Source organism: Streptomyces sp. F63 (genome assembly GCF_018070345.1).
GTDB lineage: Bacteria > Actinomycetota > Actinomycetes > Streptomycetales > Streptomycetaceae > Streptomyces.
In genome coordinates this window covers 57,672-115,342 of sequence record NZ_JAGPXX010000010.1, presented here as the reverse complement: position 1 = coordinate 115,342, position 57,671 = coordinate 57,672, and the positions used below count along the sequence as shown (strand labels likewise).

Here is a 57,671-nt window from a genome sequence, read left to right as displayed (position 1 = left end):
AGCCGCCCACTCCAGCCAGGTCTCGGCCCGCCTTCTGCGGTGCCTCGGGTCCTGGGACACCAGGGCCTCGGCGGCCGTCCTGATGACCGTCAGGTCGACCTGGGGTGTGCCCTTGTGGATGATGCCGACCAGGCGGTACCGGGCCCGCTGCACCAGGGTGCTGTCGTAGAGGTCGCCCGACGGCGGTGCCATGGTCATCAGCGAGGCCGGCACCTCGGTGTGGCGGGCCAGCCACTCCACGACCTCCAGGCCCTGCCGGTCGCCCAGCCCCGGAGTCAGATGCAGGTCCACCAGTGCCCCGGCGAGCTGCTTCACCTCGGCCTCCCGGTCGCGCCGCAGCCGCCACCACTCGTCCAGCGAACGGACGGTGAGACAGGAGAACCCGAAGGTCTCGAGCGCGGACTCGATCAGGCCGGCCATCTGGTCCTCCACCACCAGAATGCGCCGCCGCTCACCGGCCCGCAGCCGCTCCCGGACCGGGGCGCAGAGGCGGTCACCGGGGAAGAGGTCCAGGAACCCTTCCAGGCCGTCGAGTTGGCGCAGGACCTCCGGGTCCGTGTCGCCGAGCACCTCCAGCAGCCGGTCGCGGCACGCGAACACCGCGCTCCAGCGGCCGGATTCGACCTGCGGGTGGCAGACGCGCGGGTCGCCGTACCACAGGCCGATCAGCCGGGCGAGTTCCGCCGGGTCCGGCGGCCCGGCCGGATCGCGCAGCTTCCCCACGTCCGAGACGAACTCCTCGGCGTCCACCCGGACCGACTGCCGGTCAAGGGTGTACGGGCGTCCCTTGGCCCGCTTGGGCACCGGCAGTCCGGTCCGCCGCAGGCTGCTGACGTGCTGCGCCAGCGCCAACTCGGAGGCGATCGCGGGGCGCCCGGCGCCGTCCCGGACCCACGCCATCACGTCCTGCTCCCGCGCGCCGTGCCGCGACCGCAGCGCCAGGACCACCAGCACCGCACCGGCGAGCCCGGTGGGCGGCTCCAGCGGTGTCCCGTCCCGCTCGACGCCGAGATCGCCCAGGACCCGGATGCGCCACTGCTCCCCCATGTCTGTCATGGGCCAATTGTGCAGCGGTCAACCGCCGCGTGTGGGGCGTACGTTGAGGTCCCCTTGAGCCCGCGCCCGCGGCCGGTGGAGGAGGGCCGCGGAAGCTCAACGGACGAAGCGGGCAAAGACCGGTTGCGCCCGGGATCCTCATCCCAACGGGGCGCAGCAGGCGCCTCCTCCCGGAAGGCAACCGTCATGCATGACATCCGGCTCACCCGCGACGAGCAGACCGTTCCCGGCACCGTGCTCGTCATCACGCCCATGGGCAGGAAGACCCTCCGCAACGACGACGAGTTCGACTTCGACTGGCACTTCCAGGACGTCATCAGCCCGGTCGTCACGGAGGCCGGCATGACGCCGGTCCGCGCCGACAGCGTCTACGGCCCGGCCAACGTGCTGGACGTGGTGTGGCGCGGCATCCAGCAGGCCGAGGTCTGCATCGTCGACTTCTCCTGCCGGACGCCCAACGTGGCCATGGAGTACATGGCCGCCAAGCTGATCGGCAAGCGCATGATCTACCTCGCGCAACACGCGGACGACATCCCCAGCGACGTCCGCGGGCTGCGCCACATCCCGTACACCCCGCTGTACGCGGACATGGCGCGGATGCGGGCGGAGCTGCGGCAGCAGCTGGAGGCGGTGCGCCTGGAGCCCGCCCAGGAGATGGCGCTGATACCGCTGGCGACCGGCGGGGTCACCCCGGCCCGCGCCCAGGTCGTCAGCGTCTCCGCGGACTTCGCGGTGGTACGGGCCGCCGACGGCACCCTGGGGGTGCTCAGCGGAGAGGATCTCGACTGGTCGCGGATCGTCACCGACATGACCCGGTTCTGCGCGGTGGGCGAGTGGCTGGACGGCGCCTTCGAGATGCTCCCGGCGGGCGGCACCAAATACACGCTGCTCAGCGGCCAGCAGAACCCGTGGCGCCGGCTGGAGGCCACCCACCCGGTGGGGCACACCTTCACCGGCACGGTGCACAGCGTGCGGCAGGCGGGGGCGTTCGTCCGGGTCTCCGGGCCCGTCAACGGCCTGGTGCCGCGCAGCTCGCTGCCACCCGGGACGGAGCTCACTCCGGGCAGCCGGGTGGAGGTGACGGTGCTGTCGGTGGAGAGCCGCCGGCGCCGGGTCACCCTGGCCCTGGCGCAGGGACGGGGTCGGCCCGCGGCCCCCTTTCCGTCCGCCGGTACGGCGCCGGCCGGGGCGGCGTCGCCCGGGGTGGCGTCGCCCGGGGTGGCGCTGCACGAGCGGCTGGAGGGCGAAGTGGTGAAGATCGTTCCGGAGGGCCGGGGCGGCTATGTGCTGCTGCGGGTTCCCGGCCGGGACCGCCCGGTGTTCCTGCACTGCTCGGCAATGAGCGGGCAGCTGCGGCACGACCTCAACCACGGTGGAATCGAGCTCGGCGAAATCCTCGACCTCGAGGTGAGCAGCATCGACCTCCGCCAGAACAAGGTCTGCGTCCGGGACATCGAGCCCGGGGACGAGGCCGAGGACGAAACCGGGGTCGCGCCCGGCGAGGCCGAGGACGGGCCGCGGGAGGACCTCCCCCGGGCCGCCTGACGTCCTTCCCTCCCCGGGGCGCCGTGACATCACGGCACCCCGGGGTCGCCCGGCCACAGGGCCTGGTGCCGTCCCGGCGACGTCGATCCGGCCAGGGCGTCCATGCCGTCAACCGCTCGCGCCCTGCCCGCCCGCAGGCCGCGCCCCATCACGGCCACCGTGAAGCGGGGAGCCGGAAGGCGGGAACCGGGAACCGGGAACCGGAAGGGTCAGCGCTGCAGGGTGAGGAGACCCGGCCGCCACGGCAGACGGTTGTATTCGCCGCCCGCGTTGGGGTCCTTGCCCTGGTAGAGGAGTTGCAGATTGCAGGGGTCGACGGTCATGGTCTGGTCGGGGTTGTTACGGACCAGGTCGCCGTGGCTGATGTCGTTGGTCCAGGTGGCGCCGCTGTTGGCCCTGCCCGCGAAGGGGTTGCTCTCGCTCGCGGCCTGCGGGGTCCACGAGCCGTTCAGGCTGTTGGACGTGAAGGAGCGGAAGTAGCGCCCGTTCGCCCCCATCGCCTCGACGATCATGAGGTACTGGTTCTGGCCCTGCACCTTGTAGACCTGTACGCCCTCGAACAGGTTGGCCTTGGTGTCGCTCATGATCGTCGTGTACGACGAGCCGAAGTTGCCGGGGAAGTTCCCGATCGGCATGCTCGCCCGGTAGATCCTGCCGTTGTCACCGGCGAAGAACAGGTACATGTTCCGGTCGTCGGCGATCAGGGTCTGGTCGATCGGGCCGGTGTCGGAGCCGGAGATGCTCCCGGTGAACAGCGGCTGCGGAGCGGACCAGCCGTTGGGGTTGGTGGGGTCGCTCGACGTGCGGTAGATGAACGGCCACTGACCCCACTGGTACGCCAGCACCCAGATGTTCTTGGGTGCGAAGTAGAACAGCGTGGGCGCCACCGTGCCCTGGTTCATCCCGTTCTGGCCGGTCCACGCCATGTCGGACCAGTTCGTGAAGGGGGTGAACATCATCGAGCCGTACGCCGATCCCGAGTAGTTCGACCCGTAGACCAGGTACTTGCCGTTGTGTTTCACGGCGGTGAAGTCCTTCAGCGAGGCCCATCCGTGCGCGGGCTGCGCCAGCGCGCCCGACGACGACCACCGGTACGCCGACGGGAGAGCACACGTGGCGCCGCTGGCGGTCGCCCGGGCCGGGGGCGCGACGAGCGTCGCCACCAACGCGAATAAGCCCGCGACCACGGCGGCCAGCGCCACGGACGGATGCCTGAGGCGGAAACTTCCTCTGTGCATGGGGGGTTCCTCATCTTTGAGCGGTCGGCTCCGGCGCACCTCGCCAGAGGTGCCCGGACGGTCGGTGCAGGGCGGTGTGCGCGGTCTGTTCGAGCACCACGGCAGGCCGCTGGTGACTTCCCGGCCTTGCGCGGCCTCCGGAAAGGCGGCGCGACCTCCGGAAAGACGGGTGGGGCCCGGGGCCCTGGGGCCGCATGGGGCCCGCGGTCGGCACGCCCGGCGCGTGGTGGAGGGTCGCGGCCGGGGCGTGGGGGGTGTTCCGGCGCGGATCGCGGATGGCTTCGATGTCCGCCAGTCGTCCGCCGGCCCTGCCGGATCACCCGTTCGCGTACCCCCGGGCGGTGACGCGGGCCGGTGCCCGGGCGGGCGCGGCCGCGGCGCGGGAGGGCCCCGTCAGCGGGCGGACCACGCGGGCAGCGAGGCCGGCGGTGGCCGTCGGCGCGCGACGACGGGGAAGATTGATCAGCCCATGACATGACGTAGGGGCATGACGTACCCATGCGGCAGGCTCCTTGGGGTTCGGCGTTCGAGGGGGACCCGGAGATGCGCTGCTGTGCGATGGAGCGACTTCGATTGTTCGGCATACCGAACAAGGGTCGAAGTATCGAGCAACCTGAATGATAGGGAACCGTTGAACGACGTCAACACCCCTCGCACGCGGCCCCACCGACGAGGGACCTTCTCGTCCGAGTCATCCGAGTCATCCGAGTCATCGGAGTCATGGGAGTCATGGGAGTCATGGGTACTGCCGGATCCGGCGCGGCCGGGCCCGCCCGCGCTCGCGCACACGCCTCCCGTACCTGACGCCCATTCGCCATACGCCGCCGTCCCGCGCGCTCCAGGACGAGGTCCGCACGGCCCCCGAGGCGCCGGCAGACCGGGGGCACCCCGGAGAGTGCGAGCACGCCGTCACCGCGCCGCGGCCCGGGACACGCCACGTGGTGCCCCCGCGGCGCAAGCCCTCATCCACACCCGGCGCCTGCCCGGCGCGCGCGTCTTCGGCGCGTATCCGCGCACGCGGTTCACGGCCGGCGTCTGACCGGCGGCTCCTCGAACTGCCCGGCGGAGGAGGTCTTCCCGGCGGAAGCAGCCGCGGAGGTGCCTGGAGCCCCCGGGCCGCCGGGAGCCCGCGGCCGGTCCCCGATCACCGGGCCCGCGGCCCGGCGGGAGACGGCCGTGACAGTTCCGCTGCGCGGAGGAGCGCCGGCGGTCGGGGGCCGCCGCATCTCGGCTCCAGCCGCCTACGCGACGCCCGTCATGCTCGCGAACACCACGACGTTGTGGGTGTAGTAGTGCCGGTCCGCGTCGAACTCACCTCCGCAGGTGACCAGCCTCAGCCCCGCGTGGTCGAGGTTCTTGTAGACCTCCAGCGTGGGGAATTCCTTCTTCGGATACTCCTCGACGCGGTCCACGGTGAAGGTGGCCGTCTTCCCGTCCTGGCGCTTCACCTCGACCGTGTCGCCGGCCTTCAGCGTCTTCAGGTCCTTGAACACCGCGTCCTCGCCGTTCCAGGTCACGTGCCCGGCGATCACCGCGGGCCCCTCGGAGCCGGGAGTGGGCCCCGGCTCGTACCAACCCGCCAGGTCCGGGTTCTTGGGGGTGGTCATCGCCCCGTCCTTGTTCTGCCCCAGGGTTTCCAGGGCGCTGGAGACACCGAGGGAGGGGATGCTGACCTGCTGCGGCACCGACCGGTCCAGAGCAGCGGCCGCCTGGCCCGCGCCCGAGCCCGCGCCCGGCGCCTCGCCGCCGGCTGCCCCGCCCGTCGCGCTCTGCGCCGGGGGCGGCTGCGAGGCCGATGTGCCCTGCCCCCCGCAGGCGGTGAGCACCAGCAGGGCCGCGGTGGCGGCGATCAGGGCAGCGGGGACGCGCCGCCCCCCGGCCCGTACGCTCTCTGCCGAGCGGTTCACGCGGCACCCCCGGTCTCCGTCGCCGGGACACCGGACGCCTTCCGCCGGCGAACGGCGAACAGCATCCCGGCCACCGCCGCCGAGGCGGCACCGGTGGCGCCGATCACGTAGGGGGACGTGGCCGGCCGCTCCGCCCCGCCGCCGGTCTCGATCCCGCCGACCGGGACGGACCCGACCGACGCGCCCTTGACCTCGCCGCAGTTGGTGGGCGCGGTCGCCTCCTGGGGCAGCTTCGGGTCCAGTTCACTCTTGCCGGCGCCGTCGAAGTCGTACTCGCCGTTGCCGTTGGGATCGATGCCGTGCTGGACGATGTGCAGGTCCTTGATCTTCTCGACCACGTCCTGCCCGACCTCGATGGTCCGCTTGTAGGAGACCTTGCCGTTGGCGTCGGCCACCGGCATCCGGTCCACCGCGAGCCCGCTGGTCGCCGCGTCGGTGTCCCCGGAGACGGTCAGCGCGATGTTGATGTCGCCGTAGTGGACGGTGGCTTCGGTGTTGTCGAGGATCCCGTCCTTGTTGGTGTCGGCGCTGTCGTCCGGGCAGACGAAGTCGCGCCCTTCGGTCGAGCCGTGCAGGTGCTGCGCCGAGGGCTGCCCCGGCACCATGCCCTCGGACTTGATCCACACCGTCATCTCGTTGCCGCGCAGGCTCACCATGGCCGTGCCCCGGGAGCCGGAGTCGTTCAACTGCTCCAGGTCGAGATGGAAGGCGGGAGTCTCCGACTCGGCGAACACCGGGGAGGAGGCGCCAGCGGTGAGCAGGGCGGCGGTGGGCAGAGCGGCCAGTACGGTGAGACGGCGGGTTCGCTTGGGCATCACATGCGTTCCTTGTCCGTGGGGATCTCGTTGCGAGAGCTCGCAATTACCCTTAGAACGCGGCGTGGTTTGCGGGTGTTCAAACGGGCCGGAGAGACGCACGCGGCCAGGGCTGATGCCCCCGCGCGGAAGGCCGCACAAGCCGAGGGCGGGCCACTGAGGCGGGTTCCGGGAGGCGGTTTCGTCCCTGGGCAGGAGGTCTCCGGGAGTGGTCGGCGCCCGGGGCAGGCCGGGGCGGCGCGGGTACGCCGGGCGGCGCGACACGCCCCGCGGCCGGGTGTGTTCTCACCAGCAGCGCGGGGAGCCCCGTCGGGGGCAGGGTGACCCCATGGGTCCCCTGCCCCGACGGGGCTCGGCCGGCCGGGCGGCGGGGTGCCGGCGCCCGGCAGCGGCCGGTGCCGTGTGCGGCGCTCTCCGGCTCAGCCGAAGTTCACGTCACTGCACCACATGTAGGCCTGGTCGAGGTGCGAGGCCTGCCAGATCACGAACAGGATGTGATGTCCGCTGTAGCCGGACGTGTTGACGTTGAAGCTGATGTCCTGCGCCGGGGCGTAGCGGCCGGTCTGCGTGATGAAGTCGAGGTTGCCCCAGCCCAGGGTCTGGGTCTGGGGGTTGAAGCCCTGCTTGCTCACGTAGACCTTGAAGTAGTCGGCACCGTGGGACGCCTGGTCGTGCAGCTGGACCGTGAAGTTGTTGCTGATGTTGGTCGTCTTCCACTGCCCGGGCTTGTTCAGGCTGGCGTTCCTCGAGAGGTTGTTGCTGCAGAGCGTCCCGTCGGGGGTCCGCGCCTGGAACTGGCCACCGAGGCCGTCGCGGAGCGCGCTCATCCAGTTCCACATGGTGTCGGGATTGGCCTGGAACGCCTGATAACACATGGGGTCTTCGGTCTGCATGGCCGGGCTCGTGTGGTTGCTGCCCCACGTCTGCCAGCACTGGTACGCGCGGGAGGCGGGGTTGACGATGCTGCCGTGAGCCTGGGCGGGGGCCGACCAGGCCAGGGCGCCGACAGCCACGGCGAACAGCATGATGAGCGCCTGGAGAGGCCGGCGGAGGGCCGACCGGGAACGCCCGGTTGATGGGTTCTTGCGCATGTGGGGGAACTCCTTCTAGTCGCCAAGCACCATGGGAGCGCTCCCAACAGTAAGACTTCTGAGTGAAATGTCAATGAAACAAACGAAGTTGCTCACAGGGGTGGGCGGCGAACCGGGAATCCGCCGAGGGCCGGGAGTCCGAACCGTCCCCGGAACCGGAAGGCGAAGTGCCGCCCGGACCGGCGTGCGGGGCCGAGGGGCCTGGGCCGAACGAGTTCCGGCGCCGCCGGGCCGACGCCCTGGCCGAGCTCCGATACGTGGGCGTTGGCCTTGGGCGTCAACGGCGGGCGCTGGGCGCCGTGCGCCCCGGCATCGGCTACCACCCGCGGCATGCCCGGCGAGCCCGGCGCGACGTCGTCGGCCGGCTCGCCGAGTGTCCGCCCATGACGGAGTGATCCGGCCGGCGACCGCACAGGTACCGGACCACGGGCCGGTTCGGCCTCCGTCCCGGACCCGGGCAGGGTCGGGCGCCCGTCCCGACCCTGTGCCGCACCACCGCTTGCAGAGACAAAGGGGCGTCAGGACGCGCCGAGAACCGACCGCGGCGACACAACCTGGTCGATCAGCCCGTACTCCTTCGCCTCCTGGGAAGTGAAGAACTTGTCCCTCTCGATATCGTTGGAGACCTGCTCCAGAGTTTGCCCGGTGTGTTCCGCCAGGACTCTTTCCATGACCAGACGCAGCCGTTCGACCTCGGCGGCCTGGATCTCAAGGTCGGATATCTGACCCTGACTTCCCTCGTGGGACGGCTGCTGAATGAGTATCCGGGCGCCCGGCAGCGCCATCCGCTTCCCCGGCGTGCCCGCAGCGAGAATCACCGCGGCGGCAGAAGTCGCCTGCCCCAGGCAGACGGTCTGTATGTCCGGCTTGACGAACTGCATGGTGTCGTAGATGGCGGTGAACGCCGTGAAGGAGCCTCCAGGCGAATTGATGTAGAGGGAGATATCCCGGTCCGGATCCATGGCCTCCAGGCAGAGCAGCTGCGCCATGATGTCGTTGGCCGACGTGTCGTCGATCTGGTGTCCGAGGAAAACCACCCGTTCACTGAAGAGCTTGCCGTAGGGGTCCAGTTCCCTGGTTCCCTGCGCGGTGCGCTCCACGAAGCTCGGGACGACGTAGCGACCTGTCATGGGCGCGCCCCGGCCCTGGGACGAGTATTCAATCGGCTTCACTGAGCGCGACACCTCCGTGCGCACGGGGTTGTGGTCCCACCACGCGGTCATCAGGCGGACGTGCGCTGGAAGGCCCTGCCGGGCGCCCCCGAGGCATGGGTCATGATGTCGTCGATGAGGCCGTATTCCTTGGCCTCTGCGGGGGTGAACCAGCGGTCCCTGTCCGAGTCCTTGGTGATCTGCTCGAACGTCTGGCCCGAATGAAGGGCGATCAACTCGGACATCTCCCGCTTCGTCTCCAGCATCTGCTTGGCGTGGATCTTGATGTCCGTCACCGTGCCCGCGAGACCGGCCGACGGCTGGTGCATGAGGATCCTGGTGTGGGGCAGCGCGAACCGCTTCCCCGGAGTGCCGGCCGTGAGCAGGAACTGGCCCATGGACGCGCAGAATCCCATGGCGACGGTGACGACGTCATTGCGGATGTACTGCATCGTGTCGTAGATCGCGAGACCGGCCATCACCGAGCCGCCGGGAGAGTTGATGTACAGGTAGATCTCCTGGTCCGTGTCGGCAGCCAGGGTGAGCATCTGAGCCGTGATCTGGTTCGCTATTTCGTCGTCGACTTCCTTGCCCAGGAAAATGATGCGGTCGCTGAGCAGGCGATTGTAGATCTGGTCACCGAACGCGGCGCCGCCGTTGGGGCTGTGGGCGGACGATACCGTCGGCGATGCCGGGTGGTGAAGCCTTGCGTCACTCATGAATACCCCTGTCCTTGACCGAGCCCAGGCATCCCGGGGGGAAATGTGATGGATGAGCGATGAGTTGGACCCGCCTCCCCCGGTCTCGTTCGAAGCTAACACGTTCACACGCCACGGATAGCGGCTTGGTCTGGCGTTCGCTCAGAGCAGAGGTAGGTCTGAACGCCCTTGCGCCTGGGGCCTGTTGGGGATTCGAGGCGAACTCCCGGCGCGCAGTCCCAGTCTCGGACGTATAGCGATGCATTTCAGTCAGATGCCACGGCTCTTTGCTTGCCCACCGCGCCTCCCGGGAAACGGAATCCGCCGAAATCACCCCTGTGGCCTTTTGGTCACAAAGGTCGGTGACGTGGTGCCGCACTCGCCGGGAGTGCTCCGCCACCGGCTGCCGGTGCGCGGCCGCCGGATCACTCCCTCGAACCGCCCACGAGGCCGGCCGGGTCCACGCGAGGGCGAGGAGTCAGGCCGGGAGGCCCAGTTCCCTCGCGATCAGCATGCGCTGCACCTCGCTCGTTCCCTCGCCGATCTCCAGGATCTTGGAGTCCCGCCACATCCGCGCCACCGGGTACTCGTTCATGAACCCGTACCCACCATGGATCTGCGTCGCCTCTCGCGCGTTGTCCACCGCCACCGCCGAGGAGTACAGCTTCGCCACCGCCGCCTCCTTCTTGAACGACTCCCCGCGCACCAACCGCGATGCCGCGTCCCGCCAGCCCACCCGCGCCATGTGGGCCCGCATCCCCATGTCCGCGATCTTGAACTGGATCGCCTGGTAATCACCGATCGGGCGCCCGAACGCGCGACGCTCACGCGCGTACTTCACCGACTCGTCCACACACCCCTGCGCCAGCCCCGTCGCCAGCGCCGCGATCGCCACCCGCCCCTCGTCCAGGATCCGCAGGAACTGCGCGTACCCGCGCCCCTCCTCACCCAGCAGATTCCCGCCCGGCACCCGCACGTCCGAGAACGACAGCCCACGCGTGTCCGACGCGTTCCAGCCCACCTTTGAGTACGGCGCCGCCACCGTGAGGCCCGGCGTCCCCGACGGCACGACGATCGACGAGATCAGCGGCCGCTCGTCCGGCGTGCGCCCCGTCACCGCCGTGACCGTCACCAGGCCCGTGATGTCCGTACCCGCGTTGGTGATGAAGCACTTCGATCCGTTGATCACCCACTCGCCCGTCACCTCGTCCCGCACCGCCGTCGTCCGCGTCCCGCCGGCATCCGATCCGCACTCCGGCTCCGTCAGCCCGAACGCCCCCAGCATTTCCCCCGCGCACAACTGCGGCAGCCACCGCCGCTTCTGCTCCTCCGTCCCGAACCGGAACACCGGCATCGCACCCAGCGAGACACCCGCCTCCAGCGTGATCGCCACCGAGGAGTCCACCCGCGCCAGCTCCTCCAACGCGATCCCCAGGGCCAGGTAGTCCCCACCCATCCCGCCGTACTCCTGCGGGAAGGGCAGCCCGAACAGCCCCATGCGGCCCATCTCCCGCACGATCTCGTACGGGAACTCATGGCGCTCGTACAGATCCCCGATCTTCGGAGCCACCACGTCCTGCGCGAACTCGGCGACCGTGCGGCGTAGTTCCTCGTGCTCGGAGGTGAGGCGATGGTCCATGGTTCCGTCAGTCCTTGGGTGAGAGGGTCCGTACGCGGGTCACGCCCCACGTCCGCCGGCTTGCAGAAGGGGAAGCGCACGGGATGGTCGCTGTGCGGGCTGTGCGGGTTGTGCGGGCTGTGGCGGAATGCGGAACAGGGAATGGCCGCGACCCCCCGCGCGCGGGAAGGTCCCGGCAGAACCGCGTCCCGTCCGGACAGCCGGCTCCCCGTACGTCCGCCTGGAGGACGTACCGCCCTTCACCGCGGTGGGTGCGCAGTCCGGCCGGTTCGGGACCGTGCGCCGAAGGTGGAGACCGTGAAGGTGGAGCCGGCCGGCTCGCGGGGGGGTGAGTGTGCCCGCGCGCCCACCCGCGGGCCGGCCATCAGCGGTCATGGGGTGTGGTCAGCCCAGTGGGGGCCAGGTGAGGACCGCTTCGTTCTGACTGGTGAGCTTGGACAGCGGTACGAACCGGAAGTAGAGGTCGCGCGCCAGGGCGGGAAGGAGGCCCTCCAGTTGCTCGGTCTCGCTCAGCGCACGGGCCGCGGCGACCAGCCCCTCCGTCCGCGGCCTGCGCTCGTCCTCGTAGCCGCGCAGCGCCGCGACCGGGTCCGCCGTCGCGCGCAGGTGCTGGGCGAGGACGACGGCGTCCTCGATGGCCAGCGCCGCTCCCTGGCCCAGACTCACGAGCATCGGGTGGGCCGCGTCGCCGAGCAGGGTCGTGCGTCCGGTGCCCCACCGCGGGAGGAACGGGCGGTCCTGGGCGGTGATGCGGACGATCGATTCCTCGGGGGTGGTGCGGATCGCCTCCCGCACCTCGTCGGCCCAGCCCGCGAAGAGGCCCGCGAGCCCTTCCTTGCCGCGCCGCAGGTGTCCGGAGGCGCCCGGGGGCACGTTCTTCGTCGCCCACCAGTAGGCGCGGCCACGGCCGATGTCGGCGAGCCCGAAACGCTGTCCACGCCCCCAGTAGTGCGCTGCGTAGCCCTTGCTCATCCGCGGGTGCGTGAAGGGCACCGTGGCCAGCCAGCACGCGTAGTTGCCGGGCCGCGGTTCGTCGGCGCCCGCCACCTGCCTGCGAATCACCGAGTTGAAGCCGTCCGCCCCGATCAGGAAGTCGCCCGAGGCGGTCCGGCCGTCCTCGAAGGTGACCTCGACCCCGTCCTCGCCGCTGACGAACCCGGCTGCCGTGGCGCCGCATGCGATGACGCTCTCGTCCCCGAGCGCGTCCAGCAGGGTCTGCTGGAGGTCCGCCCGGTGTACGGCGTAGTTCGAGGCCCCCAGCCGGCCCGAGACCTCACGGAACGGAAGGGTCCTGATCGGACGGCCGCGCCGGGTGAGGAACTTGAGCTCGTCGAAGACCTCGCCGCGCTTGTCGAGCCCCGGGGCGATGTCGATGTCGAGGGTGCGCAGCGCCAGGACCGCGTTGCACATCAACGACACCGCCGTGGTGCCCGGTCTCAGCTCGGGAGCCCGCTCGAAGACCTGCACCTCGACGCCTGCGCGGCGCAGTGTCGCGGCGGCTGCGAGGCCGCCGATGCCCGCTCCGATGACCAGTGCCTTGCGCGGGGTGTGCTGCGTCATGTCCCACTCCTCTTCGACGGCCGCGTCCGGCCCGGTTGGCCGGCCGTCATCACCTGAGCCACCTTCTCGGCGACGACGTTCACGTGCGGTTCCTCCAGGAGCACCAGGTGGTCACCGGGGACGTCGACCACCTGGAGCCGTCCCGTGGTCAGGTCGCCCCAGCCGTTGGTGGGGTCCGTGTGCAGGCTCTGCGCGGCCCCGTGCATCGGCCGGAGGATTTCCGGCAGTTCCGAGGTCGCACGGAGCAGCACCACGTCCCCGTCGACCGGTTCGGGCCGGTAGGCGAGGATCGCCTGCCAGTGCGCCCTGAACATCTCGAACAGGCGGCGCACGGTGGTGCGTGAGCTGCCCGCGGGCAGGACACCCGCCTGTGTGGCGTGTCCGACGATGAAGTCGAACTTCGCCTCCTCCTCCAGGCCGTCCGGCAGCGAGACCACCGGTGCGGTGCCGCCGCGTTCCATCCACAGCAGTTCCCAGAAGAACCATTCCAGCAGCGAGTGGTCGGCCACGTCGGGCCGCTCCCCCTGCTTGACGGCGATCGGGTCGATCAGCACGGTGCCGTGCAGGGCGTCCGGGTCGCTGCGCCGCAGCTGTCGCGCCATCTCGAAGGCGATGAAGCCGCCGAAGGACCACCCTCCGATCACGTAGGGCCCTTCGGGGCACACGCGCCGCACGGCTTCCAGATAGCCGGCCGCCATCTCCGGGATCGAGCTGAGCGGCTCCGTGCCCGGCACGGTCCCCCACGCCTGAAGCGCGTAGACCGGCTGGTCCTGCGGCAGGTGACGGGCGAGGCGCACATAGCACAGCACATGGCCGCCCAGCGGATGGACCAGGATCAGTGGCGGTTTGCCGCCCTCGGCGCGGATCGGCACGACCGGGTCGAACCGGGCCGCGGAGCCGCTGCCCCGCAGGTGCTGTGCCAGACCGGCGACGGTCGGGGCGGCGACGAACGCGGAGAGCGGGACGTTGACGCCGTAGCGCTTCTCGATCGTCATCACCAGCCGCATCGCGGTCAGTGAGGTGCCTCCGATGTCGAAGAAGTTGTCCCGCACACCCACCGTGGGCAGTTCCAGCAGTTCCGCCAGGATGCCCACCAGCGCCTTCTCGTGCTCGTCGGCGGGCGGGGTGGTGTCCGACGACGGCGCGGCCAGCGGCATGCGGCGCAGCAGCGCGTCGTCCCGCTTGCCGCTGGGCGTCAGGGGCAGGCTCCCCAGCCAGTCCAGGTGCGCGGGCATCATGTAGTCCGGCAGCACCGCGCGCAGTCGGCTGCGCACCTCGTGCAGGTCCACGGTGTCGGCGTCGCCGACGAGGAACGCCGCGAGGAACGCGTCTCCGCTCTCCCGGCGCCGGGGCACCACCGCCACCTCGCGGATGCCGGACGCGGCCTGCTCCTCGGCGAGCTTGGTGATCGCGAGTTCCACCTCGGCCGGCTCGACCCGGAAGCCGCGCACCTTCACCTGGGAGTCGACGCGGCCCAGCCATGCGAGGTTGCCGTCGGGCATGACCCTGGCCAGGTCGCCCGTGCGGTACAGCCGGGCGCCCGGCTCACCGGACGGGTCCGGTACGAACCGCTGCTCGGTCAGGTCGGGGCGGTTGCGGTAGCCGTGGGCCAGGCATACACCTCCGGCGTAGATCTCGCCCTTCGCGCCCGGCGGCACCGGCCGCATCAGACCGTCGAGCAGGTGCAGCTCGATGCCGTCCACGGGCACGCCGACGGGCGGCAGGTCGGGGAAGAGGGCCGGGTCGCCGGTCATCGTGTGATGGGTCAGCAGGTGGGTCTCGGTGGGTCCGTACTGGTTCTCCAGGACCGTGTCCGGCCGCGCCGCACAGAACTGGCGGATCTCGTCGGTGACCCTCAGCTGCTCCCCGGAGGAGATGACCACCCGCAGGGCGGCGGGGCGGATGCCCAGTGCCTGGGACGTCTCCGCGAGCTGCTGGAGCGCGACGTAGGGCATGAAGACCCGCTCCACCTCCTCGCGGTCCAGCAGCCGCAGCAGGGCCGGCATGTCCTTCCGCTCGTCCTCGGCGAGCAGTTGCAGGGTGCCGCCGCCGCACAGCGTGGAGTAGATCTCCTGGAACGCCACGTCGAAGCTCAGCGGCGCGAACTGCAGGGTCTTGCCGCCCGCCGCACCGCTGGCGGAGGGGACCTGCCACCGCATGTAGTTGGCGAGCACCCGGTGCGGGAGCTCTACACCCTTGGGCTCGCCGCTGGACCCGGAGGTGAACAGCAGGTAGGCGACGGTCTCGCCGGTGATGTCCGGCAGTTCCGGGCCGCCGGGTTCCGGCTCGGCGGCGAGCAGCCCGTCCACGTACAGCAGCCGGGAGGAGTCGTCGAAAAGCGGTGCGTGCGTCTCGTTGGTGACGATCCACAGGGGATCGGCCTGGGCGGTCATCACCGCGAGCCGGGCCCGCGGGTAGCTGACGTCGAGCGGAACGCAGGTGGCTCCGGCCTTCCCCACGCCCAGGACGGTCGCCAGGGTCTCGGGCGAACGGTCCATGGCGATGCCGATGGTGGAACCGGTGCGCACTCCGGCGCCGATGAGGCCGTGGGCCATCCGGTTCGCGGCCGCGTCGAGCTGGGCGTACGTCCAGCTGCGCGCACCGCAGCTGACGGCCACCGCGTCGGGCGTACGGGCGACGTGCTCGCCGATCAGCCGGATGACGTCCGCGGGCGCCTCCCCCGCGAGCCGCGCGGCGGGGACGCGCCCGCCGCCCAGGAAGGCGAAGTCCACGTTCTCTTCGGGCTGCTCGGTGATCCGCCGGAGGATGGCGACGTACGTCTGTCCGATGCTCTCGGCCTGGGAGCGCGAGAAGGTGCGTCCGTCGCAGTCCATACGCAGCCACAGGCGCTCGTCCACCGGGTCGACCACGGCGTTGACCAGGAGCTTGAAGTTCGTCTCCTCCCAGGTGTCGAACTCGGTCAGCTCCATGCCGGTGCCCTCGAAGAGCGAGGTGAGCACGTGCGGGTGGACGTAGTTGAAGGCCGTGTCGAAGACGACGTCCCCGCCACGGTCCTCCTGGATGGCGCTGAGCGGGTAGCGCCGGTGGGGGTGGCTCCCACGCTCCTGCGCGTACACCTCGCGCGCCGAGTCCAGCCAGGAACGCGGCCGGGCGTCCAGGCGGAGCGGCAGTGTCTCCAGGAACAGCCCGGTGATCCGTTCGGCGTCGGCCTGCTCCGGCCGTCCGCCGGTGACCAGGCCGGTGGTGATGTCCTCGGCGTCGGAGAACAGCCGCAGTGTCAAGCAGTGCGCTGCGAGCAGCAGGGACTTGACCGGCAGGCCGTGGGTGCGCGCCAGGCGGCCCGCCCGGTCGGCCAGGCCGTCCGGCAGCTCCACCCGGTGCACGATGAGACCCGTGTCGCCCGCGGGCTCGTAGGGCCGCAGGCCGTCGAGCTGGGCCAGTTCGGCGCCGTCGAGCAGCCGCTGCCAGTACTGCTTGCTCTCCTCCGAGGCGAGGGCCCGGCGCTCCTCGCGTACGTACAGGGCCGGCGAGGGCAGTTCCTGCGACGAGACGGCGGCGACGGGCTGCCCGGCGTGGTGGAGGAAGTCCTGGAGCAGTTCGCGCACCAGCGTGGCCACGCTCCAGCCGTCGAGGATCGCGTGGTGGAAGCTGAACACCAGTTCCAGGCGGTCGCGCAGGACGTGCATGCGGAACAGGTAGAGCGGCGGCCGGTCCAGACGGTACTCGTGGTAGCGCCGTTCCCGGACGTGCCGGTCCACCTCGTCCTGCGCCTCCTGCTCGCCGAGGCTGCGCAGGTCCACGATCTGCAGTCCGCCGTCGGCCTGCCGGTGCACGAGCTGGAGCGGCTCGGAGTAGCCGCCGAGGTCGAAGGCGGAGCGCAGCACCGGGTGGCGCCGTACCAGGCCGTCGAAGGCGCGGCGCAGCGCCGGCTCGTCCCACGGCGACTTCAGCGAGTAGCGGAAGACGTCGTGGTAGACGGACGACCTCTCGTGCTCCCGGCTGTGGTAGAGCAGGCCCAGGTGCAGCCGGGTGGCCGGGTAGGCGTCCGCCAGGCCGGTCAGCCGCGCTCGGTCGACGCTCGGGACCAGGGCGAACGGTGCGAGCGGTGCGTCCTCTCCCGCCGGCGGTGCGGTCGTCGCGGCCGCCGCGAGCGCGGCGACGGTGGGGTTGCGGACCATGTCGGCCAGGGTGAAGTGAACCCCTGCGCGCCGTGCCTCCGCCTGGATGCGGAGCATCTGGATCGAGTCCCCGCCCAGGGAGTAGTAGTCCTGGTCGACGCCGACCGCGTCGGTTCCCAGCACGGCCGCCCAGGCCGCCGCGAGCTTCGCCTCGGTCTCGTTGGACGGCGTCTGCGCGCCGGTGTCCGTCCCCACCCTGGGAGCGGGCAGCCGCCGCCGGTCGGCCTTGCCGTTCGGGGTCAGCGGTATCCGGTCGATCCGCACGAAGTACGCCGGGATCATGAACTCCGGCAGAAATGCAAGGAGTTGGGACCGGAGGCGGGCCGCCCCCAGCTCCTCGTCCGCCACGTAGTAGCCCACCAGGTGCACGCCGCGGCCCGGCGCGGTCCGGTCCACCACGAGGGCGTCCCGCACGCCCGGGCAGGCCGCCAGGCGGTTGCCCACCTCGCCCAGCTCCACGCGGTTGCCGCGGATCTTGACCTGATCGTCCAGTCGCCCCAGGTACTCCAGGGTGCCGTCCGCCAGCCACCGCGCCCTGTCGCCGGTCCGGTACATGCGCCCGCCCGGCGTGAACGGGTCCGCCACGAACGCCGCGGCGTCCAGCTCGGGTCGGTCCAGATAGCCGCGCGCCACGCCCACGCCCGCGATGCACAGTTCACCGGCGACGCCGGCGGGCTGGAGGTGCCCGTGCGCGCCGACCACGTACAACCGGGTGTTGTCGATCGGCCGCCCGATCGGCACCCGGCGCACCTCCCCGTCCGTTCCGCCGGGGCAGTCGTAGTACGTGACGTCGACCGTGGCCTCGGTGGGGCCGTAGAGGTTGACCAGCCGGGGAGCCGTGGCACCGGCAGCCGCGAACACCCGGTTGAAACGCGACACATGAGCGGGGGACAGCGCCTCACCGCTGCAGAACACCCGGCGCAGGGATGCCGCGTCCGCCACTCGGGCCGGGTCCTCCTCGACCAGGTCGAGGAAGGGGCCGAGCATCGACGGCACGAAGTGGGCCACGCTCACCCGGTGTGCGCGTACGGTGCGGAGGATGGCTTCGGGGTCGCGCTCCCCCCGGGGCGGCAACAGCGCCAGGCCGGCCCCGGTGAGCGCCCACCAGAACAGCTCCCACACCGACACGTCGAAGGTCGCCGGCGTCTTCTGCAGCAGGACGTCCCCCTCGCCGACGGGGTAGCGGCGCTGCATCCACTCCAGCCGGTTCACCACGGAGCGGTGTTCGATCTGCACGCCCTTGGGCCGCCCGGTGGATCCGGAGGTGTAGATGACGTACGCGAGGTCCCGCGGTCCGCCCAGCGGGACGGGTGCGGCGGGCGCGGTGGACGCCGCGGCCTCCAGGCGCCGTACGGGCACGGTGTCGCCCACCAGGGCGGCGGGCACGGTGCCGCCCAGCAGCACCGCTGCCACCCTGCTGTCCGCCAGGACGAACCGGACCCGCTCCTCGGGGTGGCCCGGGTCGACGGGGACGTAGGCGGCACCTGCCTTGAGGACGCCCAGGACCGCTGCGACGAGGTGCGGGCCGCGCTCGGCCACCACGGCTACCCGGTCGCCCGTCCGCACGCCGTCCTCACGCAGCTGGTGCGCAATGTGGTTGGCCCAGCCGTCGAGGCGGGCGAAGGTCAGCGACCGCGCGGGGTCGTCGGTGACCACGGCCACCCGGTCGGGCGTCCGTGCCGCCTGCCGCTCGAAGAGCGCGTGGACAGTGGCGTCCTCGGTGAACGCGTGCACCGGGCCGGTGCCCGTCGCGATCAGGGCGGCCCGCTCCTCCTCGCCGATCACGGGGATCTGCGACAGCGGCAGGTCCGCCCCCGCGAGCGCCCCCTTGAGGATCGCCTCGATGTGGGTGGCGACCGACTCCACGGGGAAGTCCGCGTCGAACACGTCCAGGGCGTAGTCCATGTCGACCAGGACGTCACCGATGTCGTCCAGTTCGTTGACGACCACGGCCAGCACGTCGTCGTCGTGGGCACGCGCCTGCACGACGGTCTCGTACTCCACGCCCTGGACGGCCGGCGGACGGGGCCAGCGCAGATAGGCGATGGTGGTGTCGAACAGCCGCTTGGGCCCGCTCCCCTGGAGCGGTACGCAGCGCAGCAGGTCGCCCAGGGAGAAGCGCTCGTGGGGCTTGAGCTCCCGAGTCGATGCCTGCACTTCGGCGACGAGCTCGCTCATCGTGCGGTCCTCGCCGACTGTCACCCGCAGCGGCAGGGTGTTCGCGAAGTGGCCCACGGTCTGCTTCTGCGGAGTGGTGGGCCGGTTCAGCAGCGGTACGCCCAGGACGACTTCGTCGCTGCCGTGCACCCGCGACAGGTAGACGGCGAAGGCGCCCGCCACGAACGCGAAGACCGAATGGCCGCGTTCACGGATGCTCTCGACGACACCGCGTTCGATCAGGAAGCTGTGGCGGGCGCTGCTGCGGGAGCCGGCCGGGGCCGCGCGGCGGAAGAGGGCCGGGGAGACACCCCGCAACTGCTGCTGGAAATAGGCCCGGTCATCCGCGTAGTCGTCCGAGGCACGGTAGCGGCGCTCGTCCTCCGCGAATTCCAGGTACGACGGCACGGACGGCTCCTCGAACCGCCCGGTCCTTCGTATCTGGTCATATTCGGCGCGGACTTGGGACATGAAGAGGTTCAGGCCCCAGGCGTCCGCGACGATGTGGTGCACCTTGACGTAGGAATGAAAGACCCCCTCGGCCTCCTTGAGGACCGCGAGCGCAAACAGCCGGCTGCGTTCCACCTCGAAAGGCACGTCGAACGCGTCCTTGATCCACGCCTCGCAGGAATCCCGCGGCGACGGGGCGTCGGAAAAGTCGATCGTCGGGATGCCGTAAGCCTCGTCCTCGGCCCACTGGCGCGGAGTTCCCTCCTCCGGGTCGATCCGGATCCGGAATGCATCGTTGCGGTCGACCGCACGGCGCAGGCACGCCTTGAGGAGGTCGACGTCCACATCACCGGTGAACCGGTCGGTGATGAAACAGTTGAACTGCGGGAGATCTGGAAAGAGAGAGTTCGCAGCCCAAATATCCTGCTGATAGGCCGTGAGGGAGTAACGCCCCCGTCGATTCACGATCGCTCCATTTTCCTCGGCTCTTGCCTTCATTCCTGAGCTGTTCGGCTGCCTTCTCCGATGCCCTGCGCCCGCCGTGGCAGACGCCGTGCACCCGTATCAGCCGCCGTTCTCCGCGGCGATGGTGCTGCCGTGGTACCAGGGGTTTCCTGCAGCCTCGGAAATGAGGTTGCGCGACTTCGTCTCCCGCGCCTTGCCCAGATCGAGAGTGAGGTACTGGACGAACTCCAGAGCGGTGAAGTACTGCCGGATGAAAGTCGACTGGTCGAGTTCGATCTCGGTGACCGTGACCTTTGCGTTCTGCGGGATCGGTGCAGTCAGCAACGACACCAGGTTCTTCCGCTTGGCCCGGGTGTACTCGTCCTCTTCCGGGTCGGAGAAGACGAGGACGCTGTGCCTGCGCTCCGGGTCGGTGAGCGTGGCCACCTCGCTGTGGCAGAACTCGTGGAAATAGTTGCGCGTCGCCGGCACCATGGCGATCTCGTTGAAGTGCATCTTGGCCAGCTTCAGCAGGCTCTCGTGCCACTTGGGTGAACCGAGCATGATGACGTTGGCGTTCTCGCTGCGCGCGGCGGCGTCCGCGGCCAGGGCACGCAACTCGGGGGTGAAGTCGGTCCGCAGGTCCTCGGCCAGGGAGCGGACCTCGGGCCCGTAGTCCTTGTCCAGCAGGCCGAGCCGCAGGAACATGTCGATCAGGATCGAGAAGTACTGGCCCACGTGGAACAGCGGGTACTCGCGGTCCGGCTTGCTCAGCGTCCAGCGCGCGATGGACACGCCGTGCTCCTCGCCCAGCTCGCCGAGGCGGCCGCCCGAGGTGAGCAGCAGCACCCGGTCGTGCACGGGGCGCAGCGCGTGGAAGGCACGGACCGGCTCGTTGGAGTAGCCGCTGTACGAACTCAGGATGATGAGCGTGCGCTCGTCCTCGATCACCGCGCGCGGAACAAGGTATTCGAAGTCGTAGTCGTTGAAGACATACACTTCGAGGTCGCTGCGGATCGAGTTGAAGAACACCTTTATTACGTCCGACACGATGGCCGAGCAGCCCATTCCGCTGAAGACGATGCGCGTGAAGTGACCGTCCTTCAGCCTCTTCAGGAGGTCGGAAGAGATGCCGGATATGTCATACTCGTCGAACTTGGTGAACCCTGTGCGGTACTCCTGCTCCAGAAACTCCTGGTAGCGCTCAAGGCGTGATCGCATGAGTATTCCCCTTCCTAGGAAATCAATGGAGTGCCGGCGATTCCAGCAGGAGTGGGCGTGCGCCCCGGTTTGTGCACCGAGTGCTTCACCACATGAACTGGCCACCGTCCACAATCAGTTTCTGCCCCGTGATGTACGCGGCCCCCTCGCCCACCAGGAATTCCAGTGCGTCCGCCATCTCATCGGTGGCACCTATCCGGCGCTGCGGTATCTCACTCAGCAACGCATCCATGTACTCCGGCTCGGCCAAGCGGAAGCGCGTACGCATTTCTTCCGTGTCGATCATTCCCGGTATGAGGCAGTTCACGCGGATACTCGGAGCGAGTTCCATGGCCAGGCACTTGGTGAGATGAAGCATCCCGGCTTTGCTCGAACAGTAGTTGGCGCCGTTCATCCGGGGCCGAATCGCTGTGGTCGCGCCGATGTTGACGATGGAACCGCCGCCGGCCTCCAGCATGGCCGGGGCGAAGGCCCGCGTCATGTAGAACGGGCCGGACAAATTGGTGTCCAGCACCTGGCGCCAGTCGGAGTCGGAAATCTCAAGCACCGGACGGTCGATGTTGAGACCGGCATTGTTCACCAGGACCTGCGGAACTCCGTGCTCGGTCCGCACGACTTCCGCGAATTCGGCGACTTCATCCGGGTCGGACACACTCGACCGTACGACGGACAGCCCTTTCTCCACCTCTTGCAGAGCAAGATTCGCCGACTCTTCGTCACTGCGATACGTGGCGACCACCCGGAATCCCATCCGGGTGAGACGGTGACTGAAAGCGAGACCGATTCCCTTGGTTCCGCCGGTAACGATGGCAAGCCTGTCATGCGAATTCACTCAAGCTCCCTTTCCTGGATGCGGCGCCGGGGACACGAACAGGCCACGCCGCCCAGCCCCGGCACCGAGGAGACGGGAAGGCGGGTGGTGGGGTGAAGACAGAGGTGACGGTGATGCGGTCCGGATCAGGTGTCGGCAGCGCGGGGCGGCGCTCAGCGCCGTTGCGCGGCCGCGCGCGGAGGGCACGGACGCGTGCAGCTCGCACGCGCGCGGGCCGCGTGGAGGGATGGGACGGGCCTGTACGCCGGCGCACTGCGCCCGGGTGGGAGAGGCGGGAACGCACGGGTGCCCTGACACGAGGACCCGAAGGGCGCGTCACACGGGCGCAGGGCCCCGTCGAAGTGATCCGGCCGCGCTCGCGGCCGGGGGGCCGCCCCCGGTCAGGCGGTCGGAGTCGCCCGCCTGACGGGTCGGCAGAGCGGCATGGAACGGACCGGACTCAGCCGGCGATGGGCTTGCGGGCACGCAGGATGACGTCGAAGCGGCCCGGGTACTGGCGGTCCATCGGCTCGAAGCCCGCTTCGGTGTACCACTGCTCGAATTCCTGCGCCGTGTAGATCCGGCCCTCGGGTGACGCGATCGTCTGGACGTACCCGGCCATGAACGCGGCGTGGGCGGGCCCGGTCTCGTCGTCGTCCTGGGCACACGCGACGATCACCATGTGACCGCCCGGCTCCAGCGCGCGGTAGGTCTTCGCGAAGAGGTCGCGGACCTGATCGGGCGACCAGATTTCAAGGAAGCGGGAGTAGACGACACAGTCGTGGGACGAGGGGAACTCGTCCTTCCAGATGTCGGTCCCGACCGCGCTGATGCGCTCGGAGAGGCCCGCCTCGGCGACGCGGGCCGCGGCCATATCCGCCACGTTGGGCAGTTCGAGGATGGTTGCCTGAAGATGCGGCCAGCGCTGCGCGAAACCGATGGAGTTGGTCCCGGTGCCTCCGCCGACGTCCAGCACCTTCTTGTACGACGAGAAGTCCACGGCGTTGACGAGGTCCTCGACCACCGAGCGGCTCTGGTGCTCCATCATGGCCGTGAAGACCTGCTCCAGGTTCTTGTCCTCTCCGAGGAGCTCGTAGAGCGTGGTCGCCGGGGAATCGGCGAGCAGTTCGCGATGCAGCCCCTCGTTCTCGTTGTTCACCAGCGACTCGTGGAGCCAGCCCATCGGCTGGTACAGCATCTCGTGGGTGTAGCGGACGATCACCGGCATGAACGCGTCCTGGTCGCCGGCCAGCAGGTCGGTGGCCGCGGTGTTGTGGTAGCCGTCGCCCTCCTTGCGGATGAGGCCGAACGCACAGCACCCGAGGAGCAGCACGTGTCCGGCACGTTCCTGCAGCCCGAGCTCGGCGGTGATCTCGTCACGACTGCGGCCCGGCCGGTCCTTGAGCAGGGTGAAGAGTCCAAGACGCAGAGCGGCGTGCATGAACGGGAACCGGAAGCTGGTGTACACCAGCTTCCACAGCTCGTCCAGGGCCGTCTCCGAAGATTCCTTCACAGTTTGTCCTCCACGTTTCTTGCAGCTCGCGAGCAAGCGCTTGCAGCCATGGAGTAGTCACGTTCCGCATCGCCCGGTCTTCTCCGGTTGACGCTCCATGCGGAATGGACATACGGCGTGCCGCGACCGCTCACCCGCCCGTCAGCCCGCCCGCGGCGGGCGTGTCACCACCGCACCGGCAGCTCCCGCACCCCCCGGATCAGCATCCCCGGGAGCCACTCCCCGGGCTCCCCGTCCGCCGTCAGATCCGGGCAGCGCTCCAGGAGCGTGCGCAGCGCCACCTCGCCCTCGAGGCGGGCGAGGGGGGCGCCCAGGCAGAAATGGGTCCCGTGGCCGAAGGAGAGATGGCCCCGGGCCTCGCGCCGCCGTACGTCGAAGCGATCCGGATCGGGGAAGCGCGCCGGGTCGCGGTCCGCGCCGGCCATGGCGATCAGCACGATGGCACCGCGCGGCACCCGTACACCGCCGACCTCGGTCTCCTCCAGGGCGATGCGCGGCGTGGTGGTCTCCACCGGCCCGTCGTAGCGCAGCGTCTCCTCCACCAGCCCCGCCGCCAGCCCCGCCGGATCGGCCCGTACGGCCGCCAGCTGCTCCGGGTGCGCGAGGAGCGCGCGCACCGCGTTGCCGATCGTGTTGACCGTCGTCTCGTGTCCGGCGACGAGCAGCAGGAAGGCCAACGAGACCAGCTCGTCCTCGGTGAGCCGGTCGCCGCCCTCGTCGACCGTGTGGACGAGGGCGCTGAGCAGGTCCTCCCCGGGGCTCTCGCGCTTGGCGGCGATGAGCCCCGTGAGGTACGGCATGACCTGCTCGTACGCTTCCTTCTCCGCCTCGGGGCTGGTGGGCGCGAGGGTCTCGTTGGACCAGGCGTGGAAGGCGGCGCGGTCCAGGCCGGGGACGCCGAGCAGTTCGGAGATGACGATCATGGGGAGCGGGGAGGCGAACGCGTCGATGAGGTCGGCGCGGCGCGCTCCGTCCGCCGTCATCCGGTCCAGCAGCTCGTCGGTGATCTCCTGGATGCGGCCCCGCATCCCCTCGACCCGCCGGGCCGTGAACTCCCGCGCCACCAGCTTCCGCAGCCGGGTGTGGTGGGGCGGGTCGCTCATCAGCATGTTGGCGTTGCCGAGCATGTTCAGGGCGTACGGCGGGCTCCAGCCGGTCTGCCGCCACTCGCGCTGCCAGTCCCGGCTGAGCTGCGGGGCGGTGAAGGCCTCGCGCGCGGCCTCGTACCCGACCACGAGCCATACCCGGCCCCTGTCGGGTGTGACCACCTCGTGCACCGGACCACGCTCACGGAGCCGCGCGTAGGCGACGTACGGGTCGGCGGTGAAGTCGGGGCTGAGCGAGGCGAGCACCTCGATACCGCCGGGGCTGTCGGGCCGGTCGGTTCTGTCGGGTATCGCGGGATCGGCGGCGGCTTTCCCGGTCTCGGTCACGACGGAATTCCTTCCCTCAAGCCCGGGTTACCGGCCCCCGCCGACCACTCCGAGCACGGCCGCTCACTCAACAATGCCGAAAGCGGGCGTGAGGTACCGCCTCGCCACGACCGTTCACACAGATGGTTTCTCTGGTCACAGATACAACACCAAACCCCTTGACCGCACAAGGTGTTCGAGGGTTCTCGCATCCGCACCAATGGCGTGAATCATGTGCTGCGCAACCACTCAATCGCTGGCCAACGCGGCCTAATGGCCAGGACTCGGCCGAACACAGGTCCGCCCAGTGGCTTGAATTCGTCCGATGGAAACTCTGGCATCTGGCACCTGCTCCATGAGATGCCCCGATTTCCGCAGAGTCCCGCGATCTTGTTTCATGCGGACTGCGGGGGTGGCTTCCTGTAGTCGCCACCGGTCGTGTTCGTACTCGGCGGGCGGTACGCAGCCGAGGGCGGAGGGAGCCGTTCCTCGTTGCACCACGGGACCCACCGGAAGATCACCCGCTTGACCTGGCCGAAGTCCCGCCACGGCCCCCGCAACTCCATCAGCCCGGCCTTGAGAGGTCCGTCGAGCGCCTCGGCCGTCGCGTTGTCGCAGCTGTCCGCGACGGAGCCGACCGACGCGGCGGCACCGCCGGCCGGAGCACCGAAGCGACATGTATTGCCTGAACTCAACCGGTCGTTGCGGCACCGGTTTGCTGAAGCAGGAGTAACTGCTCGTTGAACGCCTCGGCCGGGGCCCTCCGACCAAGTGTCCCGCGGGCTGGTGTTCAGCGCGTGCGCAACAGCTTCGATTTCCTCGGCGGACCAGCACGAGAGACCGGTGCCCTCCGGGAAGTGCTGGCGCAGGAGTCCGGTGGTGTTCTCGTTCACGCCTCGCTGCCATGGGCTGTGCGAACCGGCCAAGAACACGGGGACACCGCTTTCGGCCCGGAACTGCGTGTGCACCGGCATTTCTGGCCGCGGTCCCATGCCAGCGACCGCGTCAGCCGCCCGGGGAGCATCAACACGGTGTTGGCGATGACGTTTTCAAAGGAGGGATCAATTCCAGTTCTCCGGAGTGATCAATTCCAGATTGTGTTGAGGGTGAGGGGGGCGCGGGTGAGGTCACGGATCCGGCTGGGCCCGAGGGCGATGTGTTGCAGCGCGCCAGCACTGCTTGAGTTCGGCCACCGCGCGTTCGCCGAGTGCCCGGATGCCTCGGAGCAGACTGTTGCTGGTCCGTGTGCCGGCGTGGAGGCGCCGTTCGGAGCGGCCCTTCGGGCGGCGGTGCGGAACGCGGATGCCGATGCCGGCGCCGATGCAGCCCTTGTCGGCCGGGATGGGCGGGCCGGCGCCTGGATCAGGCCACAACGAAACGCCGGCCCGGAAAGCCGCACGGCCCGGACGGCCCGGACGCGGCCGGCCGCGCGGAACAACGCACTGCCCTTTCCCCGATGGCGACTTCGTGATCACGGGCCCCGCGCAAGAGCAATGCCTCCACGGTGTCCTCTCGCTGACTGTGCGTCAACCCCGGTACGCGAACGACGTCAGCCGTCCGGTCGACCCGCCGGCGGCGATCCGCGAAGGAAGACAGCACGTCAGGCGGATGCCGCGCCCTCGCCCTCGGTGGCAGCAGCCGCCCGGAACAGCTCCGTGGTCATGACAGTGTGTTCGCATGACGACGGTTACGACGCGCACGGTCACGTATCCGGCCGACGGCCTGACCATGGTCGGCCACCTCGCGCTTCCGGCCGGCAGCGGCCGTCGGCCCGCGGTCCTGATCGGCCCCGAGGGACCGGGGCTGAACGACTTCCAGCGGCGCCGCGCCGATGCCCTGGCCGAACTTGGCTATGTGGCATTGGCCTTCGACATCAACGGCGGACGCTGGTTCACCGACCCCGAGGAGATGCTGGCGCGCGTCACCCCTCTGCTCTCCACCCCACGGAGGATGCGGGACATCGGCCACGCGGCTCTCGGCATCCTGCACGCCGAACCGCGCACCGACCCCGACCGGATCGCCGCCATCGGCTACGGCACCGGGGGCGCGATCGCGCTGGAACTCGGCCGTGACGGCGTCGACCTGCGGGCGATCGGCACAGTCAACGCACTCACCACCGGCCGGCCGGGCGAGGCGGCACGCATCCGGTGCCCGGTGTGGGCCGGGGTCGGATCGGAGGACCCGATCATGCCTCCGGCACAGCGCGAGGCGTTCGCCGCCGAGATACAGGATGCGGGTGTCGACTGGCGTCTCGTGCTCTACGGCGGCGCCGTGCACGCCTTCCACCACCCTCCCGTCGACCATCCGGTGGTCCCCGGCGTCGCCCACCACCCACGGCACGCACAGCGCGCCTGGCGCGACGTCGTGGACCTGCTCACCGAGTGCTTGCCCTTGGCGGAATGACGCACAGGGGGCCTCGCCGCCCGCACCGCCATGCTCGGCCCGCCCCCCAAGACCGGAGATTGCCTGGCTTCCGGGATGCGGACCCGTCGCCGGCCCTGGATACGCGTGCCGGGACTTCTCTGTGAGCAGTCATCTCGTGGTGCGGGGCTGACGGGTGGCCGGGAACCGCCTGGCCGCGGGAGCACGTCTGCTGCCGGCAGGTCGAGGATGGTCGCCCGCGGCGCCGGCGGAGGCTTCTGCATCGAGCGTCATCCGAGCGTCAAGAATCTCCGAACACCCACCCCGAAGGCGTCGCCCATACAGGCACCTCGCTCACGAAACCGCAGGTCAGCAGGGTGCACAGACCGATTCGCCCACTCCAACCGCTCCACGGAGGGAAACAGGTCAAGCAAGCCACCCGGACAACAAAACCGCAGGTCAGGAACCCTTCGCAGCCGGTTCGAGGATCGCGACGCACTCCACATGATGCGTCATCGGAAAGAGGTCGAACGCCCGCAGCTTGCGCGGCTTGTAGCCGCCCTCGCGGAAGTAGGCCAGGTCGCGGGCGAGGGCCGCCGGGTCGCAGGCGACGTAGACGATCCGGCGGGCGCCCAGGGCCGTGATCCGGGCGACGGTCCGCCTGCCCGCGCCCGCGCGCGGCGGGTCGAGGACGACCAGGTCGGCCTCGGTGATGCCGGTGCGGGGCAGCACCTGCTCGACCTTGCCGTGTTCGATGCGGACACGGTCCAGGTCGGCGAGGTTGTGCCGGGCGTCCTCCACCGCGCGCTTGCCGGACTCGATGCCGAGCACCGCGCCGGTCTCCCCCACCCGCTCCGCGATGGCGCCCGCGAACAGCCCGACGCCGCAGTACAGATCGAGGGCCATCTCGCCCCTGCGCGGCATCAGGCCCTGCATCACGGCCTCCACCAGCACATCCGCCGCCTTCGGGTGGACCTGCCAGAAGCCGCCCGAGCCCACCCGCCAGGTGCGGCCCGCGGCCCGCTCGCGGACGAAGGGCCGGCCGTGCACCCGGTGGACCCCGCCGTCCCTCTCCTCCACCCGCATCACCGAGACGGGGCGGTCGAGTTCGACGATCGGCAGCCGGCCGCCGGGCCGGGGGGTGAGGATGACCTGCCGGTCGCTGGAGCCGGTGGCCGCGATCGCCTCGACGCCCGCGATCCGCGGCCACTCCCGCTTCTCCACGCCCAGTTCGCCGACGCCCGGCGCCGCGATCAGGCAGTGGTCGACCGGCTGCACCTCGTGCGATCGGTGCTTGCGCAGGCCCGCCTGCCCGTTCTCGTCCACCGCGTACTGCACCCGGGTGCGCCAGGCGGGCACCTCGCCCTTGGGCAGTTTGTCGCCGGGCGCGGGTTCGACGGTCCCGTCCCAGCCCGCCTCCTCCGGCGTCAGACCGGCCAGCCGCGAGAGCTGCTCGGCGACCACGGCGCCCTTGAGCCGCCGCTGCGCGCCCGGCGCCGCGTGCTGCCAGTCGCAGCCGCCGCACTTGCCGGGGCCGGAGAACGGGCAGGGCGCGGGGATCCGGTCCGGCGAGGCCTCCCGCACCTCCACCGCGTCGGCCCGCAGGAAGCGGGAGCTCTCGTCACCCTCGGTGACGCGGGCGACCACCCGCTCACCGGGCAGCGTGTGCCGGACGAAGAGCACCCGGCCGCCGGGGGTGCGGGCGATGCAGTGGCCTCCGTGCGCGACGGGCCCGACCTCGACCTCGTACTCCTCACCGACGAGCGTGGGGACTGCGGAGGCGGAGGGGGCGGATGGTGTCGTCACAGCGGGGACGCTCCTGAGCTGGTGGTGTACTGAGTGGCTGGCAGAAGGGGTGCGGGCGCGTGCGGGCTCCCGGGTCCGTACGGGTGCGGCACGGCCGGCCGCTCCGGGCGGCCGCACGGTACGCCCGGGGCCCGCAGCGCCGGAAGCACGGAGTACCGGGAAGCACGCCGGGCGCGCGCCGCGCCGGACCGACCGCAGCCTTCCAGTCTACTGCCCCGGGAGCGGGCCACCGTCCACACCGGCATCGGTACGGAACTCCGGCCCCGGACGCGTCTGTCCGGCGGGCACGGACTCGCCCGGCCCGCGCCGCACCGCGCCCGGCGCGCTCCAGTCGGCCCGCCGCTTCGCCCGCGCCTTGGCCCGCTCGGAGGACTCCAGCTGGTACGGCACGGAGGTCACCATCACCCCGGGCGTGAACAGCAGCCGCCCCTTGAGCCGCAGCGCGCTCTGGTTGTGCAGCAGATGCTCGTACCAGTGGCCGACCACGTACTCGGGGATGTAGACGGTGACCGCGTCCCGCGGGCTGTCCCGGCGCAGTCCCTTGACGTACTCGACGGTCGGCCGGGTGACCTCCCGGTACGGCGAGTCCAGGATCTTCAGCGGGACGTCGATCCCCCGCCGTTCCCACTCCGCCCGAAGCTCCAGGGTCTCCTCCGGGTCCACGTTGACGCTCAGCGCCTCCAGGGGCCCGGAGCGCAGCAGCTTCGCGTAGGCCAGTGCCCGCAGCGTGGGCTTGTGGACCTTGGAGACCAGGACGATCGAGTGCACCCGTGAGGGGCGCGTGGTCTCGTCGCCCGGCTCGTCCGGCGCGGCCAGTTCCTCGGCGACCCGGTCGTAGTGGCGGCGGATCGCGGTCATCACCCCGTAGAAGACGACCATGCCCAGCAGGGCGACCCAGGCTCCGTGGGTGAACTTGGTGACCAGCACCACCACGAGCACCAGTCCGGTGATGCAGGCCCCGATGAAGTTGATCGTCCGGGAGCGCAGCATGCGGCGCCGGGCCTCCGGGGCGGTCTCCCGCGCCAGGTGGCGGTTCCAGTGCCGGACCATGCCCGCCTGGCTGAGCGTGAACGACACGAAGACGCCGACGATGTAGAGCTGGATCAGCCGCGTCGAGTCGGCGTCGTAGACGTACACGAGCACACCGGCGGCGCCCGCCAGCAGCACGATGCCGTTGGAGAAGGCCAGCCGGTCGCCGCGGGTGTGCAGCTGGCGCGGCAGATAGCGGTCCTGCGCCAGGATCGAGCCGAGCAGCGGGAATCCGTTGTACGCGGTGTTGGCCGCCAGGAACAGCACCAGTGCCGTCGCCCCGGCCAGCAGCAGGAACAGCAGCGAGCCCCCGCCGAACACCGCCGCGGCGACCTGCGAGATGACGGGGTCCTGGTGGTAGTCGGCGCCGACGGGGACACCGTCCCGCAGCAGCTCGTGGGCCGGCCGCTCGGCCATCTTCACGTCGCTGGCCATGGCGAGCGCGATGATGCCGACGAACATGGTGACGGCCAGGGTGCCCATCAGAGCCAGGGTGGTGGCGGCGTTGCGGCTCTTGGGGCGGCGGAAGGCGGGGACACCGTTGCTGATCGCCTCGACCCCCGTGAGCGCGGCGCAGCCGGAGGAGAAGGCCCGCAGCAGCAGGAAGAGCAGGGCGAAGCCGGTGAGCCCCTGCTCCTCCGCGGCGATCTCGAAGTCGGCGGTGGGGGCGCGCATCGTGTCGTCGAGGACGAGCCCGCGGAAGGCCCCCCAGAAGATCATCAGGAAGACGCCGGCGACGAAGACGTAGGTGGGGACGGCGAAGAGCTTCCCGGACTCCCGCACGCCCCGCAGGTTCATCAGGGTCAGCACCACGATGATGCCGATCGCGAACGCCGCCTGGTTCTCGGCCACGAACGGCACCGCCGAGCCCAGGTTCTCCACCCCGGCCGCGATCGACACGGCGACGGTGAGGACGTAGTCGACCAGCAGCGCCCCCGCGACGGCGAGCCCGGCCCGCGGCCCCAGGTTGGTGGTGGCCACCTCGTAGTCGCCGCCCCCGCTGGGGTACGCGTGGACGTTCTGCCGGTACGAGGCGACGACGATGACCATGAGCAGCACGACGGCCGCCGTGATCCACGGGCTGAAGTGATAGGCCGACACCCCCGCGACGGAGAGGACGATCAGCACCTCTCCCGGCGCGTAGGCCACGGAGGAGAGCGGGTCGGAGGCGAACACGGGCAGGGCGATCCGCTTGGGCAGAAGCGTCTCTCCGAGCCTGTCGCTGCGCAGCGCCCGGCCGATCAGAATCCGCTTGGGCACATCGGTCAGTTTGGACACGTGGAGGATCGTAAGCCCGCCCCCGGGCGGAGCAGCGCCTGTGGTCCGGATGACGGAACTCCTTGACGCGATTCGAACACCGGGGGAACACGGGAGGTGAGGACGGGTACGCGGTGGGTACCGCCCGGGCCCGGAAGGGTAGCGTTGCCGGGACAGCACGGATCACTGGCACCCCAGCGGGGACGGAAGGATGATGGGCCATGAGCGTCCAGGTCACAACGGCAGGGGAAGGTGCGGGGTAAGACCTCATGCACATCGTGATCATGGGCTGCGGCCGGGTCGGTTCGGCCCTGGCGCAGACGCTTGAGGAACAGGGCCACACGGTTGCCGTGATCGACCAGGACCCCACCGCCTTCCGCCGCCTCGGTTCGGGCTTCGGCGGCCGCCGGGTCACCGGGATGGGTTTCGACCAGGACACCCTGCGCGAGGCCGGCATCGAGGAGGCCGGCGCGTTCGCCGCCGTGAGCAGCGGCGACAACTCCAACATCATCGCGGCCCGGGTGGCGCGGGAGGTGTTCGCGGTGGAGAACGTGGCGGCCCGGATCTACGATCCGCGGCGCGCGGAGGTCTACCAGCGGCTGGGCATCCCCACCGTGGCCACCGTCCGCTGGACCGCGGACCAGATACTGCGCCGGCTGCTGCCCTCCGGTGCCGAAGCGCTCTGGCGCGACCCGAGCGGCGCGGTGCAACTGGCCGAGGTGCACGTCTCCACCGAATGGGTCGGCCACAAGGTCGGCCGGCTCCAGGAGGAGACGGGTGTCCGGGTGGCGTTCCTGACCCGGCTCGGCGAGGCCATACTGCCCAGCTCCCAGACGGTGCTGCAGGAAGGCGACCTGGTGCATGTGATGATGCGCGTCGACGACATGGACACGGTCGAGGCGGTCTTCTCCGAGGGCCCCGGGGAGGAACGGCGATGAGGGTGGCGATCGCGGGGGCCGGCGCGGTGGGCCGCTCCATCGCCGGCGAGCTCCTGGAGAACGGGCACGAGGTGCTGCTGATCGACAAGGCCCCGACGGCGATCTCGGTGGAGCGGGTGCCGCAGGCCGAGTGGCTGCTGGCGGACGCCTGCGAGATCACCTCACTGGACGAGGCGGCGCTCCAGCGCTGCAACGTGGTGATCGCGGCGACCGGTGACGACAAGGTCAACCTGGTCGTCTCGCTGCTCGCCAAGACCGAGTACGGGGTGCCGCGCGTGGTGGCCCGCGTCAACCACCCCAAGAACGAATGGCTGTTCAACGAGTCCTGGGGGGTGGACGTCGCGGTCTCCACCCCGCGTCTGATGTCGGCCCTGGTGGAGGAGGCGGTGAGCGTCGGCGACCTGGTCCGGCTGCTGCGCTTCAGCCACGGCGACGCCAACCTCGTCGAGCTGACCCTGCCGCCCGAATCCGCCCTCGCGGGCACTCGCGTCGGCGACGTGGACTGGCCCGAGGACACCTCGCTGGTCACGATCATCCGCGGCACGCGGGTCCTGGTGCCCAGCCAGGACGACGCCCTGGAAGCCGGCGACGAACTGCTGTTCGTCGCGGCGCCGGCCCGCGAGGAGCGGCTGGAGGAGCTGCTGTCGGTGCGCCGCCAGAACGGCTGAGCCGCGTGCGGCGCGGGACACGGCGTGCCCCGTGCGGCAGGGCGAGGGCCCGGAAACCCGTGGCCATGGAAACCCATGGCCATTCCCTCGGTTTCCGGGCCCTCGCCCGTACGTCACGGCGCCCGCGGGCAGCCCCGCCGTGGGCCTCTCAGTCGCGCGCGTGCCGGCGCCGGGCCGGCGGCTCCGCGTCGTCCGTGCCCCGGCCGTCCCGCCCGTCCGCGCCGCCGCGGTCCGCGTGACCGGACAGCCGCTCGATCGCGTCGTCCACGACCTCGTGCGCCAGCCGTTCGAAGGCGTCCTCCCCGTGGTGCCGGGCCCGCTCGCGCTCCTCCCGCTCCCGCTCCTCCGCCTCCATCTCGGCGATCACGTCGATCGGCGGCGGGGCCTTGGCCAGGAAGATCCAGGTCAGGTAGACGCAGAGCAGGAACGGCGGGATGCCGAGCGCCACCTTCACCCAGCCGAGCTGGGTGGCGTCCCCCCACCAGTAGAGCGGGAAGAGGATCGCCGACTTGGCGAGCAGGATGAGCCCCCAGGCCCAGGTGGCCCGGGTGTAGGCACGGAGACGGCCCGGGTTGCGGGTGCGCCAGGAGAGGTTCTCCCGCAGGATCGGGCCGAGCAGCAGGCCGATCAGCGGGAAGCGGAACACGGCGGAGAGGATGTACACCACCGAGAGGCCCAGGGTGTAGAGCATCCCCGGCAGGTAGAAGTTCTTGGCGTCGCCGGACATCATCGCGAAGACGGCGCCGAACGCCACGCCGAAGACCCCGCTGAAGGCGTGCTTGAGCGTGTCCCGCTGGATGAGCCGCACGGCCGCGAGCGCCGCGGTCAGCCCGAGCGCGGAGATGGCCGACAGATGGATGTCGCGCTTGATCGTGTAGACGAGGACGAAGACGAGACCGGGCACGGTGGTGTCCACCATGCCGCGCACCCCGCCGAACGCCTCCAGCAGCGCGGTGTCGGCGGCGGCCCGGCTCTCCCCGGGGCCCTGCCCCGGGGCGGGGTTCCCGCCGGCGGTCTCTGCGGTCTCTGCCGCGGTCGTGGGAGTCGGCTTGTCGGAGGACGCCACCGGCTACTCCTGTCCGGGAGGTCGGAGTTCGTATCGGGGGTTGAAGAGCACGCGGCGGCCCTGGCTCACCGAGACCCGGCCGGTCGCGATGAGCCGGCGCCCCGGTTCTATGCCGGCGATCGAGCGCCGGCCCAGCCAGACCACGTCCAGCGGCGCCGACCCGTCGTACAGCTCGGCCTCCAGCGCGGGCACGCCCGCCCTGGGCCGCTGGGTGACCGTGCGCAGCGTGCCGGTCACCTTGACGACTTCGCGGTCGGGGCATTCCCGGATGGGAACGCAGCCCGCCGTCTCCCGGGCGTCCTCCCGGAGCTCGTCGGCCTCCAGCTCCTCCGGGGTGGAGGAGAGCCGGTCGAGCATCCGGCGGAAGCGGCCGGTCTGTTTCACGGGGCGGGGAGCACCACTCATACGGGCAGCCTACCGGGGGGCGGGGCCGGACGGATCACGGCTCGAAGCGGTAGCCCATGCCGGGCTCGGTGATGAAATGCCGGGGATGTGAAGGGTCCGCCTCCAGTTTACGGCGGAGCTGCGCCATGTAGACCCGGAGATAGTTGGTCTCGGTGCCGTAGGAGGGCCCCCACACCTCCTGCAGCAGCTGTTTCTGGCCCACCAGCCGCCCCGGACTGCGGACCAGCACCTCCAGCAGATGCCACTCCGTCGGGGTCAGCCGGATGTCCCGGCCGGCGCGGTTGACGCGCTTCGCGGCCAGGTCGACGGTGAACTCCTCGGTCTCCACCAGCACCGTCTCCTCGGCAGCGGCGGCGACGGGCTCGGAGCGCCGGACGGCGGCGCGCAGCCGGGCCAGCAGTTCGTCCATGCCGAAGGGTTTGGTGACGTAGTCGTCCGCGCCGGCGTCGAGGGCCTTCACCTTCTCGCCGGAGGTGTGGCGGGCGGAGAGCACCAGGACCGGTACCCGGCTCGTGCGGCGCAGCTCGTGGAGGACGTCCACCCCGTCCATGTCGGGCAGCCCGAGGTCGAGGACCACCACGTCGGGAGGGCGGGCGGCCGCCGTGCGGAGAGCGGTGGCGCCGTCGGCGGCGGTGTCGACCTCGTAGTCGCGCGCCCGCAGGTTGATCACGAGGGCCCGGACGATCCGCGGCTCGTCGTCGACCACCAGGACCCTCCGCCGGGCCGGACCGGGCCGTGCGGGTGACTGCGGCATGGCTGTGCGGCCTTTCTCTCGTCTCCGGCGCCCGGTGGCGCTCCGCCGCCCCGGGCCGGGAGGACCATACGCCTCGCCGTCGGACGCCGCGCTCACGAGGTCACCGTCGCCGGGAGATCCGGGCGGCACGGCGGGCGGCCGGCCGCGGCCCGCACGGTGAGCACCATCGTCATACCGCCGCCGGGGGTGTCCTCGGCGGCGAGCGTGCCGCCCATCGCCTCGGCGAAACCGCGGGCGACGGCGAGGCCGAGGCCCACCCCGGCCCCGCTCGGGGCGTCGCCGTGCCGCTGGAACGGTTCAAATATCCGTTCCTTCTCGGAGTCCGGCACCCCCGGCCCCCGGTCCACCACCCGGATCTCCACCCGCTCCCCCAGCGCGCTCGCCGCGACCAGCACCGGCACCCCCTCCGGGCTGTACTTGACCGCGTTCTCCACGATGTTGGCCACGGCCCGCTCCAGCAGCCCGGGGTCCACGGCCACCATCGGCAGCACCTCGGGGATGTCCAGCACCACGCTGCCGTCGGGAACGCCGCCGAGGGCCACCGGCACCACCTCGTCGAGGTCGGCGTCGCGGATCAGCGGGGTGACGGTGCCGGTCTGCAGCCGCGACATGTCGAGCAGATTGCCCACCAGGTGGTCGAGCCGGTCAGCGCCGTCCTCGATGCCCGCCAGCAGTTCCCGCTCGTCCTCCTCCGACCAGGACACGTCCTCGGAGCGGAGCGAGGAGACGGCCGCCTTGATCCCGGCGAGCGGCGTGCGCAGATCGTGCGAGACGGCGGCGAGCAGGGCGGTGCGGATCCGGTTTCCCTCCGCCAGCTCCCGGGCCTGCTCGGCCTCGCCGACCAGCCGCTCCCGGTCCCGTACGGCCACGGCCTGGGCGGCGAAGGCGGAGAGCACCCGGCGGTCGGCGGCGGGCAGCACCCGGCCGCGCAGCGCCAGCATCATGTGGTCCCCGACCGGCATGTCGACGTCGGCGTCCTCGGGGCAGGACGCGGGGACCGGGCCCACGCCGCCGGCCCGGCGCCACGGCTCGACATCGCTCTCCCGTTCCAGCAGGGCCACCGAGTCCATGCCGAAGGTCTCCCGGACCCGCTCCAGCAGCGCCTCCAGACTGGTCTCGCCGCGCAGGACGCCGCCCGCCAGGAAGGACAGGATCTGCGACTCCGCGCGCAGCCGCGCCGCCTGCTGGGTGCGCCGCGCGGCCAGGTCGACGACCGAGGCGACGGAGACGGCGACCGTGAAGAAAACGACCATGGAGACGAGATTGCCGGGGTCGGCGACGGTCAGCGTGCGGACGGGCGGGGTGAAGAAGTAGTTGAGCAGCACGGTGCCGATGGCGGCCGCGGCCAGCGCCGGCAGCAGCCCGCCCAGCAGCGCCGCCAGCACGGTGAGGAAGAGGTACAGCAGGACGTCGTTGGCGAACTCCGGACGCGGGTGCTGCGCCGTGAGGACCACGGTGAGCAGCACCGGCCCGGCGATGCCCGCGAGCCAGCCCGCCACGCTCCGCGAGCGGCCGAGCGCCACCCCGCGCGGCACCGGCAGCCCGCGCCCCTTGGCGGCCTCCTCGTGGGTGACGATGTGCACGTCGAGGTCGGGGCCCGATTCGCGGGCGACCGTCGCGCCCACGCCCGGACCGAAAACGTACTGCCAGGGCTTGCGGCGGCTGGACCCCAGCAGGATCTGGGTGGCGTTGACCCCGCGCGCGAAGTCCAGCAGCGCGGCCGGCACCGCGTCGCCGATCACGTGGTGGAAGGTGCCGCCGAGGTCCTCCACCAGCGTGCGCTGGACGGCCAGTTCCTTCGGCGAGGGGTAGGCCAGCCCGGTGCTCGGCGAGATGTGCACGGCGAGGATCTCCCCGCCGGAGCCCCGGGCCGCCACCCGTGCGGCGCGGCGCAGCAGCGTCCGGCCCTCGGGGCCGCCGGTGAGCCCGACGACGATCCGCTCCCGGGCCTGCCAGGTGGAACGGATGCGGTGCTCGCTGCGGTACTGCTGCAGGTACTCGTCGACCCGGTCGGCGGTCCACAGCAGCGCCAGTTCGCGCAGGGCGGTGAGGTTGCCGGGGCGGAAGTAGTTGGAGAGGGCCGCGTCGACCTTGTCGGGGGCGTAGATGTTGCCGTGCGCCATCCGCCGGCGCAGCGCCTCGGGCGACATGTCGACCAGCTCGATCTGGTCGGCCCGGCGCACCACCTCGTCCGGCACCGTCTCGCTCTGCCGGACGCCGGTGATGGACTCCACCACATCGCCCAGCGACTCCAGATGCTGGATGTTCACGGTGGAGATCACGTCGATCCCGGCCCGCAGCAGCTCCTCGACGTCCTTGCACCGCTTGGGGTTCCGCGATCCCGGCGCGTTGGTGTGGGCGAGTTCGTCGACGACGGCGACGGCGGGCCGCCGCTCCAGCACGGCGGCCACGTCCATCTCGCCCGCGCCGGCCCCGCCGCCGTCCTCCGGCTTCCGCCGGGGGACCTGCTCCAGCCCCTCCAGCAGCGCGGCGGTGCGCCGCCGTCCGTGCGGCTCGGCGAACGCGACGACGACATCGGTGCCCCGCTCGGCGCGCCGGTGCGCCTCGGAGAGCATCGCGTAGGTCTTCCCGACCCCCGGCGCGGCCCCGAGGTAGATCCTGAGCTTGCCCCGTCCCATGGGCCCATTCTGTCGGCTCGGCGCACCGCTCCGGCACCCGCGGCCGGAATACCGGCGGCTCCGGCGCGCGATCGCGGCGCCCTCCCCGGTGCCCTCGGCGGGGCCGGAGGCGCGCGGTCCGCCCGGGACGGGCGGACCGGCGGCGGGAAACCGCGCCCTGACGGCGTCGGCGCGGCGTCCCCGCCCCGGGTCCGTCAGCGGATCTCGGTGATCTCCGGGCCGCGGGCCAGACGCTCGGCGCCGCCCGCGAAGCGGGAGCCCTGCGAGGACTCCGCCTCGTCCTGCTGGACGCCGTCCGGCACCATCTGCGCGTCGTCCGGCAGTTTGAGGACGATCGGATCGCGCGGAGCCATCGGCTGTTCGCCCCGGACGATCACGGTGTCCCGGAAAATCTGCTCCAGCAGGCCGGCGGCCTGCGGCTGGACCGCGCCCTGGCCGGAGATCACACCGCGCAGGAACCAGCGCGGGCCGTCGACGCCGACGAAGCGCACCAGCTGTACGCCGTTCTTGCCGTCCGGCAGCTGGACGGGCACCTGGGCGCGGAGTTCCCAGCCCAGCGGGCCCTCGACCTCGTCGACCACACCGCCCTGCTGGGTGATGCCGCCCGCGATCTCCTCGCGGACCTCACCCCAGATGCCCTCGCGCTTGGGCGCGGCGAAGGCCTGCAGTTGGATGGCGCTGTCCCGCAGCACGACGGTGGCCGCGACGATCGAGTCACCGGCGACCTCGACCCGCAGCTCCATGCCCTCGACCCCGGGTACGAAGATCCCGCCGAGGTCGACGCGGCCCTCGGCGGGCCGGCTCACCTCGGAGATGTCCCAGGGCCCGTCGGGCCGGGGCGCGGGCGGCAGGTTCACTCTGCGCGGCCCGGTCTCCTCCGCGGCCTCCGGCTCCTCGCCGCCCGGCCCGGGTGCGGCCGCGTCCGCACCGTCCCTGCCCGCGGTGTTCTCAGCGTCTGCGCGTCCCTTGCGACGACGTCCGAACACGTCACTGTCCTTCCCGGTCGTTGACGACCGAAGCGTAATCATGTCCCCCGGTGGAGCCGTCCATCGCGGCGTGGCCACCGGTCGATCCGAAGCCGTTCGCGCCCCGTGCCGAACCCGGCAGCTCCGCGACCTCGTGGAAGCTCACCTTCTCGACCTGCTGGACGACCAGCTGGGCGACCCGGTCGAACCGCTCGAACCGCACGGTCTCGCGCGGGTCCAGGTTGACCACGGTCACCTTGATCTCCCCACGGTACCCGGCATCGACGGTGCCGGGCGCATTCACGAGGGCGACGCCGCAGCGGGCGGCGAGGCCGGAGCGCGGGTGCACGAACGCCGCGTAGCCGTCGGGGAGGGCGATCGCCACCCCGGTGGGCAGCACCGCGCGCTCCCCGGGGGCGAGTTCGGCGGCCTCGGTGGTGACGAGGTCGGCCCCCGCGTCGCCGGGGTGCCCGTACGAGGGGACCGGCACCCCCGGGTGGAGACGGCGCAGCAGCACGTCCACCGGCGGGCGGGTCACGGGTTCACCTCGAAGGCGCGGGTGACCTTGATCTGGTCCGGGTCCGACATCGCGGCCCGGATCTCCTCGTCCCGGCCGTTCTCGATGAAGTGGTCGACCTTCACCTCGATGAACAGCGCGGTCGCCCGGACGGCGACGGGCCCGTCCGGGCCGCCGATGCGGCCGGTGGCGGTGCTGTAGATCTTGCGGCCGTGCACCGCGGTCGCCTCCGCCGCCAGGTGCAGCTCGGTGCCCACCGGCACCGGCCGGACGTAGTCCGTCTCCAGCCGGCCGGTCACCGCGATGGTGCGCAGCAGCCAGCTCAGCCCACCGAGGGTCTCGTCCAGCGCGGTGGCCAGCACACCGCCGTGGGCGAGGCCGGGGGCGCCCTGGTGCACCTCCCGGACGGTGAAGACGGCGGTGACGCTCACGCCCTCGCCGGCGCGCGTCTCCAGATGCAGTCCGTGCGGCTGCTCGCCGCCGCAGCCGAAGCACTGGTCGTAATGGGAGCCGAGCAGCTCCCCGGGCGCGGGGGCTTCCGGGTGCCGTACCGGCTGCCGGGCGCCGGCCGGGGGCGTCAGCGATGTCATGGGTCCACTCACGAGTGCAGACCCTACCCGCGCCGGTCACGACCGGTCGCGGGCGTGCCAAGCTGGGACCATGCAGTCGTACGAGGAACGCCTCACCGCACCCCCCTCCTGGTGGGCCGTCGCCGTGTCCGCCGGGCTCTTCTGCGCCCTGACCGCGGCGCCCTTCGGCACCCTGGCGGTGCTGGGCGCGCTGATCGCCGGCGGGGCGCTCGGGGCGGCGGCGGTGAGCGCGTACGGCTCGGCGCGGATCCGGGTGGTGGCGGGCTCGCTGGTGGCCGGGGACGCGCGGATCCCCGTGGAGGCCCTGGGCGAGGCGGAGGTGCTGGACCGGGCGGAGGCGGCGGCGTGGCGCACCCACAAGGCCGATCCGCGCGCCTTCATGCTGCTGCGCAGCTACATCCCGACGGCGCTGCGGGTGGAGGTCACCGACCCGGCCGACCCCACGCCGTACGTCTATCTCTCGACCCGGCACCCCGAGGAGCTGGCCGCCGCGCTGGCGGCCGTACGGTCCTGACGGCCCGGTTCCGCGCCGTCCGGGCCGGCGGCCGCGTCTCAGCCCTCCGCGTCCGGGGCTCCGTCCCGCGGGCTCCGGCCGTCCGGTCCCCGGAGGGACTCGGGGTTGCCGGGCTCCGGGTCCGGACCGGGAGGGAGCTGGTCCCAGGGCACCTGCCGCCGGCGCAGGTCCCGGCGGACCTTCGCGGCGAGCGCCGCGGTCTCGCGCCGGTTCATCACGGCCCCGGCGGCGGCACCGATCATGAAGGGGACCAGGGTGGGGAAGTTGCGCACGGTGCGCTTGAGCACCTGGTGCCGCAGCTGTCTGCGCATCTGGGCCCCCAGCAGGGAACTCACATCGGCCGTCGCGGCGACGTCGATCCCGCGCCGCTCGGTCCAGGCGGCGAGGTAGGCGTAGGCCCGCTGCGTGGCGTTGCCGGGGGCGCGGATGCCGTAGACCTCGTGGAGCTCCGCGATGAGCTTGTACTCGACGGAGGCGACGCCGACGATCTCGGCGGCCAGCTCGGCCGGCATCGCGGGAGGGGAGGGCAGCATGGCCGCCGCGCCCACGCTCGCGCCGACCGCGGAGGAGGCCCGGACCGCTCCGGCCACCAGCTTGTCGGCCAGCTCCTCGGCGTCGAGCCCGGGGAACTGGCGGCGGAGGGCCGTCAGATCGCGGACCGGGACGCGCGGGGCGGTGTCGATGATGCGGTCGGATACCACGGCGAGGCCGGTGCGGACACTGCGCCCGCCACGGGCGACCCCCCGTCCGGCCGCCGCCACGAGGGAGGCCGTACGGCCCCGCCCTCCGGGCGCGGGGCCGGTGCCGGACGCCTGGTCGGGGCGTCCGGTGGGGTCCGCCGGCAGGGCGTCCTGTTCCGCGGGCGCCTGAGCGCCTTCCACGGGGGCCGTACGGCCCGCGTGTTCCTCCCCGGAACCCGGGGAGCCCTGCCGCCGGATGCGAGGTTTACGGGACGGCGTGGAGCCTGTCACGGCCGTCCCGGCCTCAGGCCGCGCAGTCGCGGCAGATCGGCTGGCCGTTCTTCTCCGCGGCCAGCTGGCTGCGGTGGTGTACGAGGAAGCAGCTCATGCAGGTGAACTCGTCGGCCTGGCGGGGCAGCACGCGGACGGACAGCTCCTCGTTGGAGAGGTCCGCACCGGGCAGCTCCAGGCCCTCGGCCTGCTCGAACTCGTCGACGTCCACGCTGGACGTGGACTTGTCGTTGCGCCGGGCCTTGAGCTCTTCGAGGCTGTCCTCGTTGAGCTCGTCATCGGTCTTGCGTGGGGTGTCGTAGTCCGTCGCCATGTCGCTCTCCCCCTCTGGGTGTCTGCTGGTGTCTCAGCGCTCGTAACGCGTGAGGGGCCGGTCTTGTGCCCGACCTGAGGCGGAGATTTTGCCTCACATCAAGGCCTGTTACTCAATCGACACCCAACCGCCCCCCTGAAGGGGCGAGCGCGTTGGATGGCGATGGGGACCGTACACGGTCGTGTTCCCCCGCTGTGCGGGGCCATCCCGTGTACTTCCCGTGATCGAGGACCCTGGAAACCGCCATTTTCCGGGCTTTCCGGGGACCTGTTCACTCACGGAGCGTCAAGGGGCCGAAAATCGCGATTGTGAGCGATTCCACAAGGGGAGCCCCGGGACCGTCCCGGGAATTTCCGCCCAAAGCGAACCACGGCCAGCATCTCAGACGGGGAGGGTGACCCGCATCACGAGACCACCGCCCTCCCGCGGCTCCGCGCTGACGTGGCCGCCGTGCGCCCGGACCACGGAGCGCACGATCGACAGCCCCAGGCCGACGCCCCGGTCGCTGCCGGTCCGCTCGGTGCGCAGTCTGCGGAAGGGCTCGAAGATGTTCTCCAGCTCGTACGCCGGAACCACCGGACCGGTGTTCGAGACCACCAGGGACGCCCCGCCCTCCCACTGCCCGGTGGAGATCTCCACCCAGCCGTCCGGCACGTTGTACCGCACCGCGTTCTGCAGCAGGTTGAGGGCGACGCGCTCCAGCAGCACCCCGTTGCCCAGGACCACCGCGAGCCGGCGCTCGCCCCGCAGCTCCACGCCCTGGTCCCGGGCCTCCCCGCGGACCTGCTCCACGGCCTGGGAGGCGACCTCCGCCAGGTCGACCGGCTTGCGGTCGACGATCTCGTTCTCGCTCCGGGCCAGCAGCAGCAGGCCCTCGACGAGCTGCTCACTGCGCTCGTTCGTGGCCAGCAGCGTCTTGCCGAGCTGGGTGAGCTCGGGCCCCGCCTCCGGGTCGGAGAGCTGGACCTCCAGCAGGGTGCGGTTGATCGCCAGCGGGGTGCGCAGCTCGTGCGAGGCGTTGGCGACGAAGCGGCGCTGCGCGTCGAAGGCCCGGTCCAGCCGGTCCAGCATCTCGTCGAAGGTGTCCGCCAGTTCCTTCAACTCGTCGTCCGGGCCGTCCAGTTCGATACGGCGGGACAGGTCGGAGCCCACCACCCTGCGGGCGGTGCGGGTGATCCGGCCGAGCGGCGAGAGCACCCGGCCCGCCATGGCGTAGCCGAAGGCGAACGCGGCCACGCTGAGGCCGAGCAGGGCCAGCAGGGAGCGCCGCAGGAGGTTGTCCAGCGCCTGTTGCCGCTGGTAGTCCATGCAGACTTCCAGCGCGGCGTTGAACTCCTCGTGGTTCTCGAAGAAGCGGCCGGTGAGGTTCGGGCAGGTGCTGCTCGTCGGCCGGAAGCTGCCCTCCAGCAGCTTGAAGGGCAGGGTATTGCCCTTGTCCAGCGCCTCGGCGGCCAGCAGGTAGATGATCGACAGCAGCACGATGCCGGCGATCAGGAACATGCCGCCGTAGAGCAGGGTGAGCCGTATCCGGATGGTCGGACGGAGCCAGGGCCGCGGGCCGCCCGGCGGGGCCGGGGGGTCCCAGGTGGGCTTGGGGGGCGTCGCGGGGGGCGCGGGGGTGCCGGCCACGGCCGCTCAGACCCGGTAGCCGGAGCCGGGGACCGTGATGATCACGGGCGGCTCGCCGAGCTTGCGGCGGAGGGTCATCACCGTGACCCGGACGACGTTGGTGAAGGGGTCGGTGTTCTCGTCCCAGGCCTTCTCCAGCAGCTGCTCGGCCGAGACCACGGAGCCCTCGGCGCGCATCAGCACCTCCAGTACCGCGAACTCCTTCGGCGCCAGCTGCACCTGCCGGCCGTCCCGGTAGACCTCGCGCCGGTTGGGGTCGAGCCGGATGCCGGCCCGCTCCAGTACGGGGGGCAGCGGCGCGGTGGCGCGGCGGCCCAGGGCCCGCACCCGGGCGGTGAGTTCGCTGAAGGCGAACGGCTTGGGGAGGTAGTCGTCGGCACCGATCTCCAGGCCCTCGACGCGGTCGCTGACGTCGCCGGAGGCGGTGAGCATCAGCACCCGGGTCGGCAGCCCGAGCTCCACGATGTGCCGGCAGACGTCGTCCCCGTGCACGAGCGGCAGGTCCCGGTCGAGGACGACCACGTCGTACTCGTTGACATCGACCCGCTCCTGGGCGGCGGCGCCGTCGTACACGACGTCGACGGCCATGGCCTCCCGGCGCAGCCCGGTGGCCACCGCATCGGCGAGCAGCTGCTCGTCCTCGACGACGAGTACGCGCACGGCATGTTCCCTTCCCTGTCCCGCGGCCCGTGAGCAGGCCGGACGCTGTTCGGGTGATCCTCCCCATCCTGCCCCCGCCGGCCGTAAACCGGCGGTAAGAGATCACCGGATCGGGAGAATCAGGATTCTTATCGCGTTTGAGGTTTCTCTGAGGTCCGGGCTGGGGAGGACGAATGCACATCCGAGATCACGCCCTGTACGTGGCATGCCACGACCTGCTGTCCCCCGCAGAGAAGCGGTGCGTGATCAACCCACCGTCGGCACACCCCCGTGCCATCGACCCACGACGAGGGGGCGCAACCATGGACGCGTTCACCGCAGGACTTCTGCAGCGTATACAGAGCACCGAGTCCGACCTGACGCGCGCTCGGGAGACGGGCGACGACTTCCTCGTGGAGGTGGAGCTGGCGGAACTGGACGATCTTCGCCGCCTCGCAGCCGAGCACGGCGTGGAGGTCGGCGCGCTGAGCGCCTGAGCCGGCCCGGTCACAGCCAGGGGCGCCCCGGTACCGTTCACCCGGTACCGGGGCGCCCTTCGTCTGCCCGCGGTGCGCGAGCCGCTTCGGCGTGGGCGGCCCGCTCAGCCGGCGGGGTGGTCGTCGTGCCAGGCGCCCAGTTCCTCCAGCCGGCCGCGCAGCGCCTCGAAGAGCCCCGGCGGGGCGGCCACGGCGAGCTCGCCGGAGAGCGGCTGCCCCGGCCGCCCGCCGGTGACCGCTCCGGCCTCCCGGGCGATCAGCTCGCCCGCGGCGTAGTCCCACGGGTTCAGCCCGCGCTCGTAGTAGCCGTCGAGCCGGCCCGCCGCCACGTCGCAGAGGTCGATCGCCGCGGACCCGGAGCGCCGGACGTCCCGCAGGTCCGGGACCAGCGCGCGAAGGACCGCGGCCTGCCCGATCTTGCGCTCGCGGACATAGCCGAAGCCGGTGCCGACGAGGGCCCGCTCCAGCGGCGGCGCGGGATTGCAGCGCAGCCGCCGCTCCCCCCGGTACGCCCCGCCGCCCAGCACGGCCCGCGAGGTCTCGCCCCGCACCGGTGCCGCCACCACGCCGACCACCGTCTCCCCGCCGGCCTCGGCGGCGATGCTCACCGCCCAGTCGGGCCGCCCGTAGAGGTAGTTGACCGTGCCGTCGATCGGGTCGACGATCCAGCGGACCCCGCTGCTGCCCGCGGTGTCCGCGCCCTCCTCGCCGAGGAGGCCGTCGTCCGGCCGCCGCTCCGCGAGGAAATCCCTGATCAGCTTCTCCGAGGCGAGGTCCATCTCGGTGACCACGTCGATGGCGCTGGACTTGGTGGCGGCCACGCCGAGATCGTCCGGGCGGCTGTCGCGCAGCAGCGTCCCGGCGCGCTCGGCGGCCTCCAGGGCGACCGGCAGCAGCTCCCGGCCCAGCGCTCCGAGGTCCGTCTCCCGGGCGCTCATCGCACGGCTCCCGCGTACGGGTCGTCCGCGCCGGCCGCGGCGGGCTTCGGCGCCCGGCCGGGGCAGCAGCCCACCGGGCAGAGGTCGTGGCTCGCGCCGAGGGTGCCCAGCGCGCGGCGCCGCACCTCCTCGCCGCGCTCGGCGGCCGCGCGCTCCAGGACGAGCTCCCGGATGCCGGCCACGAAGCGCGGGTCGGCGCCGACGGTGCCCGCCCGGGCCACCGGCAGGTCCAGCGCGGTGGCCTTCGCCATGGCCTCCGTGTCGAGGTCGTAGATGACCTCCATGTGGTCGGAGACGAAGCCGATGGGGACCATGACGGCCGCGGACGCGCCCGCTCCGTGCAGCTCCTCCAGGTGGTCGCAGACGTCCGGCTCCAGCCAGGGGATGTGCGGGGCGCCGCTGCGCGACTGGTAGACGAGCCGCCACGGCCGCTCCACACCGTCCGCGGCGCGCACCGCGGCGGCGATCGTCCGGGCCACGTCCAGGTGCTGCGCGACGTACGCGCCGCCGTCGCCGTGGCCCTCGGGAGGCCCGGAGGTGTCGGCCGAGGCCGTGGGGACGGAGTGCGTGGTGAACGCCAGATGGGCGCCCTCCCGCACCTCCTCCGGCAGCCCGGCCAGCGCCGAGAGCGCCGCCTCGGTCATGGGCTCGACGAAGCCGGGATGGTTGAAGTAGTGGCGGAGCTTGTCGATCCGCGGCAGCGGCAGGCCCTCCGCCTCCAGGGCCGCGAGCGACGCCGCGAGGTTCTCGCGGTACTGGCGGCAGCCGGAGTACGAGGCGTAGGCGCTGGTGGCGAGGGTCAGGATGCGGCGGTGCCCGGCGGCGGCCATCTCCCGCAGGGTGTCCGTGAGGTAGGGCGCCCAGTTGCGGTTGCCCCAGTACACGGGGAGGTCCGGGCCGTGTTCCGCGAACTCCCGCCGGAGCGCGGCGAGCAGCTCGCGGTTCTGGTCGTTGATGGGGCTCACGCCCCCGAAGAGGAAGTAGTGCTGCCCCACTTCCTCCAGCCGCTCGCGGGGGATCCCCCGGCCGCGGGTGACGTTCTCCAGGAAGGGCACCACGTCGTCCGGCCCCTCGGGGCCGCCGAAGGAGAGGAGCAGCAGGGCGTCGTAGGGATCGGGGACTGACTGATCGGACATGCCGCCGATCCTGCCACCCGCCACCGGTGGCCGGGAAAATACCCGGGCGCCGCGGTTCCGGACGGCCGTAGGCTGGAGCGCCCTCTCCCGCTGCCAGGTCCCCGCCGGAGCCGTCCGTGCCCAGTCCCTACCGCGAGATCTTCGCGCGCCCCGGCACCAGGGCCTTCTCCGCGGCCGGCCTGCTGGGGCGGATGCCCGCGGCCATGCTGGCCATCGGCGTCGTCACGATGATCTCCCGGCTGACGGGCCGCTACGGGCTGGCGGGAGCGGTCGCCGCGACGCTGGCCCTCTCCTCCGCCTGTCTGTCGCCGCGGATGTCGCGGCTGGTCGACCGGTACGGCCAGCGCCGCGTGCTGCGCCCCGCCCTGCTCGGCGCGGTGACGGCCGTGACGGGGCTGCTGGTGAGCGCCCGCCAGGGACTGCCCTCCTGGACGCTGTTCGTCTTCGCCGCCGGCGCCGGCTGTGTGCCGCACCTCGGCTCGATGGTCCGCTCCCGCTGGGCCGCGCTCCACCGGGAGGAGCCGCGGAAACTGCACACGGCCTACTCCTGGGAGTCGCTGGTCGACGAGATCTGCTTCGTCCTGGGACCGCTGATCTCCATCGGCCTGTCCACCCAGTGGTTCCCGGAGGCGGGGCCGCTGGCCGCCCTGGTGTTCCTCGTCTCGGGCGTCCTCTGGCTGACCGCTCAGCGCGCCACCGAGCCCGTGCCGCACCCCCGCGAGCAGCACGCCGGGGGGTCGGCGCTCCGCTCCCCCGGCCTGCGGGTGCTCGTGCTGACGTTCGGCGCCTGCGGCGCGATCTTCAGCTCCGTCGACGTGGTGACGGTGGCGTTCGCGGAGGAGGCCGGCCGCCCGGCGCTGGCCGGGCCCGTCCTGGCGGTGTACGCCCTGGGGTCGGGGCTGGCCGCCTGGGTGTTCGGGCTGCTGGACCTCAGGGGCCCGCCGGCCCGGCGGTGGCTGCTCGGGGTGTGGGCGATGGCCCTCTGCGCGCTGCCCCTCCTGCTCGCCGGGAATCTGGCCGCGCTGGCCGCGGCCCTCTTCTTCGCCGGCATGACGATCGCGCCCACGGCGGTCACCACCATGGCCCTGGTCGCGCAGCACGTCCCCGCGGCGCGGCTGACCGAGGGCATGACCTGGACGAGCACCGGAGTGCAGCTCGGCATCGCCGGCGGGGCGGCCCTCGGCGGCCGGGTGGTCGACGCGGCGGGCGCCGGGGCCGGATACTCGGTACCCGCCGGGGCTGGACTTCTCGCGGCAGTGGTGGCATCCCTGGGATACCGCCGGCTCCGGCCGGCTCCGCGGCGGGAGAGAGTGGGAGTTCATGACGCAGAAGACCGGCGGCGCGTGGCGTAACTGGGCGGGGACGGTGGCCGCGCGGCCGCTGCGCTCCCTCGCCCCCGCGACCACGGACGAGGTGGCCCGGACCGTCAAGGCGGCGGCCGAGGAGGGCATACCGGTGAAGGCCGTCGGTACCGGCCACTCCTTCACCGCCGCCGCGGCCACCGACGGCGTGCTCCTCCGCCCCGACCGGCTGACCGGGGTCCGGCGGATCGACCGGGACGCGGGAACGGTCACCGTCGCGGCGGGCACCCCGCTGTGGCAGCTCAATCAGACGCTGGCCGGCGCGGGCCTGTCGCTGACGAACATGGGCGACATCATGGCGCAGACCGCCGCCGGCGCCACCAGCACCGGGACGCACGGCACCGGGCGGGACTCGGGATCCCTGTCGGCCCAGCTCGCCGCCCTGGAACTGGTCACCGCCGACGGCTCGGTGCTGCACTGCTCCCGCGAGGAGAATCCCGAGGTCTTCGCCTCCGCCCGGATAGGCCTCGGCGCGCTGGGGATCGTCACGGCCCTCACCTTCGCCGTCGAACCGCTCTTCCTGCTGACCGCCCGCGAGGAACCGATGCCGCTGGGCCGGGTGCTCTCCGAGTTCGACCAACTGACGCAGGAGAACGAGCACTTCGAGTTCTACTGGTTCCCGCACACGGAGCACTGCAACACCAAGCGGAACAACCGCAGCGCCGGTCCCCCCGCCCCGCTCGGGCGGGTCAGCGGCTGGGTCGACGACGAGCTGCTCTCCAACGGTGCCTTCCAGCTGGTCTGTTCGGCGGGACGGGCCGTGCCCGCCGCGATACCGCGGCTGGCCCGGATCACCGGCCGCGCGCTGTCCGCCCGCACCTATACCGACATCCCGTACAAGGTGTTCACCTGCCCGCGCCGGGTCCGCTTCGTGGAGATGGAGTACGCGGTCCCCCGCGCGGCGGGCACCGCGGCGCTGCGCGAGGTGAAGGCTCTCATCGAACGGTCCGGCCTGCGCGTCGGCTTCCCCGTCGAGGTGCGCACCGCGCCGGCCGACGACATCACGCTCTCCACCGCCTCCGGCCGGGACAGCGTCTACCTCGCCGTGCATCTGTACCGGGGCACCCCGTACCGGCGGTACTTCTCGGAGGTCGAGCGGATCATGACGGCGCATGAGGGACGTCCGCACTGGGGGAAGCTGCACAGCCGCGACGCGGGGCAACTCGCCTCCGTGTACCCGCGTTTCGGCGAGTTCACGGCGCTGCGCGACCGGCTCGACCCGGAGCGGGTGTTCGGCAACCCGTATCTGCGGCGGGTCCTGGGCGACTGACCGGGGCGCCGGGGCGTCCGCGCGTACCGCTTTCTGCTCCTTCGGTCGGATGTACGGGCCCGGCGGCCGCGGCGGTTGCCGCCCGCCGGGGCCGGCCCCCCGTCACTCTCCGTCCACCGCACCCCCGGTGGGGCCGCGACGCCGGTGGGACTCGACGAACGGAGTGGATTGCTCCGCATCAGGAGATTCCGTGAAACTCCTTCCGCCGGGGTTATCGACGCCCCGGCCGATCCCGGCCCGTGGACGGAAGTCGGCGGCGCGCCAGTCCACCCGGGTGGGCTGAATGGAGTACTGTGGCCAATCCTGGCTCCGGCTCCCCGCCAGGCTGCCCGGAGCTGCGAAAGCGGCCCGGAGCAGGGTTCGGACCGACGCAGTCGTGGCAGGACCTGGGTAGGGTGCATGGGACGGACGGCGCGGTCACACATCGTGACATTTGGGTTACCGCGTCACAACGGCGGAGAAGGCCCCGGGCCCGACACGCCGGGCAACTCGGCAATGCTGTGGCAGGCTGCACCCGGGCAGGCCACACTCGTCTAGCGGAAGCAGCGACGCACGTGACGTCGGCAGGCACCACCCGGGAGGTCCCCATGCCCGAACTGCGTGTCGTGGCCGTCAGCAACGACGGCACACGGCTGGTGCTGAAGGCTGCGGACAGCACGGAATACACCCTTCCGATCGACGAGCGGCTGCGCGCCGCCGTGCGGAACGACCGTGCCCGGCTGGGCCAGATCGAGATCGAGGTCGAGAGCCACCTCCGCCCCCGGGACATCCAGGCACGCATAAGGGCGGGAGCCTCCGCCGAGGAGGTCGCGCAGCTCGCCGGCATCCCCGTGGAGCGCGTGCGCCGCTTCGAGGGCCCGGTGCTCGCCGAGCGCGCCTTCATGGCCGAGCGGGCCCGCAAGACCCCGGTCCGCCGCCCGGGCGAGAACACCGGACCCCAGCTCGGCGAGGCCGTCGCGGAGCGGCTGATGCTGCGCGGGGCGGAGAAGGACACCGCCCAGTGGGACTCCTGGCGGCGCGACGACGGCACCTGGGAGGTGCTGCTCGTCTACCGGGTCGCCGGTGAACCGCACTCCGCGAGCTGGACGTACGACCCCCCGCGCCGGCTGGTGCAGGCGGTGGACGACGAGGCGCGCTCGCTGATCGGGGACACGGACGACACCCCCGAGCCGAGCATTCCGTTCGTCCCCCGGATCGCCCGGCTGCCCCGGGACCGGCCGATGGACCGCACCGTCCCGATCGACCGCTCGGAGCGGCCGGACCGGGCGCTGTCGGCCCGGTCCGAGTCCGAGGAACCCGCCGAGCGGGAGAGCCGCGACCGCGACTCGCTGACCAGCCTGCTGGAGGCGGTGCCCAGCTTCCGGGGAGACCTCGTCGTACCGGAGCAGACCTCGCCGTCCCGGGCCGAGCCCGCCGACGGCCCGCCGGACGACGAGCCGGCGGCCGCCGAGGAGCCCGCGGCCCCGCCCGCCGCCGCGGCGAGCGCGGGTTCGGCGTACGCCGACGTGCTGATGCCGCGCGCCGTGGCCGGGCACCGGGACCGGCTCACCGGCACCACGGACCGGCAGGCGGAGGCGGACGGCGTCCGTCCGGGCCGCCGCGCGGCCGTGCCGAGCTGGGACGAGATCGTCTTCGGCACGCGCCGCAAGAAGCAGGAGTAGCCGGACCACCGGGCGTTCGCGCGTACGGAGCGGATCCGGTCCAGGGGCCGGGTCAGCCCGGGTCAGCCCGGGTCGGCGCCCGTGGCGACCGGGCGGTCCGGGTCGGCGGACCACTCGCTCCAGGAGCCGGCGTACAGGGCCGCCGGAATGCCCGCCAGTTCCAGCGCGATCACCTCCTGCGCCGCCGAGACTCCGGAGCCGCAGTACACGCCCACGGGTGCGTCACCGCGGACCCCGAGGGCGGCGAAGCGCTCGGCGAGTTCGCGCGCCGGGCGGAACCGGCCCTCGGCGGTGAGGTTGCCGGCCGTCGGGGCGGACAGCGCGCCCGGGATGTGGCCCGCCACCGGGTCGATCGGCTCCACCTCGCCGCGGTAGCGCTCCGCCGCACGCGCGTCCAGCAGCACTCCCTTGCGGGCCAGTTCGGCGGCCTCGTCGGGGCCCAGCACCGGCAGACCGCCCGGGACGGGCGCGAACGCGCCCTCGGGCGGGGCGGGTTCGGCCGTCTCCAGCGGACCGCCGTTCTCCCGCCAGGCCCGCAGACCGCCGTCGAGCACACGGACCGACGGGTGCCCGGCCCAGCGGAGCAGCCACCACGCGCGGGCCGCGCCCCAGCCCTGCGCATCGTCGTACACCACGACCGGCCGCTCGGAGGAGACGCCGGCCCGGCGCATCGCGGCCCCGAACACGGCCGGATCCGGCAGCGGATGCCGTCCGCCGCTTCCGGCGGGTCCGGCGAGGTCGGCCTCCAGGTCCACGAAGACCGCGCCGGGGACGTGCCCCTCCTCGTACGCCTGCCGGCCGGGTGGGCCGCCCAGTTCCCAGCGCACGTCGAGCACGACCGGCGGCCGCCCGCCCGCTGCTTCCCGGGCCAGTTCGGATGCGGTGATGAGGGTGTCCATGCGGCCATCTTTGCGCAGTCCCGGCCGCGCAGCGTGCGGACCCCGGAAACCAGCCGTACGGCGGGCAGTTGTCGGACAGCCGGATCATCGGTACGGATACGCAACGGCAAAGTGGGCATCCTTGACCCCAAAGCCATGGAACGCGGCGCGGCCGTCTCCCTCGGCGCGGCAGCTGGTGCAAGCATGTGGCCGGGCGCCTCCCACCGCGACGGCGCGCGCCCGCCCCCGCCCGGATCCGAACGCCGCCCCGAGAGGCCCGAGGAGAACAGTGACGATGACCGAGGCAGCCACGCCGCGTACACCGGGGACGCCCTGCTGGGTGAGCCTGATGGCACACAACCTGGCGGCGACCCAGGAGTTCTACGGAGCCCTGTTCGGCTGGACCTTCGTGCCCGCGCCCCGGCAGCTCGGGCCGTACGTCCGCGCCCAGCTGGACGGACGCGAGGTCGCCGGGGTGGGCGAGCTGTCGGGCGGGCGTGAGCTGCCGGTGGCCTGGACCACGTATCTGGCCACGGACGACGCGGACGCGACCGCCGAGCTGATCCGCGCCTGCGGCGGCACGGTCGCCGTCGGCCCGCTGGACGCCGGGGACGCGGGGCGGCTGGCGATCGCCTCGGACCCGTTCGGCGCGGTCTTCGGGATCTGGCAGGGACTGGCCCTGGCCGGAGCGCAGGCTTCCGGTGAGCCGGGCACCCAGACCTGGAACGACCTGCAGCAGCAGGACTTGGCGGCCGCGAAGTTCTACGAGGCGGTCTTCGGCTACGAGAGCACGGCCAACGGCCCGGAGGAGATCACGCTGTCCCTGGACGGCAAGCCGGTGGCCAGTGTGCGGGAGCTGGGCGAGGAGCCGGTCCGGAGCCGCGGACCGCGCTGGATGACGTACTTCGAGTCGGCCGATCCGGACGCCGACGCGCGCCGGGCGACCGGTCTGGGCGGCAGACTGCTGGCCCCGCCGCACGACCTGCCGTTCGGGCGGGTGGCCACGGTCGCCGACCCCGAGGGCGCGGTCTTCAATCTGCTGCGGACGGCCCGCTGACGGCGGCCCGTTCCCCGCGGTCGACGGGGAGGACGTCCGGTGAGAGCGCGGCGGCGCGGGCCGCGGCCGAGGTCATCCGTCGCCGGTGGTGGCGGCGGCACAGCACCTCGTATCCGGTCTCGCCTCCGGACAGGCCGACGTCCCCGACCACGACCTGCGCGCCTTCGACGACCATCTCACCGCCGACCGTGCGGGCGTTGTGGGTGGCCCGGGCGCCGCACCAGCAGAGCGCCTCCACCTGCAGGGTCTCGATGCGGTCGGCGAGTTCGACCAGCCGCTGCGAGCCGGGGAAGAGCTTGGAGCGGAAGTCGGTCGTGATGCCGAAGGCGAAGACGTCGAGGTCCAGATCGTCGACGACACGGGCGAGTTGGTCGACCTGGGCGGGGGCGAGGAACTGCGCCTCGTCGGCGATCACGTAGTCCGCACGGCCGCCCCCGGAGAGATGGCCGACGAGATGGGCGTAGAGGTCGAGGTCCGCGGCCGCCTCGATGGCCTCGGTGACCAGTCCCAGCCGGGAGGACAGCTTGCCCTCCCCGGCCCGGTCGTCCCGGGTGAAGATCAGGCCCTGGAGGCCGCGCGCCGACCGGTTGTGCTCGATCTGCAGGGCGAGGGTCGATTTCCCGCAGTCCATCGTGCCGCTGAAGAAGACCAGTTCGGGCATCGGGAGTGGAGGGCCTTTCGGTTCGGGTCGTCGCCGTTCGCCGCCGGCCCCGCGGAGGCCGTGCGGGCGGCCGGCGCGCGGGGACCGGTCAGGAGCGTACCGCCAGCAGCGGGACGAGCTGTTCGGCGGCCGTCATCGAACCGTGCAGCCCCACCATCGAGGACTCGTTGGGCTCGGTGCGGGAGGCGGTGATCGCCACATCGGCGCAGGCCGCGGCGACCACATCGCCGATGCGGCCGTACACCCGCTCCTCCACGGGGCCGAACCAGCCCGCCTCGACGGCCTCGTCGCGGGTGGCCACCCACATCCGGTCGCCGAGCACCTCCCGCCAGACGGCGGCGACGTCACCGGCGGCGCCGGGAACGGCGTAGACGTGCCGGGCCCGGGCCTCGCCGCCGAGGACGGCGACGCCGGCGCGCAGTTCCCAGTCCTCGTCGAAGTCGATCCGGGACTCCTCGTCGAACGGGATGTCGACCATCCCGTGGTCGGCGGTGATGTAGAGCGCCGAGCGGGGCGGCAGTTGCTCGGCGAGCCGCAGCGCCAGCCGGTCCACGAAGGCGAGTTCGGCACGCCAGTCGTCGGAATCGGTGCCGTGGCGGTGCCCCTTGCCGTCCACCTCGCTGTAGTACGTGTAGACGAGCGAGCGGCCCGCGGCGCCGAGCTGCTCCGCGGCGAGGTCCATGCGCTCCGCCCCGGTGAGCCTGCCGTGAAAGGTGCCGCCGCTGAGTGCCACCCGGGTCAGCGGGGTGGTCTCGAAACCGGGCGCGGAGACCTGGCAGGTGTGGATTCCCGCCGCGTCCGCGAGCTGGAAGACCGTGGGATACGGCTGCCAGAGGTGCGGGTCGGTCCAGGGCCGCCAGCGCAGCTGGTTCATCAGCGCGCCGCTCGCCGGGTCCAGGACCGTGTACCCGGCGAGGCCGTGCGCGCCGGGCGGCAGGCCGGTGCCGACGGAGGCGAGGGAGGTGGCCGTGGTGGAGGGGAAGCCCGCGGTGAGGGGTCCTCCGGTGCCGCCGTTGGAGCTCGCCAGGAGGGAGGTCAGGAACGGCGCCTCGTCCGGGTGGGCCTTCAGCAGCTCCCAGCCGAGGCCGTCCACGAGGAAGACGCAGTTCCGGTCGGCCGGTTCCAGGGCCAGACCGGCGCTCAGCCGCGGGACCCCCAGGCCGGCGGCCAGGGTCGGCAGCAGCTCGGCGAGCGAGCCGTGCCCGTAGGCGGGCGCGGGCGCGGAGCGCGGATCGAGGGGTGCGGGATCGTGCCAGGCGGAGCCGGCGGTGGCGGGCTGGGCCATCAGCGGGCGGCGGTGGAGGCCACGGTGGCCTCGGAGAGCGACTGCGCGAAGGCGAGCGTCTGGCGGACGGAGTCGGGGCCGTCACCGGCTTCGCTGACCCGCAGGCTGAGGTCGTCGGCGGTGGAGTTGCCGGTGTAGCCGTGGTCGGCCTCGCAGTCCGGGTCGCCGCAGGCGGCGGGCTCCAGGTCGATGCGGTTGACCGCGCCCCAGCCGATGGTGAGGACGACCTCCCGGGGCAGCGTGCCCGGGGTGTAGGACTCGGGGTTGGCCACGACCCGGCTGAGCACCACCGAGGAGATCCGCTCCAGCCGCACCGACTCGGTGGAGGTGGTCGCGTACGGAGAGGGGGAGGTGCCGTCCGCGGCCTGCTCGTCGGTGTGGCTGACGATGAAGCGGGTGCGGGTCAGCACCAGCACGGTGACATGGCGGCGGACCTCGTTGGAGTCGAAGGTCGTCTCCTGGTGGACCAGGTACGAGGTGACCGGTTCGCCGCCCACGGCGGCCTCCACCGCCTCGGCCACCAGGGCCGGGTAGTAACCGCTGCGCTCGATCGCCGAGCGCAGCCCTTGGGTCGTCGTGCCGGTCTTCGCCATGGCCCCATCCTACGGGGCGGCGGCACCGCCCGAGGAACGGCGGCACCACCGCGCGGACGGGCCCGGCAGCCCGGGCCGGTTCAGTAGACGGGCAGCCGGCGGGGCCCGATGTCGGATCCGGTGGAGGGGGCCGCGAGCCGTACCGAGGCGCCGAGCACGCTCAGCCCGTGCGCGGCGACGACGACGGGTTCCAGCTCCACCGCGACCACCTCGGGGTGGTCGTCGACGAGCCGGGAGAGCCGGAGCAGCAGCTCCTCCAGGGCCGCGGTGTCCACCGGGTCCGCTCCGCGCCAGCCGAAGAGGAGCGGCGCGGCCCGGAGGGAGCGGATCACCTCGGCGGCGTCCCGGTCGGTGACCGGCAGCAGCCGGTGCGCCATGTCGCCGAGCAGCTCGGAGGGCGCGCCGGAGAGACCGAAGGAGAGCACGGCGCCGGCCGCGGGGTCGATCGCCGCCCGGACGACGGTGTCCACGCCGCGGGGCACCATGGCCTGCACGACGGGGCGCAGTTCCTCCGGTTTGCCCAGGAAATCGGTGAACTCCCGGTACGCGCGGCGCAGGGCCTCCTCAGTGGTGAGGTCGAGCCGGACGCCGCCGAGGTCGGCGCGGTGGCGCAGATGGGGGGCGGTCGTCTTGAGCGCGACGGGATAGCCGAGGGCGGCCGCGGCCCGGGCGGCGGTGTCCGGGTCGGGCGCGGGCAGCGCGGGCCGGACGGCGATGCCGTACCGGGCGAGGAGGGCGGCGGCGCGGTCGGCGGGGAGCGGGAAGCTGCGGGCGTCCCGGCTGCCGGCGGCCAGCAGGCCCTCGATCTCGGCGCCCGCGCCGGCCTCGTCGATGTCCTCGTACTCGGGGACGCGGCCCGGTTCGGCGGCCGTCCGGCGCCAGGCGGCGTAGCGCACGGCCTCGGCCAGCGCCCGCACGGCGCGCTCGGCCGCGGGGTAGGCGGGGATGCCCGAGCCGCGTGGGGGACCGTCTGCGTCCGCGGTGCCGCCGGGCGCGGGGGCGGGCGTTCCGGGGCTTCCGCCGGAGGCGCCGAGGGCGGCCGCGAGGCCGTCCATCTCCAGGTGGGCCACCACCACGGGCTTGCCGGAGCCGCCCGTCCCGACGGCGTCGCGCAGGGCCGCGGCCAGTTCCGGGCCCTCGTCGGGCGAGGGGCCGTCGGTCTCGCCGACCCAGGGGATGGCGGTGACGACGACGGCGTCGCAGACGTCGTCGGCGAGTGCCGTGCCGAGGGCCGCGCGGAAGTCGTCGGGGGTGGCCCGGGTGGTGAGGTCGATCGGTGTGAGCGGACGGAGCCGTTCGGTGAGGCAGGCGTCGTAGGCAAGCAGGCCGAGCGATTCGGAGTTGCCGAGGATGGCCACCCGGGGCCCGTTCGGCAGCGGCTGGCCGGCCAGCAGCAGGCCGGTGTCGACGAGTTCGGTGACGGTGTCGACGCGGATGACTCCCGCCTGCCGGAAGAGCGCCGAGACGGTGGCGTCGGGGATACGGGTGCTGGGCACGGCGTGCCCGGTGGGGGCGGCGCCGCTGTGCCGGGCGCCCTTCACCACGACGACCGGCTTCGCGGCGGCCGTCCGGCGGGCGAGCCGGGTGAACTTCCGCGGATTGCCGATGGATTCCAGGTACATCAGCACGACGTCGGTGGCCGGGTCGTCGTGCCAGTACTGCAGGACGTCGTTGCCGGAGACGTCGGCCCGGTTGCCCGCCGAGACGAAGGTCGAGGTGCCGATGTGGCCGGCGCCGCGCCGGTGCAGCGCGGAGAGCAGAGCGATGCCGATGGCGCCGGACTGCGTGAACAGGCCGATGTGCCCGGGCGGCGGCAGTTCGGGCGCGAGGGAGGCGTTGAGGCGCACGCCGGGCGCGGTGTTGAGGACGCCGAAGGCGTTCGGGCCGATGATGCGCATGCCGTACGAGCGGGCCTGCCGGACCAGTTCGCGCTGGCGCTCGCGCCCCTGGGGGCCGCTCTCGCCGTAGCCGGAGGAGATGACGACCAGCCCCTGCACGCCGTGCTCGCCGCAGTCGGCGACGACGGCCGGCACGGACTCCGCGGGGACGGCGACGACGGCGAGGTCGACGGGCTCGCCGATCCCCCCGACGGTGCGGTGGGCGGGCACACCCTCCGGCTCCAGGGTGGCCATGCCCTCGGGGAAGGCCCGGTTGACGGCGTGGACGCGGCCGGTGAAGCCGCCGTGCAGCAGGGCGCGGAGGACGGCGCGTCCCATGCCGCCGGGCCGCCGTCCGGCGCCGATCACCGCGACCGAGCCGGGGGCCAGCAGCCGCTGGACGGACCGGGCCTCGGCGCGCTGCTCACGGCTGCGCTGCACGGCCACCGAGCGGTCGGTGGGTTCGAGGTCGAACTCCAGCCGGACGACGCCGTCCTCGAAGCTGCGCTTCTGGGTGTAGCCCGCGTCCGTGAACACTTTGATCATCTT

The 57,671-nt window shown here is 72.0% G+C and carries 44 protein-coding genes and 2 pseudogenes (1 of these 46 only partly in view); 11 read left to right on the top strand and 35 right to left on the bottom strand.

Annotated elements, in window-relative coordinates:
• The first annotated feature begins 279 nt into the window (after nt 1-279).
• A complete protein-coding gene (locus KBZ10_RS30560; protein ID WP_374223351.1) occupies nt 280-2,601 on the top strand; it encodes a S1 RNA-binding domain-containing protein in 2,322 nt (773 codons plus the stop codon).
• Nucleotides 2,602-2,810: 209 nt separating this feature from the next.
• Here KBZ10_RS30560 and KBZ10_RS13760 read toward each other — a convergent pair whose 3' ends face one another.
• From KBZ10_RS13760 to KBZ10_RS13745, 4 genes are all read right to left on the bottom strand, one after another.
• Nucleotides 2,811-3,944 (bottom strand): non-reducing end alpha-L-arabinofuranosidase family hydrolase, encoded by a 1,134-nt coding sequence (locus tag KBZ10_RS13760; protein WP_374223350.1) that lies wholly within the window; start codon nt 3,942-3,944, stop codon nt 2,811-2,813.
• Nucleotides 3,945-5,080: 1,136 nt separating this feature from the next.
• Nucleotides 5,081-5,746, bottom strand: a complete 666-nt coding sequence (locus KBZ10_RS13755) for a class F sortase (protein WP_210987882.1) — start codon at nt 5,744-5,746, stop codon at nt 5,081-5,083.
• Complete coding sequence (locus tag KBZ10_RS13750; protein WP_210987881.1) at nt 5,743-6,564, bottom strand: hypothetical protein; 822 nt, start codon at nt 6,562-6,564, stop codon at nt 5,743-5,745. Before KBZ10_RS13750 ends, KBZ10_RS13755 begins: the two co-directional genes overlap by 4 nt.
• A 416-nt stretch (nt 6,565-6,980) precedes the next feature.
• Nucleotides 6,981-7,586, bottom strand: a complete 606-nt coding sequence (locus KBZ10_RS13745; RefSeq protein ID WP_210987934.1) for a lytic polysaccharide monooxygenase — start codon at nt 7,584-7,586, stop codon at nt 6,981-6,983.
• Between the two features lie 365 nt (nt 7,587-7,951).
• Between KBZ10_RS13745 and KBZ10_RS29400 the strand changes: the two are divergent.
• Nucleotides 7,952-8,047 (top strand): annotated as a pseudogene (locus KBZ10_RS29400) (dienelactone hydrolase family protein); the annotation flags it as partial.
• Between the two features lie 123 nt (nt 8,048-8,170).
• Here the strand turns inward: KBZ10_RS29400 and KBZ10_RS13740 are convergent.
• From KBZ10_RS13740 to KBZ10_RS29395, 11 genes and pseudogenes are all read right to left on the bottom strand, one after another.
• A complete protein-coding gene (locus KBZ10_RS13740; protein ID WP_210987933.1) occupies nt 8,171-8,782 on the bottom strand; it encodes an ATP-dependent Clp protease proteolytic subunit in 612 nt (203 codons plus the stop codon).
• Between the two features lie 92 nt (nt 8,783-8,874).
• Nucleotides 8,875-9,522: an ATP-dependent Clp protease proteolytic subunit gene (locus KBZ10_RS13735; RefSeq protein WP_210987880.1), complete on the bottom strand. Its 648-nt coding sequence runs from the start codon at nt 9,520-9,522 to the stop codon at nt 8,875-8,877.
• A 457-nt stretch (nt 9,523-9,979) separates the two neighbouring features.
• Nucleotides 9,980-11,140 carry an acyl-CoA dehydrogenase family protein gene (locus KBZ10_RS13730; RefSeq protein WP_210987879.1) on the bottom strand — a complete coding sequence of 387 codons (1,161 nt, stop codon included), beginning with the start codon at nt 11,138-11,140 and terminating at the stop codon, nt 9,980-9,982.
• Nucleotides 11,141-11,524: 384 nt separating this feature from the next.
• Nucleotides 11,525-12,700: an FAD-dependent monooxygenase gene (locus KBZ10_RS13725; RefSeq protein ID WP_210987878.1), complete on the bottom strand. Its 1,176-nt coding sequence runs from the start codon at nt 12,698-12,700 to the stop codon at nt 11,525-11,527.
• Entirely contained in the window at nt 12,697-19,911 is a 7,215-nt protein-coding gene (locus KBZ10_RS13720) for a non-ribosomal peptide synthetase (protein ID WP_307847399.1), read from the bottom strand. Before KBZ10_RS13720 ends, KBZ10_RS13725 begins: the two co-directional genes overlap by 4 nt.
• 99 nt (nt 19,912-20,010) lie before the next feature.
• Complete coding sequence (locus KBZ10_RS13715) at nt 20,011-21,111, bottom strand: SIS domain-containing protein (RefSeq protein WP_210987876.1); 1,101 nt, start codon at nt 21,109-21,111, stop codon at nt 20,011-20,013.
• 85 nt (nt 21,112-21,196) lie between these two features.
• Nucleotides 21,197-21,943: an SDR family NAD(P)-dependent oxidoreductase gene (locus tag KBZ10_RS13710; RefSeq protein ID WP_210987875.1), complete on the bottom strand. Its 747-nt coding sequence runs from the start codon at nt 21,941-21,943 to the stop codon at nt 21,197-21,199.
• A 439-nt stretch (nt 21,944-22,382) separates the two neighbouring features.
• Nucleotides 22,383-23,435, bottom strand: coding sequence for a methyltransferase (locus KBZ10_RS13705; protein ID WP_210987874.1), 1,053 nt, complete (start codon nt 23,433-23,435; stop codon nt 22,383-22,385).
• 164 nt (nt 23,436-23,599) lie between these two features.
• Nucleotides 23,600-24,793, bottom strand: a complete 1,194-nt coding sequence (locus KBZ10_RS13700; RefSeq protein WP_210987932.1) for a cytochrome P450 — start codon at nt 24,791-24,793, stop codon at nt 23,600-23,602.
• A gap of 449 nt (nt 24,794-25,242) precedes the next feature.
• Nucleotides 25,243-25,542, bottom strand: coding sequence for a hypothetical protein (locus KBZ10_RS13695; RefSeq protein ID WP_210987873.1), 300 nt, complete (start codon nt 25,540-25,542; stop codon nt 25,243-25,245).
• Nucleotides 25,539-25,841 (bottom strand): annotated as a pseudogene (locus KBZ10_RS29395) (transposase); the annotation flags it as partial. The pseudogene KBZ10_RS29395 and the gene KBZ10_RS13695, both read right to left, overlap by 4 nt.
• Nucleotides 25,842-26,524: 683 nt before the next feature.
• Between KBZ10_RS29395 and KBZ10_RS13690 the strand changes: the two are divergent.
• Nucleotides 26,525-27,250 (top strand): dienelactone hydrolase family protein, encoded by a 726-nt coding sequence (locus KBZ10_RS13690; protein ID WP_210987872.1) that lies wholly within the window; start codon nt 26,525-26,527, stop codon nt 27,248-27,250.
• Nucleotides 27,251-27,667: 417 nt separating this feature from the next.
• On the opposite strand, the gene KBZ10_RS13685 is transcribed toward KBZ10_RS13690, so the two are convergent.
• Together KBZ10_RS13685 and KBZ10_RS13680 are read right to left on the bottom strand one after the other, a co-directional pair.
• Nucleotides 27,668-29,014 carry a class I SAM-dependent RNA methyltransferase gene (locus KBZ10_RS13685; RefSeq protein WP_210987871.1) on the bottom strand — a complete coding sequence of 449 codons (1,347 nt, stop codon included), beginning with the start codon at nt 29,012-29,014 and terminating at the stop codon, nt 27,668-27,670.
• Nucleotides 29,015-29,221: 207 nt separating this feature from the next.
• Nucleotides 29,222-31,321: an APC family permease gene (locus KBZ10_RS13680; RefSeq protein ID WP_210987870.1), complete on the bottom strand. Its 2,100-nt coding sequence runs from the start codon at nt 31,319-31,321 to the stop codon at nt 29,222-29,224.
• A gap of 248 nt (nt 31,322-31,569) precedes the next feature.
• Between KBZ10_RS13680 and KBZ10_RS13675 the strand changes: the two genes are divergently transcribed.
• Nucleotides 31,570-32,238 (top strand): TrkA family potassium uptake protein, encoded by a 669-nt coding sequence (locus KBZ10_RS13675; RefSeq protein WP_210987869.1) that lies wholly within the window; start codon nt 31,570-31,572, stop codon nt 32,236-32,238.
• Nucleotides 32,235-32,906 carry a TrkA family potassium uptake protein gene (locus KBZ10_RS13670; RefSeq protein WP_125621627.1) on the top strand — a complete coding sequence of 224 codons (672 nt, stop codon included), beginning with the start codon at nt 32,235-32,237 and terminating at the stop codon, nt 32,904-32,906. The genes KBZ10_RS13675 and KBZ10_RS13670 overlap by 4 nt, the downstream gene beginning before the upstream one ends.
• 148 nt (nt 32,907-33,054) lie before the next feature.
• On the opposite strand, the gene KBZ10_RS13665 is transcribed toward KBZ10_RS13670, so the two are convergent.
• The 7 genes from KBZ10_RS13665 to KBZ10_RS13635 form a co-directional block, all read right to left on the bottom strand.
• On the bottom strand, nt 33,055-33,972 hold the full coding sequence (locus KBZ10_RS13665) for a DUF3159 domain-containing protein (RefSeq protein WP_210987868.1): 918 nt from the start codon (nt 33,970-33,972) through the stop codon (nt 33,055-33,057).
• 3 nt (nt 33,973-33,975) lie between these two features.
• Nucleotides 33,976-34,377, bottom strand: coding sequence for an OB-fold nucleic acid binding domain-containing protein (locus tag KBZ10_RS13660; protein ID WP_210987867.1), 402 nt, complete (start codon nt 34,375-34,377; stop codon nt 33,976-33,978).
• A 34-nt stretch (nt 34,378-34,411) separates the two neighbouring features.
• Nucleotides 34,412-35,131 carry a response regulator gene (locus tag KBZ10_RS13655; RefSeq protein ID WP_210987866.1) on the bottom strand — a complete coding sequence of 240 codons (720 nt, stop codon included), beginning with the start codon at nt 35,129-35,131 and terminating at the stop codon, nt 34,412-34,414.
• A 92-nt stretch (nt 35,132-35,223) separates the two neighbouring features.
• A complete protein-coding gene (locus KBZ10_RS13650) occupies nt 35,224-37,770 on the bottom strand; it encodes a DUF4118 domain-containing protein (protein ID WP_210987865.1) in 2,547 nt (848 codons plus the stop codon).
• A gap of 194 nt (nt 37,771-37,964) precedes the next feature.
• A complete protein-coding gene (locus KBZ10_RS13645) occupies nt 37,965-38,756 on the bottom strand; it encodes a DUF3710 domain-containing protein (protein ID WP_307847396.1) in 792 nt (263 codons plus the stop codon).
• Nucleotide 38,757: 1 nt separating this feature from the next.
• Nucleotides 38,758-39,273: a dUTP diphosphatase gene (gene dut, locus KBZ10_RS13640; RefSeq protein ID WP_210987863.1), complete on the bottom strand. Its 516-nt coding sequence runs from the start codon at nt 39,271-39,273 to the stop codon at nt 38,758-38,760.
• The gene (locus tag KBZ10_RS13635; protein ID WP_247702325.1) at nt 39,270-39,842 is read right to left on the bottom strand and encodes a PaaI family thioesterase; all 573 of its coding nucleotides are present in this window, start codon (nt 39,840-39,842) and stop codon (nt 39,270-39,272) included. The genes dut and KBZ10_RS13635 overlap by 4 nt, the downstream gene beginning before the upstream one ends.
• Before the next feature lie 70 nt (nt 39,843-39,912).
• On the opposite strand from KBZ10_RS13635, the gene KBZ10_RS13630 reads away from it, so the two are divergent.
• The gene (locus KBZ10_RS13630) at nt 39,913-40,356 is read left to right on the top strand and encodes a DUF3093 domain-containing protein (RefSeq protein ID WP_210987861.1); all 444 of its coding nucleotides are present in this window, start codon (nt 39,913-39,915) and stop codon (nt 40,354-40,356) included.
• Between the two features lie 38 nt (nt 40,357-40,394).
• On the opposite strand, the gene KBZ10_RS13625 is transcribed toward KBZ10_RS13630, so the two are convergent.
• The 4 genes from KBZ10_RS13625 to KBZ10_RS13610 all read right to left on the bottom strand — a co-directional run bounded on the left by KBZ10_RS13625 (nt 40,395) and on the right by KBZ10_RS13610 (nt 43,929).
• On the bottom strand, nt 40,395-41,327 hold the full coding sequence (locus KBZ10_RS13625) for a hypothetical protein (protein ID WP_374223348.1): 933 nt from the start codon (nt 41,325-41,327) through the stop codon (nt 40,395-40,397).
• 13 nt (nt 41,328-41,340) lie between these two features.
• Complete coding sequence (locus KBZ10_RS13620; protein WP_069817140.1) at nt 41,341-41,640, bottom strand: DUF4193 domain-containing protein; 300 nt, start codon at nt 41,638-41,640, stop codon at nt 41,341-41,343.
• Between the two features lie 381 nt (nt 41,641-42,021).
• A complete protein-coding gene (locus tag KBZ10_RS13615) occupies nt 42,022-43,269 on the bottom strand; it encodes a HAMP domain-containing sensor histidine kinase (protein WP_210987859.1) in 1,248 nt (415 codons plus the stop codon).
• A gap of 6 nt (nt 43,270-43,275) precedes the next feature.
• A complete protein-coding gene (locus KBZ10_RS13610) occupies nt 43,276-43,929 on the bottom strand; it encodes a response regulator transcription factor (RefSeq protein WP_210987858.1) in 654 nt (217 codons plus the stop codon).
• Between the two features lie 173 nt (nt 43,930-44,102).
• Here KBZ10_RS13610 and KBZ10_RS13605 point away from each other — a divergent pair, with 173 nt between their 5' ends.
• Nucleotides 44,103-44,405: a hypothetical protein gene (locus KBZ10_RS13605; protein ID WP_210987940.1), complete on the top strand. Its 303-nt coding sequence runs from the start codon at nt 44,103-44,105 to the stop codon at nt 44,403-44,405.
• Between the two features lie 104 nt (nt 44,406-44,509).
• Here KBZ10_RS13605 and KBZ10_RS13600 read toward each other — a convergent pair whose 3' ends face one another.
• Nucleotides 44,510-45,343 carry an inositol monophosphatase family protein gene (locus KBZ10_RS13600; protein ID WP_210987857.1) on the bottom strand — a complete coding sequence of 278 codons (834 nt, stop codon included), beginning with the start codon at nt 45,341-45,343 and terminating at the stop codon, nt 44,510-44,512.
• Nucleotides 45,340-46,479 (bottom strand): ferrochelatase, encoded by a 1,140-nt coding sequence (locus tag KBZ10_RS13595; RefSeq protein WP_210987856.1) that lies wholly within the window; start codon nt 46,477-46,479, stop codon nt 45,340-45,342. The genes KBZ10_RS13600 and KBZ10_RS13595 overlap by 4 nt, the downstream gene beginning before the upstream one ends.
• A 116-nt stretch (nt 46,480-46,595) precedes the next feature.
• Between KBZ10_RS13595 and KBZ10_RS13590 the strand changes: the two genes are divergently transcribed.
• The 3 genes from KBZ10_RS13590 (at nt 46,596) to sepH (ending at nt 50,771) form a co-directional block, all read left to right on the top strand.
• Complete coding sequence (locus tag KBZ10_RS13590) at nt 46,596-47,831, top strand: MFS transporter (protein WP_210987855.1); 1,236 nt, start codon at nt 46,596-46,598, stop codon at nt 47,829-47,831.
• On the top strand, nt 47,800-49,110 hold the full coding sequence (locus KBZ10_RS13585; RefSeq protein ID WP_210987854.1) for a D-arabinono-1,4-lactone oxidase: 1,311 nt from the start codon (nt 47,800-47,802) through the stop codon (nt 49,108-49,110). Before KBZ10_RS13590 ends, KBZ10_RS13585 begins: the two co-directional genes overlap by 32 nt.
• A 554-nt stretch (nt 49,111-49,664) precedes the next feature.
• Complete coding sequence (gene sepH / locus KBZ10_RS13580; RefSeq protein WP_210987853.1) at nt 49,665-50,771, top strand: septation protein SepH; 1,107 nt, start codon at nt 49,665-49,667, stop codon at nt 50,769-50,771.
• 62 nt (nt 50,772-50,833) lie between these two features.
• Here sepH and KBZ10_RS13575 read toward each other — a convergent pair whose 3' ends face one another.
• On the bottom strand, nt 50,834-51,670 hold the full coding sequence (locus tag KBZ10_RS13575; protein WP_210987852.1) for a sulfurtransferase: 837 nt from the start codon (nt 51,668-51,670) through the stop codon (nt 50,834-50,836).
• Between the two features lie 274 nt (nt 51,671-51,944).
• Between KBZ10_RS13575 and KBZ10_RS13570 the strand changes: the two genes are divergently transcribed.
• Complete coding sequence (locus KBZ10_RS13570; RefSeq protein ID WP_210987851.1) at nt 51,945-52,706, top strand: VOC family protein; 762 nt, start codon at nt 51,945-51,947, stop codon at nt 52,704-52,706.
• Here the strand turns inward: KBZ10_RS13570 and KBZ10_RS13565 are convergent.
• From KBZ10_RS13565 to KBZ10_RS13550, 4 genes are all read right to left on the bottom strand, one after another.
• Complete coding sequence (locus tag KBZ10_RS13565) at nt 52,681-53,367, bottom strand: thymidine kinase (protein WP_210987850.1); 687 nt, start codon at nt 53,365-53,367, stop codon at nt 52,681-52,683. The genes KBZ10_RS13570 and KBZ10_RS13565 overlap by 26 nt on opposite strands.
• Nucleotides 53,368-53,455: 88 nt before the next feature.
• Nucleotides 53,456-54,652: an alkaline phosphatase family protein gene (locus tag KBZ10_RS13560; protein ID WP_210987849.1), complete on the bottom strand. Its 1,197-nt coding sequence runs from the start codon at nt 54,650-54,652 to the stop codon at nt 53,456-53,458.
• Nucleotides 54,652-55,245: a DUF5998 family protein gene (locus KBZ10_RS13555; RefSeq protein WP_210987848.1), complete on the bottom strand. Its 594-nt coding sequence runs from the start codon at nt 55,243-55,245 to the stop codon at nt 54,652-54,654. Before KBZ10_RS13555 ends, KBZ10_RS13560 begins: the two co-directional genes overlap by 1 nt.
• Before the next feature lie 80 nt (nt 55,246-55,325).
• Nucleotides 55,326-57,671 carry the 3' portion of a bifunctional GNAT family N-acetyltransferase/acetate--CoA ligase family protein gene (locus tag KBZ10_RS13550; protein ID WP_210987847.1) on the bottom strand. It continues 465 nt past the right edge of the window, so only the last 2,346 of its 2,811 coding nucleotides appear in the window; its start codon lies off the right edge, out of view; its stop codon occupies nt 55,326-55,328.

What these genes read in the sequence shown, in the direction of transcription:
- KBZ10_RS30560 (WP_374223351.1), top strand. Translation starts at nt 280, where the DNA reads ATGCAGGTCCACCAGTGCCCCGGCGAGCTGCTTCACCTCGGCCTCCCG.
- KBZ10_RS13745 (WP_210987934.1), bottom strand. Translation starts at nt 7,586, where the DNA reads ATGCTGTTCGCCGTGGCTGTCGGCGCCCTGGCCTGGTCGGCCCCCGCC.
- KBZ10_RS13740 (WP_210987933.1), bottom strand. Translation starts at nt 8,782, where the DNA reads ATGACAGGTCGCTACGTCGTCCCGAGCTTCGTGGAGCGCACCGCGCAG.
- KBZ10_RS13735 (WP_210987880.1), bottom strand. Translation starts at nt 9,522, where the DNA reads ATGAGTGACGCAAGGCTTCACCACCCGGCATCGCCGACGGTATCGTCC.
- KBZ10_RS13730 (WP_210987879.1), bottom strand. Translation starts at nt 11,140, where the DNA reads ATGGACCATCGCCTCACCTCCGAGCACGAGGAACTACGCCGCACGGTC.
- KBZ10_RS13725 (WP_210987878.1), bottom strand. Translation starts at nt 12,700, where the DNA reads ATGACGCAGCACACCCCGCGCAAGGCACTGGTCATCGGAGCGGGCATC.
- KBZ10_RS13715 (WP_210987876.1), bottom strand. Translation starts at nt 21,111, where the DNA reads ATGCGATCACGCCTTGAGCGCTACCAGGAGTTTCTGGAGCAGGAGTAC.
- KBZ10_RS13690 (WP_210987872.1), top strand. Translation starts at nt 26,525, where the DNA reads ATGACGACGGTTACGACGCGCACGGTCACGTATCCGGCCGACGGCCTG.
- KBZ10_RS13675 (WP_210987869.1), top strand. Translation starts at nt 31,570, where the DNA reads ATGCACATCGTGATCATGGGCTGCGGCCGGGTCGGTTCGGCCCTGGCG.
- KBZ10_RS13670 (WP_125621627.1), top strand. Translation starts at nt 32,235, where the DNA reads ATGAGGGTGGCGATCGCGGGGGCCGGCGCGGTGGGCCGCTCCATCGCC.
- KBZ10_RS13660 (WP_210987867.1), bottom strand. Translation starts at nt 34,377, where the DNA reads ATGAGTGGTGCTCCCCGCCCCGTGAAACAGACCGGCCGCTTCCGCCGG.
- KBZ10_RS13655 (WP_210987866.1), bottom strand. Translation starts at nt 35,131, where the DNA reads ATGCCGCAGTCACCCGCACGGCCCGGTCCGGCCCGGCGGAGGGTCCTG.
- KBZ10_RS13650 (WP_210987865.1), bottom strand. Translation starts at nt 37,770, where the DNA reads ATGGGACGGGGCAAGCTCAGGATCTACCTCGGGGCCGCGCCGGGGGTC.
- KBZ10_RS13635 (WP_247702325.1), bottom strand. Translation starts at nt 39,842, where the DNA reads ATGACATCGCTGACGCCCCCGGCCGGCGCCCGGCAGCCGGTACGGCAC.
- KBZ10_RS13630 (WP_210987861.1), top strand. Translation starts at nt 39,913, where the DNA reads ATGCAGTCGTACGAGGAACGCCTCACCGCACCCCCCTCCTGGTGGGCC.
- KBZ10_RS13620 (WP_069817140.1), bottom strand. Translation starts at nt 41,640, where the DNA reads ATGGCGACGGACTACGACACCCCACGCAAGACCGATGACGAGCTCAAC.
- KBZ10_RS13605 (WP_210987940.1), top strand. Translation starts at nt 44,103, where the DNA reads ATGCACATCCGAGATCACGCCCTGTACGTGGCATGCCACGACCTGCTG.
- KBZ10_RS13600 (WP_210987857.1), bottom strand. Translation starts at nt 45,343, where the DNA reads ATGAGCGCCCGGGAGACGGACCTCGGAGCGCTGGGCCGGGAGCTGCTG.
- KBZ10_RS13595 (WP_210987856.1), bottom strand. Translation starts at nt 46,479, where the DNA reads ATGTCCGATCAGTCAGTCCCCGATCCCTACGACGCCCTGCTGCTCCTC.
- KBZ10_RS13585 (WP_210987854.1), top strand. Translation starts at nt 47,800, where the DNA reads ATGACGCAGAAGACCGGCGGCGCGTGGCGTAACTGGGCGGGGACGGTG.
- KBZ10_RS13575 (WP_210987852.1), bottom strand. Translation starts at nt 51,670, where the DNA reads ATGGACACCCTCATCACCGCATCCGAACTGGCCCGGGAAGCAGCGGGC.
- KBZ10_RS13570 (WP_210987851.1), top strand. Translation starts at nt 51,945, where the DNA reads ATGACCGAGGCAGCCACGCCGCGTACACCGGGGACGCCCTGCTGGGTG.
- KBZ10_RS13565 (WP_210987850.1), bottom strand. Translation starts at nt 53,367, where the DNA reads ATGCCCGAACTGGTCTTCTTCAGCGGCACGATGGACTGCGGGAAATCG.
- KBZ10_RS13560 (WP_210987849.1), bottom strand. Translation starts at nt 54,652, where the DNA reads ATGGCCCAGCCCGCCACCGCCGGCTCCGCCTGGCACGATCCCGCACCC.
- KBZ10_RS13555 (WP_210987848.1), bottom strand. Translation starts at nt 55,245, where the DNA reads ATGGCGAAGACCGGCACGACGACCCAAGGGCTGCGCTCGGCGATCGAG.